Below are 50,308 nucleotides of genomic sequence, written 5' to 3' on the forward strand. Positions count from 1 at the left end.
CCGCCGTTGCGGTAGTAGTCGGCCTCACCGGGGGTGTCGATGCGGACGACCGCATCGAACTCGATGATCTGCTTGCCCTCGGCCGAGAACTCGCTCGGGGTCGCAGTGACCTTGACGGTCTTGGGCGTCACGCCCTCGTTGAGCTGCTCGAGCCCCTCGATCGAGACGATCTCCGTGCCGTCGAGACCCAGCGACTCCCACGACTCCCCCGCGGGGAACTGCAGCGGGACGACGCCCATGCCGATCAGGTTCGACCGGTGGATGCGCTCGAAGCTCTCGGTGATGACCGCCTTGACGCCCAGCAGGTTCGTGCCCTTCGCCGCCCAGTCGCGAGACGAGCCGGAGCCGTACTCCTTGCCGCCGAAGATCACGAGCGGGATGCCCTGGTCCTGGTAGTTCTGCGAGGCGTCGTAGATGTACGCCTGAGGGCCGCCGGCCTGAGTGAAGTCACGGGTGTAGCCGCCCTCGACCTGCTGACCGTCGTTGACCGCCTTCACCAGCGCGTTCTTCAGGCGGATGTTCGCGAACGTTCCGCGGATCATCACCTCGTGGTTTCCACGGCGCGAGCCGTACGAGTTGAAGTCCTTCTGCGCCACGCCGTGCTCGGTGAGGTACTGCGCGGCCGGGGTGCCGGCCTTGATGTTGCCCGCGGGCGAGATGTGGTCGGTCGTGACCGAGTCGCCCAGCGTAGCGAGGACGCGCGCACCCGTGATGTCCTTCACCGGCGCGGGAGTGATCTCCATGCCGTCGAAGTACGGGGCCTTGCGGACGTAGGTCGACTCGTCGTCCCACTCGAAGATGGGGCCCGTCGGGGTCGGAAGGTTCTTCCAGCGCTCGTCGCCGTCGAAAACGGTGGCGTACTGCTTGATGAACTGGTCGCGCGAGATCGACGTGTCGATGATCTCCTGCACCTCTTCGGGCGCAGGCCAGATGTCCTTCAGGAACACGTCGTTGCCGTCGGCGTCCTGGCCCAGCGCGTCGTTCTCGAAGTCGAAGTGCATCGACCCGGCCAGCGCGTAGGCGACCACCAGCGGCGGGCTGGCGAGGTAGTTCATCTTCACATCGGGGCTGATACGGCCCTCGAAGTTGCGGTTGCCCGAGAGCACGGCGGTGACAGCGAGGTCGTGGTCGTTGATCGCGGCCGAGACCTCATCGATCAGCGGGCCGGAGTTTCCGATGCAGATCGTGCAGCCGTAGCCGACCGTGAAGAAGCCGAGACCCTCGAGATCCTTGTCGAGGCCGGACTTCTCGTAGTAGTCGGTGACGACCTTCGAGCCGGGTCCGAGCGTCGTCTTCACCCAGGGCTTCTGCTTGAGGCCCTTCTCGCGCGCCTTTCGGGCGAGCAGCCCGGCGGCGATCATCACCGAGGGGTTCGACGTGTTGGTGCACGAGGTGATGGCGGCGAGCGTGACCGCCCCGTTGTCGAGGATGTACTTCTCGCCCGACGGCGTGGTCACCGGAACCGGCTTCGAGGCGTTCGCCGGGGCACCGCTGTTGATGTGCACCGGACGCGTGTTCGGCTCCTCCTCACCGGGCACGGTGCCGGGGTCGGATGCCGGGAAGGAGTGCTTCGATTCCAGGTCGACGATGTCGTCGCTGGTGGATGCGGTCGCGTAGCTGACGATGTCCTTCTCGAACTGCTGCTTCGCCTCCGAGAGGAGGATGCGGTCCTGCGGGCGCTTGGGACCAGCGATCGACGGCACGACGGTCGAGAGATCGAGCTCCATGTACTCGGAGAAGGAGGGCTCCTTATCCGGGTCGTGCCACAGGCCCTGCGCCTTCGCATACTGCTCGACGAGGGAGACCGCCTGCTCCTCACGCCCCGTGAGGCGCAGGTACTCGAGGGTGACGTCATCGATCGGGAAGATCGCGGCCGTGGAGCCGAACTCCGGCGACATGTTGCCGATGGTGGCACGGTTGGCCAGCGGCACCGAGGCCACGCCCGCGCCGTAGAACTCGACGAACTTGCCGACAACGCCGTGCTGGCGCAGCATGTCGGTGATGGTGAGCACGACATCGGTCGCCGTGACACCGGCGGGGATCTCGCCGGTGAGCTTGAAGCCGACCACGCGCGGGATCAGCATCGACACGGGCTGGCCGAGCATGGCCGCCTCGGCCTCGATGCCGCCGACGCCCCATCCGAGCACACCCAGGCCGTTGACCATGGTGGTGTGCGAGTCGGTGCCGACACAGGTGTCGGGGTAGGCGCGGAGCACGCCGTCGACCGTGCGGTCGTAGATCACCTTGGCGAGGTGCTCGATGTTCACCTGGTGCACGATGCCGGTGCCGGGGGGCACGACCTTGAAGTCGTCGAAAGCAGTCTGCCCCCAGCGCAGGAACTGGTAGCGCTCGCCGTTGCGCTGGTACTCGATCTCGACGTTGCGCTCGATCGCGTCGGGGCGGCCGAACAGATCGGCGATGACGGAGTGGTCGATCACCATCTCGGCGGGCGAGAGCGGGTTGATCTTATTGGGGTCACCGCCCAGCGCAGTGACCGCCTCGCGCATGGTGGCGAGGTCGACGATGCAGGGCACGCCGGTGAAGTCCTGCATCACGACGCGCGCGGGCGTGAACTGGATCTCGGTGTCGGGGTCAGCGGAGGGGTCCCAGGAACCCAGCGCCTCGATCTGCGCCTTGGTCACGTTCGCGCCGTCCTCGGTGCGCAGCAGGTTCTCGAGCAGCACCTTCAGGCTGAAGGGAAGCTTCTCGTGGCCGGCGACCGTGTCGACGCGGAAGATCTCGTAGTCGGTGCTGCCGACCGTCAGGGTGCTCTTGGCACCGAAGCTGTTCACCGTGGACACGAATCCGTCTCCTTCTGCTCGGATGGAAGCGACAGGCGATTCCATCTTGCTCGCCGACGAAGCCCCGAGGCTAGCAAGGCTCGCCTTACCAGTCTGCGACGTCCACCACGTCGGCGGTAGCGTGAAATTTATCTTGATGTCGAGATAAATCTACCAGAAGCGACGGACGCTCGGGATCATTCCGATCGGGGGTAGAGCGCGCGCACCACGAGCCACGTGACGGCCACCATCGGCGCGAACAGCGGCAGGCCCATGATCAGCTTGAGCGTGCCGAGCAGCGTGACCTGATCGGTGAGATACAGGGGCAGCTGCACGGCCAGCCGCGCCAGGAACAGCGCGCCCCAGGCGATGCCGAGCCAGAAGAACGTCCTCCGTTTGCGCCGGTCGGCGCGCCAGGCGGTGCCCTCCCCCATCAGGAAGCCCGCGGCGAGCCCGATCAGAGACCACCCGACCAGTGCCGAGACGATCATGCCGGTGCCGTACAGCGCGTTGGTGATCAGACCCGGCACGAAGTTGTCAGCGCCTCGTCCGGTCCACAGCGCCAGAGCGGCTGCCACGCCTGCGGCGACCAGTCCGCCCAGTGCCGCGGAGGGTGCCGATCTCTGCGCGAGCCGCACGAGCGTGAAGACCGCCGCCAGACCGACGGACACGCCGAGCGAGAGGACCAGCGGCTCGGGACGCAGCGTGAACAGCACCACGAACGCCAGGCTGGGCAGAACCGATTCCAGGATGCCGCGCCACCCGCCCATCGCCGTCCAGACGACCTTGTGCGTGCTCCCGTCGCCGTCCGGGTCCAGCCCGGCCCGTCGCGCAGCGCCTCCGAGAGCGGCGCCGAGGAGATCGGCCGCAGACGACTCGGGCGCGGGTTCCGTCTCCCGGGAAGCACGGTCGCGCTCGTCGGGCTGAGCCGTCACGCCGCGCCCGGGGTGGCAGGCATCTTGAGGGGGATGAGGTCGCGCGGCGGCATCGGCGATCCGCCCCGCACGACGACGATGGAGCGGAACAGGTCCTCGACCTGCTCTGCCGCCGTCGGGTCGGACGCGGCCTCGCCGCCGATCACTCCTCGCAGGAACCAGCGCGGGCCGTCGACGCCGACGAAGCGGGCGAGGCGCATTCCGGATCCCTCGGCGGCCGTGGCGGGGACCTCGGCGAGAAGCTCCTTACCCAGAGGGCCGTCGCGTTCCTCGACGCGGCCGCCCTGAGCGCGGATCTGGTCGCGCAGCTGCACGCGGGTCTCGTCCCACAGGCCGCGCGAGCGTGGTGCGGCGAACGGCTGCACCTGAAGGGAGGAGGAGGCGTAGTCCAGCCCGACCGCGACGATGCGCTTGGTCTGCTCCTCAACCTCGAGACGCAGGTTCAGTCCGTCGCGCGGAAGCACCTTGATGCCTCCGAGGTCGATGTAGGGGCGGACGGGGTTCGCCTCGGCATCGTCGAACGGTCCCGCCGTCGCGCGGTCGGCAGGCGCCGACTTCAGCGTCGGTTCGATCTCTTCAGTCATTCGCTCTTTCCCTGGGTGTATCCGGTCGACCCGAACCCGCCGTCCCCCCGGACGCTGTCGGGCAGCTCAGTCATCTGCTCGAACTCCGCCTGGACGACGGGCATCACGATCAGCTGGGCGATCCGGTCGCCGACCGCCACATCGTACGCTTCGCGGCTGTCGGTGTTCAGCAGGCACACCTTGATCTCGCCGCGGTATCCCGCGTCGACCGTGCCAGGCGAGTTGACGACGGTGATGCCGTGCTTCGCCGCGAGGCCACTGCGTGGCACGACGAAAGCCGCGTACCCCTCCGGTAGCGCGATGCGCACGCCGGTGCCGACGAGCGCCCGCTCGCCGGGTTCGAGCCGCACGGCTTCGGCCGCCACCAGATCGGCACCGGCATCTCCCGGGTGCGCATAGGCTGGCACGGTGGCTGCGATGATCGGGACGGCAACGGAATGAGTCACCCCATGAGGCTAGTGCAGAACGAACACCGCGGCACGCGGGAGATCTACCGGGAGCGGCTCGCACCCGGCCTGTGGATGCTGGTGACCATCGCCCTCGCCGGGCCCATGGCCGCACTCGTGTTCACGCCCGTCGGCGCCACGATCGCCCTCATCATCGGAGCGCTGGTCTCGCTGCTGCTCGTGACGCTGAGCATCATCGCCTCCCCCACAGTCCGCGTGACGGAGACGACTCTGTACGCGGGCCGCGCCCACATCGACGCGCACTGGCTCGGCGAGCCGCAGGCATTCACCGGCGAGGAGGCGATGGCGAGGCGCACCCGCGACATCGCCCGGGACGGGTGGCACCTGATCCGGGGCGGGATCGACGGGATCGTGATCGTCCCGATCGACGATCCCGACGACCCGGTGAGCAGCTGGACCATCTCGACGCGGACCCCCGATCGGCTTCTCGCGGCGATCATGACCGCCAGGCGCAGCGAGCGTCCAGAGCGCCCCTGAACGCAGAACGCGCCCCGGCTCGAGGCCGGGGCGCGGACGTCTTCGGGTGCGTCAGGCGGCGCACTCCTTGCAGATGGGGCCGTCAGCGCCCTCGTGGTCGAGCTGCGAGCGGTGCTTCACCAGGAAGCAGCTCATGCAGGTGAACTCGTCCTGCTGGGCGGGGAGCACGACGACGTCGAGCTCCACATCGGACAGGTCCGCACCGGGGAGCTCGAACCCCGTGGGGTTGTCCGAGTCCTCGACGTCGCCGGAGCCGGACTGGGTGCTCGGCACACGCTCCTTGAGTGCTTCGATCGACTCGGAGTCGTCTTCGCTCTTACGAGGTGCGTCGTAGTCGGTTGCCATGCGGTGAATCTCCACTTCCGTGGTACGAGTGGTGTCTGGGGGAAGCGCCGTTTTCGGGTGAGCGGCGGCCATAGTTTGCACGACCCGTGGGCATTTCGCAAATACCGGGGGACGCGCTCTGGGAAACTCGCGGCACGCCCACGGTATTCCCGGCCGCTCACGGATGCTCGTGACACCATGAACACACACCCATCCAGAGGGGCATTCGCATGGAAAACGTCACCATCGTCGGAACAGAAGCGGGAGTTCTCGTCCTCGCCACGGAGTCGGGTCAGCGCTTCGCGCTTCCCATCGACGACGTGCTGCACCGCGAGATCCGTCGGGCGACCCGTGATGCCGAACCCTCCGCGACCCGGCTGGCGGCGAGCCCGCGCGACATCCAGGCGCAGATCCGCGCCGGGCTGTCGGCGGCAGAGGTCGCCGCGCTGCTGGGTGTGAGCGAGGCCGACGTGGCGCGTTTCGAAGGACCCGTGCTCGCCGAGCGTGAGCACATCGTCGATCAGGCCCTCGCCGTGCCGGTGCTCATCGGCAGCGAGGTCGAGCCAGACGCGCAGCCCACATTCGGCACCGCCGTGCGCGCCAAGCTGGCAGACCTGCAGGCCACCGACGAGCGCTGGGCGAGCTGGAAGGACGACTCCGGCTGGACCGTCAAGCTCGAGTTCACCGCGAACGACGTGGCCCATGACGCGCGCTGGAGCTTCGACCCTCGACGCAGCACGCTGACGCCCTCGAACGCCGACGCCACGCAGCTCTCGCGGCAGGGGTCGCTTCCGGAGGGCCTCATCCCCCGCCTCCGCGCGGTGGACTCCGAGCGGGTCTCACCGTACAAGGACGACAGCCGATTCGACTCCGGGGCATTCGGGCCACGCCTGCTCCCCCAGCCCGGCTCGCAGGACGAAGAGCCCCAGCTTCCGGAGCGGGCGAGCGCGGCCGTGCAGGACGCCGCTGCGCGGCATGCACCCGAGGAGAGCCGCACCAGCGCCGAGACGGCCGATCTGCTCGAGGCCCTGCGCCGCCGGCGTGGTCAGCGCGAGTCGGCACCGCTGTTCGAGGACGAGCGCGACGCGGAGTCGCCGATCGCCTTGTTCGATGCCGTCGCAGACGAGGAGCCGACACCCGAGCCAGAGCCGGCACCGCGATCGGAGCCGGCTGAGGTCGGCGGTGGTCGCCGCAAGCGCCGCAACTCGATGCCGTCGTGGGACGAGATCGTGTTCGGCGCGCGCACCGACGAGTGACTCGCTTCGACCGGGCGCCCCGCCCGCATCAGCAGATGTTTAACGCCGGAACGCGCCGAGACGGATGAGCGGTACTCGCCACTCCTCCGGGGTGAGCGCGCCGTGCTGCCCGATCATGCCGCGGCCGCGCTGATCCTCGTCGTCACCGTCGTAAAGCGCGAAGTTGGATCGGGCGATGGCGAGCAGGTCCCCCATGCGTTCGCGCGCGGCATCCGTCACCCCGGACCCGAAAAGCCCTGCGTCGATCGCCTCCGTGCGACTGAGCACGTCCGCGAAGCCCTCCAGATCCCTGCGCCAGCGCTGCGCGATCGGAGTCGGATCGGCGTCGGACTCCAGGTACACGTGCAGCATCCGCGGCTCGCCGCCGATGTGACGCACCCCGTCGTGCCATCCACCCGCGCCGTCGAGCACCAGCTGCCGCTGCGGCGGCACATCCACCATGCCATGATCCGCGGTGACGAGCACGCCGACGCCGTCCGGCACCCGGCGCGACAGCGCGGCGTCGATGTCCTCCAGCGCCGCCGCCCACTCCCCCGAGTCGATTCCGTGCTTGTGCCCCGCCTTGTCGACCTCGGGCAGGTAGCAGTAGACGAGCGCGCCGTCGTGGGCATCCGCCAGATCCCACGCCAGCTCCACCCGCTCGGCCGGAGACGTCGCAGCCCGGAACTCGGCGCCGCGAAGCGTCGCGCGACTGAACCCGCTGCCTGCATACGCGGGGATGCCGACGGCGAATGCGCGGCCGCCGGCGGCCGCGAACTGCTCGAACACTGTCGGCGACGGCTGCCACGCCATGGGATCGAGGCCGAGCTTGTCCCACTCCGAGAGCTGATTCACGAGCACGTCGCGGTGCGGATCGAGAACCCGATAGCCGACGAGCCCATGCAGCCCGGGTGTGACGCCGGTGAGCAGCGTGGTCAGCGCGGCTGCGGTCGTCGTCGGAAACGCCGAGCCGATGACGTCCTTCCTTGCCATCGCGGCGGCAAGCGTGCGCGCATGTCCGGCGTGGGCCCGCAGCGGTATGACGCCGAGACCGTCCACGACCGCGAGCACGGCCGACCGGGCCGCCGGAAGAGCATCCGTCCCGCCTCGCAAGGCTGCGAGCAGCTGTGGCGCCACCCCGGCGATGCTCCGCGTCGTATCGGGGCTGGACGGTAGCATGAGTGACATCCGGGTCAGTCTTTCACAGGCATCCCGACGCACGGCGCGCGAGTGCCGATGCGAGTCCGTCCCGAGCGCCCTGCAGGAAGTCCATGCCGCGTACCGATACGTCCGAGCCCGTTCAGGAGAACATCCAGGACATCGACCTCTCCGAGGAGATGCAGGGATCCTTTCTCGAGTACGCGTACTCGGTGATCTACTCCCGAGCCCTGCCCGACGCCCGCGACGGCCTGAAGCCGGTCCAGCGACGCATCCTCTTCCAGATGGCGGAGATGGGCCTGCGTCCGGACCGAGGGCACGTGAAGAGCGCGCGCGTCGTCGGCGAGGTGATGGGAAAGCTGCATCCGCACGGCGATTCGGCCATCTATGACGCCCTGGTGCGGCTCGCCCAGGACTTCTCACTGCGCGTGCCCCTGGTCGACGGACACGGCAACTTCGGCTCCCTGGATGACGGACCGGCGGCCTCCCGCTACACCGAGGCGCGCCTGGCGGCGCCGTCCATCGCCATGACGGAGAGCCTCGACGAGGACGTCGTGGACTTCATCCCCAACTACGACGGTCAGTTCCAGCAGCCGTCCGTGCTGCCTGCCGCCTTCCCGAACCTGCTCGTCAACGGCGCGAGCGGGATCGCTGTGGGCATGGCGACGAGCATGGCCCCGCACAACCTCATCGAGGTGATCGCCGCAGCCTCGCACCTTCTCGAGAACCCGGACGCCACCACAGAGGAGCTGATGGAGTTCGTGCCAGGCCCGGACTTCCCGTCCGGAGGCATCCTGATGGGCCTCGACGGCGTGAAGGACGCCTACGCGACCGGCCGCGGCGCACTCAAGGTGCGCGGCAAGGTGTCCATCGAGCCGCTCGGCCCCCGCCGCACCGGCATCGTGGTCACCGAGCTTCCCTACACGATCGGGCCCGAGCGTCTCATCGAGAAGATCCGCGACGCCGTTCAGGCGAAGAAGCTGCAGGGCATCAGCGACGTCACCGACCTGACAGACCGCAACCACGGTCTGCGCATCCAGATCGGCGTCAAGACCGGCTTCGATCCCAACGCCGTGCTCGAGCAGCTCTACCGACTCACCCCCCTCGAGGACTCGTTCAACATAAACAACGTCGCGCTCGTCGACGGTCAGCCGCGCACCCTCGGGCTCAAGGAACTGCTTTCGGTGTATGTGAAGCATCGCCTCGAGGTGATCACGCGCCGCAGTCGCTACCGGCTCGCCAGGCGCGAAGAGCGCCTGCACCTCGTCGAGGGCCTGCTGATCGCGATCCTCGACATCGACGAGGTCATCCAGGTGATCCGCTCGTCGGACGACGCGGAGGCGGCGCGCAGCAGGCTGCGCGCGGTGTTCGACCTCTCCGACCCGCAGGCTGAGTACATCCTCGAGCTGCGACTGCGCAGGCTGACGAAGTTCTCGCGCATCGAGCTCGAAGCCGAACGGGACAAGCTGCTGGCCGAGATCGCCGAGCTGAAGGAGCTGCTCGAAAGCGACGCCCTGCTTCGGGCTCAGGTGATCCGCGAACTGGACGCCGCGGCCGAGGCCTACGGCACGCCACGTCGCACCATGCTGCTCAACGCCGCGCCCCCCAAGCCCCGGGCGTCGAAGGGTGCGGTCGACCTGCAGATCGCCGATTCCCCCACCCTGGTCGTGCTTTCGACCACTGGACGTGCGGTGCGGGTGGACCTGGCGGACGGCCAGGAGATCCCTGCCGTCACGCGCCGAAGCAAGCACGATGCGATCCTGACGACGCTCGCCACGACGGCCCGCGCCGAGATCGGTGCCGTGACCTCGACCGGGCGTGTACTGCGCTTCTCCCCCGTGGATCTGCCGTCCATGCCTCCGGCCTCCGTGCACCTGGCCGCAGGTGTTGCGCTGCGCGATTACGTCGGTCTGCTCGACAAGAGCGAGCGCATCCTCGGCCTGATCCGGTTCGATGACGACACCCCGCTTGCGCTCGGCACGAAGGGTGGCGTCGTCAAGCGCGTCGTTCCCTCCGGCCTGCCGGTGCGGCCGGAGGTGGAGATCATCGGTATGAAGCCGGGCGACGTCGTCATCGGTGCGGCCGCTGCGCCTGACTCGGCAGAACTGGTGTTCGTCACCTCTGACGCCCAGCTGCTGCACTTCCCCGCCGCCGCGGTGCGTCCGCAGGGCGCACCGGCGGGAGGAATGGCGGGTATGAAGCTGGGCGCGGGCGCCGAGGTGATCTCGTTCACGGCGGTGCACGATCCGGCGGATGCCGTGGTCGTGACGGTGTCCGGCGCCGAGGGCATCATCGCGGGAACGGATGCAGGCCGTGCAAAGGTGTCGTCGTTCGGCGAGTTCCCCGGCAAGGGAAGGGCCACCGGCGGCGTGCGCGCGCATTCCCTGCTGAAGGGAGAGGACCGGCTTCGCCTGGCATGGGCGGGTCCGTCCGAGCTCAGGGCGGTCGGTCCCGACGGCGCTGCCCGGACCCTGCCTGCGCCGGGAGCGAAGCGGGATGCGTCCGGGCAGCCGCTCGACGCGGTGGTCGGCTCCGTGGGCTCAGCGCTCGGCACCTGACCGCCAGTGCGCGACGCGACGGTGGGACCGTCGCCGCTGAAGACTCAGCTGGTGAGGGACAGAGACGTCGCGAGGGCACCGCACCGACAGCCGGTGTCGATGCGGTGCCCTCGATGACTCACGACTGCAGACGCTCGGCGAGATCGCGCTGCGCGTCGTCGCGGATCTCCGACGGGTCGAACGACGGCGGCGTCAGCCCAGCGGCCGCGATCTGCGCACGCGCTTCGTCGTCGACGACGAAGCCCCATTTCAGGAAGTACTCGCTCAGGTCTGCGCCGGCGGCTTTGCTGAACCAGATCACCAGCATCCGCAGCCGGTAGGCTTCGTCGGCCCAGTCACCCTTCCACGGGCGCTCGGTACGCACCATCTTGTGCAGCCTCGGCCAGAAGCCGGGGAAGCCGAGCCGCAGCTGTTCGAACATCACGAGACGCTCGTACGCGTCGAAAGTCTTGCCATAGACCGCTCCGGGCGTGCCGATCTTGGGGATCGCGCTGTCCCACGGCGTGACGCCGGTCTTGGCGTCGGGGGTGAACAGGCGCGGCATCTGACCGTACTTCACCGCGAAGGCGGCGTTGACCGCGAGGGAGTAGACGTTCACGGTGACCTCGGTCAGCGAGGTGGGCTTGTAGACCATCTGCTGATGCTGGTGGCCGAGCTCGTGATAGAGACCCCAGCCCCGCATCCGCACGCCCTCCACAGTGAGCAGGCGGTCTTGGATGGGAGGAGGGAACGACATGTGGCCGTGCGTCGCGTACGCGCCGACACCGGTGATCGCATTCGGGAACCCGACGAAGTGATACGGATGGGCCTGCCGTGCGTGTTCCGGCGCGGAGCCGTCGTAGCCCGATGTGGCGTCCTCGATCGCGATGATGTCCTCGAAGGTGTCCATCAGCGCCGCGTGGTCCTCGGTGCGGAACTTCAATGCCGAGGCGCGCTCGACGGTGACGATCGCATGCGCGCTGACGAACTCCACGTAGGGTGTGAGCCACTCGTCGAGCTGGGTCTGGAACTGCGATTCCCCCGTGCGGCCGTGGATGAAGTACGGCATGCGCTGCGCGTCTCCGGTGATGACCGCCCGGACGTGACCGGCGTCGCCGATGACTTTGAAGTACAGGACGCCGCCCCCGGCGTCGGTGATGGTGTTCTTCCCGGCGGAGAGCGCATACTCGCGGGGCTTCTTGAACTCCGGTCGGGCGTCGCTGTCGGGTGCGCCCACGACCAGCGTCGCGTTGGGCGCCGTGAGCTCCTGCACCTGGATCTGCAGTGGTGTGTTCGCCGGGAGATAGAAGCCCGTGGACTGAAGGTTCGTGTTGCAGAGGGCGATCTGCAGCCGGATCTCCTCGCCCTCGTGCACACCGGGTTGGCCGTGGTGCGAATCGGGCAGCGCTCGGAAGTACAGCTCTCGGCTCTGCGCACCGCTGCTGTCGACGGCGGCGGCGGACATCGCGGACCAGGGCACCAGCATGCCTCCTGCGACGGTCGCCATCACCCCCAGCGCGGTCCGGCGGGTGAACGACGCCGTCATGGCGCGCGCACCGATGCCGCCCACAGCGGCGGGGGCGGTCGTCTGGTTTTCACTCATGAGACTTCCTCTCGGTCGTTTCCGCGGCAATAGCCGCGCGAGTTAACGAAAGCGCTTTCTATCAAAGTTGGCAACCAGTTCCGCACAATTTCCCTGAAATTGGCGATCAATGCAAGCGGTGCGGAACCATAGCGTAGAAAGCGGTTACTAGCCAGGCGTAAGTACGGCGTTGTCGGGAGCCCGCCACGCACAGAGGTGCTGGTACGGATCGATGACAGCACCGCCCGGTGCCGGAGTACCTGGGTGAGAGAGGTGCTACGCGTCGATGGACTCGCGAGAGAGGCGGTCGGCAGACTCGACGATGAACTCGCGGCGCGGAGCCACCTCGTTGCCCATCAGCAGCTCGAACACGCGACCCGCAGCCTCGGCGTCCTCCATGCGCACTCGGCGCAGCAGACGCCCGGAGCGATCCATCGTCGTGGTGGCCAGCTGCTCTGCATCCATCTCGCCGAGGCCCTTGTAGCGCTGGATCGGCTCGTGCCAGCGGCGACTCTGCTTGCGCAGCTTCGTCAACAGTGTGTGCAGCTCCTGCTCGCTGTACGTGTAGATGGTCTCGTTGGGCTTCGAGCCCGGGTTGACGACGATCACCCGGTGCAGCGGCGGCACCGCGGCGAACACCCTGCCGTCCTCGATCAGCGGTCTCATGTACCGGTAGAACAACGTCAGCAGCAGCGTGCGAATGTGCGCGCCGTCGACATCCGCGTCGCTCATCAGGATCACCTTGCCGTAGCGCGCGGCGGAGAGATCGAAGGAGCGACCTGAGCCGGCGCCGATCACCTGGATGATCGAGGCGCACTCCGCGTTCGAGAGCATGTCGCTCACCGACGCCTTCTGCACGTTGAGGATCTTGCCCCGGATGGGCAGCAGCGCCTGATACTCGCTGTTGCGGGCGTTCTTGGCTGTTCCGAGCGCGGAATCGCCCTCGACGATGAAGAGCTCGCTGTGCGAGACGTCATTGGAGCGGCAGTCGACCAGCTTGGCCGGCAGCGAGGAGGACTCGAGGGCGTTCTTGCGACGCTGGGTCTCCTTGTGGGCCCGCGCCGAGACGCGGGCCTTCATCTCGGAGACGACCTTGTCGAGCAGCATCGAGGCCTGGTTCTTGTCGTCGCGCTTCGTCGACGTGAAGCGCTGCGCGAGTTCCTGGCGCACGACCTTGGCCACGATGGCGCGTACCGCAGGAGTGCCCAGTACCTCTTTGGTCTGGCCCTCGAACTGCGGCTCGGGCACGGTGACGTTGAGCACGGCCGTGAGGCCGGCGAGGACGTCGTCCTTCTCGAGCTTGTCGTTGCCGACCTTCAGTCGGCGCGCGTTCTGCTCGACCTGCCCGCGCAGCGTCTTCAGCAGCTCCTGCTCGAAGCCCTGCTGATGCGTGCCGCCCTTGGGTGTGGCGATGATGTTGACGAAGGAGCGCGTGGTCGTGTCGTATCCGGTGCCCCAGCGCAGTGCGATGTCGACGGTGCACTCGCGCTCGACCTCGGTGGCCTTCATGTGCCCGTCCGGCTGCAGAACGGGGACCGTCTCGGTGAAGGTTCCGCTGCCCTGAAGCCGCCATGTGTCGGTGACAGGGGCGTCCGTGGCGAGATACTCGACGAACTCCGCGATGCCGCCCTCGTAGTGGAATGAGGTCTCGTTGTGCGCCTCGTGGCGCTCGTCGCGGATGACCAGCTCGAGACCTGGGACGAGGAAGGCGGTCTGGCGCGCTCGCGTCTCGAGGTCGGGAAGCTGGAAGGCTGCGTCCCTGGTGAAGATCTGCCGGTCGGCCCAGTAGCGCACGCGCGTGCCGGTGACGCCCTTGGCGACCTTGCCCACCACGCGAAGCTCGCTGCGCTCCTCGAAAGGAGTGAAGGGAGCGTCAGGCCGAGGCTCGCCCTTGTCGGCGAACACGCCCGGCTCACCCCGATGGAACGACATCGCGTAGGTCTTGCCACCGCGGTCGACCTCGACGTCGAGACGCTCGGAGAGCGCGTTCACGACGGACGCCCCCACGCCGTGCAGGCCGCCGGACGCCGCATACGACCCGCCTCCGAACTTTCCGCCGGCATGCAGCTTGGTGTAGACCACCTCGACGCCGGTGAGCCCCGTGCGCGGCTCCACATCCACCGGCACGCCGCGGCCGCGGTCGCGCACCTCCACGCTGCCGTCCGCGTGCAGCACGATGTCGATCTTCGAGCCGTTGCCGGCGACAGCCTCGTCGACGGAGTTGTCGATGATCTCCCAGAGGCAGTGCATGAGCCCCGGCGATCCGTTCGAGCCGATGTACATGCCTGGGCGCTTGCGGACCGCTTCGAGCCCTTCGAGCACCTGGAGATGATGGGCGGAATACTCGGCGGTCACAATGTCTGATTCTATTCCGCGTCCCGGCATAGACCTCCGCGACACTCCCCGCGCGCTCCGCAGGACTCCGATCGCGTACGCGCACAGCGAAACACGCCGCACACCGGGCATGCGCACAGGCGTGCCGTGGTTGTATTGAGCAACGAACTCGATCACCGAGGAGGCACCGAGATGAACGCTACGACTGAACGCGAGACCGTCGAGTACCGCCTCACCGCCATGGACCGATGCGACTCCTGTGGGGCGCAGGCTTACATCGCCGCCGAGGTGAACGGCTCGGAGCTGCTGTTCTGCGCTCACCACGGGCGCAAGTACGAGGAGAAGCTGCGCGCGGTCGCCACCAGCTGGCACGACGAGACCGCACGTCTCATCGAAGCCGTCTGAGAGACAAGCACTGCGAGCAGACGCCCGGGGCCGAGGCCCTGGGCGTCACGCGTATCGGCGCGGCACCAGCGGCGACACCCGAGTGAGGATCTCCTCGCCGACGGTGTCGATGCGCTCAGCAAGATCGGTCGCGCTCACCGCGCCTGCGCCGAACACCTCGACCGCCTCGCCGCGTCGCGCTCCCTGCCAGCATTCGAGTTCCGTCCAGGTGCCATCCACCCGGCGGATGCGCGCCCCGTTCCCGATGGTCGCGCCGGTCAGGATCGACGGCAGGCCGTCGAGCGCGCCGATGCCGATGCGCACGACGTCCTCCCGGACGTCGACGACGTCCGCCGACAGACTGGCCACCGGGCGGATCCCCTCGAGATCCGAACCGTCAGCTGAGCGGATGCCGTAGCAGAAGGCACCGATCCGGCACAGCGTTCCCCGCAGCTCCGGCCGCCACCAGGACGCCGCGGACGCTGTGAGGTGCAGCTGTCGCGGCGTACCGCCTGCGTCGCGCAGCTCGTCGACCGCGGCGAGGAATCCGCGCTGCGCCTCGTCGTCCTCGGCGTCGCTCGCCTCGGCGAGATGGCTCCACACCCCGGTGACGCGCAGCACGCCGGCCTCCTCGGCACGACGGGCGGTGGCGACGGCATCGGCCCACTCCTCCGGGCGCAGTCCGTTGCGGTGCAGGCCCGTGTCGATCTTGAGGTGCACGCGGGCCCGGTGCTTCAGGCGCTCGGCCTCGGAGACGATGAGGCGAAGGTACTCAGCCGTGCCGACACCGAGATCGAGGTCGGCTTCGATCGCCTCGGCCGCCTCCGCGCCTGACGAGGTCGCCCAGGCGAAGATCCGCGCATGCGGGGCGATGGCACGCACGCGCAGCGCGGATGCCACGTCGTACGAGCCGATCCATTCCACGCCGGCCGAGAGTGCTGCGGGCACGGCCCATTCGAGGCCGTGCCCGTACGCGTCATCCTTGGTCACGAGCATCAGCTCGGCAGGCGCCGTCCGTTCCGTGACGGCGCGGAGGTTGCCGAGGAACGCCTCGGTCGAGATGTCCAGGCGCGCGCTCATCATTCCTCCTCCACGTGGCTCGCACGCAGGCCGGCGGCGCACACGAGCTCTGCCGCCGTGAGTCCGGTCGACGCGATCCACTCCCCGAGCGCATGGCGCGCCGGCCCCTTGCCACCGAAGAACGTCGTCTCAGCGCCGATCGGCGCAGCGTCGGAGGACATCGCCCCCGGATCCTGCAGGTCGACGACGCAGACATCCATCGCCACGCGCCCCACGATCGGATGCAGTTCGCCCTGCACCTCGACATGAGCGCGATTGCCGAGCGCCCGCACCACTGCCTGGGCGTAACCGCCGGTCACGAGTGCGATCGTCGTGTCGGACTCGGCACGGTGCGTGTATCCGTACGAGACCGCTTCTCCGCGATGCAGCCGCTTGAGTGACATGACCCGCCCCGCGAGCCGCATCACCGGGATGCGATCCGGCACGCTCTCGTCGGGCAACCCGTACAGCAGACCCGGATCGATGTCGGGCTCCTCGCTGACGGTCGCGCGCAGTCCGTGCGCTTCGAGCAGCCGCTGCTGCTCCTCGCCGTCGACGAGGACGCCGCTCACGCCCGCTCCGAGCACCGCGCGGGCGACGGTCAGCAGCCCATGCCCGTAAGCATCGCGACGGAGGTCCGCGATTCCGCCGCCGGCCGCCACCGCCTCCTTCGCGCTCGACGCGAGGGCTGAGCGGGAGATCACGGCGCGGGTCGCCGAGCTGCGATGTATCACCACCCGTCGAGTCTATGCGTCACCCACTGGACGCCCGGTGAGCACCGGCCGCTCAGCGGCAGCCGATTAGAATGGGCGTTTCGCCTGACGATCTGGAGAACGAATGCCTGCCAACGGCCTTGGCGTCATGCCCCGCCTGCGATACCTCATCGGCCGCGCCCGTCGCATCGATGTCGGATCGGTGCTCACCCGGGCCCGTGAGGTGCACGACCAGCACGGCAAGGCGGTTCCCGCGGTCGTCGCGGACATGCTATGGAGCGCGGCGTTCAAGAACGTCGGCTTCCAGGACTACGTCGACTACGACTTCGCGATGCTGACCGCCGCGGAGCGTTCGACCTACATGACACACCCGGTCTCGAACCAGCTGTCGCAGAAGTACGACGCCGAGGCGTACCGCCATCTGTTCCAGGACAAGCTGGCGTTCAACCGCACCTTCGACGCCTTCCTCCGCCGCGAATGGATGCAGGTCGAGGAGGGCAACGCGGCCAAGCTCGAGGATTTCGCCCGTCGCCATGGAACGCTCATCACGAAGACCCCCATGGGGCAGGCCGGCACGGGCGTGAAGCGCTATCACGCCGCTGATGTGGACGACTGGCAGCGGTTCCACCGCGAGCTGCTGCAGCGCGGTGAGCTTCTCGTCGAGCAGGTCATCGTGCAACACGACGACCTGTCGGCGGTCTGCCCCGGCACGGTCAACACCACCCGCGTGACCGCGTTCTTCGACGGAGAGCAGACGCACGTGCTCGCCGTCGCGCAGAAGTTCGGCCGCGGCGCGGTCAGCGACCAGATGACCTACGGCGGCTTCTACACGATGCTGGACGAGAAGGGACATGCCCGTTCCGCCGGTTACGACTCGCACGGCCACGTGCACCAGCACCACCCCGACTCGGGCTTCCCGATCGCCGACTTCCAGCTGCCGATGTTCGACGAGCTCGTGGCGTTCATCGACCAGGTCGCGCGTGTGGTCCCCCAGATCCAGTACGTCGGCTGGGACATCGTGATCACGCCGGATGGTCCCGTGCTCGTGGAGGGCAACTGGGGCGCCGGCGTCTACGAGAACAAGCCGTCGGTCTCGGGCATCCGCACCGGCAACAAGCACCGCTACCGCGCGGCCATCGGATTCTGACGCGGCGGGTTCCACGGCCTTTTCAAGGATCTCCTCCGGCTCTCGCCGGAGTCCGCTCAGCGACGCCGCAGCATTCGCACCGCAGCCCCGAGCTCCGGCACCCGGAACACGGCCAGCAGCGCGGCGTAGACCCCGCCGGTCACGACGGCGATGAGTGCCGCGCCGAGGGCGCCCCAGAACTTGTCGTGCAGCATCCAGCCGTCGGCGCCTCCCGCGAGCAGGAACACACCCCACCCCGCGCCCGCGGCGGGGATGGCCATCAGCACGAACCGGCACAGCGCGAGCCAGGTCGGTGCCAGACCGAATGAACCGAACTTCCTGCGCAGCAGGACCGCGGCGACCACGGTCTGCACCGTGCTGGCGAAGGACTGTGCCAGTGCGACGGCGGCTGCGCGCTGCTCGAGCGGCGTGGTCATCGCGACGACGACGGTGAGGACCAGCACCAGGGCGGCCTGCACGAGGGTGTAGATGAACGGAGTGCGCGCGTCGCCGTAGGCGTAGAAGGTGCGCTGCACGATGTAGAGCACCGCCAGCGGCAGCAAGCTGACCAGATAGGCCAGCAGCAGCGGCGCGATTGCGACGGCGTCGGCGGCGCTGTTGCTGAAGATGCGCGACGCGGGCAGCGACGCCACCGCGATGGCTGCTGTCGCGATGACGATGAGCAGTCCGAGGATGCGGATCGACTGCCTGACCGTCTCACGCAGTTCGCCGTGCTCTTCGGCGGCGGCGTGCTCGCTGATGCGGGTGAAGTACGGTGTGCCGACAGCGATCACGACCATCGAATACGCGACCATGAACACCAGCCAGGCGTACTGCGACGCGGCGACGGCGGCGTTCTCACCAGACGCAGGGGTCACCGTCTGCGACTGCACGATGCCGACGATCTGACCGGCGAGGGTGGTGAGGAAGGTCCAGAAGGCGAGCCTGCCCATGTGCCCGAGCCCCATGCCGCGCCAGCGGAAGTCGAGACGCAACGGGATGCCAACGCGACGCCAGAACAGCACGAGCACCACTGTCTGCGCGATGACGCCGGCCGTCGCGGTGCCGGACAGCATCAGCACCATCTGCGCAGACCAGCCCTCGAGCGTGCTGCGGTCCTGTCCGAACAGCACCATGAACAGCGCGAAGCCGGCGATCGACACCACGTTGTTGACGATCGGGGCCCACGCGTACGGTCCGAAGACCCGCCTGGCGTTGAGGATCTCGCCGAGCAGCGCGAACATCCCGTAGAAGAACAGCTGCGGCACGCACCAGTAGGCGAACTGCGTCGCCAGCGAATGCTGTGCGGTGCCGAAATCGGCGTAAAGGTCGATCAGCAACGGCGAGGCGAGCGTCGCCACGACCGTGATGGCGCCGACGATGAGCGTGCCCAGGGTCAGCAGCTTGGCCAGGAAGGCGTGACCGCCGTCCTTCTGTGCGCTCGCGCGCACCACCTGGGGCACGATCACACCGGTGAGGACACCTGCCGAGATGACCTGGTAGATGCTGTTCGGCAGCTGGTTCGCGACGGCGAAGGCGTCCGATGCCTTGCCGACCGACCCGATGGCTGCGACCAGTACGACCGCACGCAGCAGTCCGCTGAGCCGTGAGGCGAGAGTGCCGACGGCGATCGTCGCGCTGGCGCGGCCGTGACCCATTGGTCGCCTTCCTGTGTCGGGGCGGGCCCGGCGCGTGCACCGCGCCGGGCCGTGCGCTCAGACGGTGCGGATGATGCCCATCGGCGTCGATTCGTGCCCCTGCCCGAGCGGGTTGTCCTTGAGGATGCGCACCAGGCGCTGCTCCCCCGCCCTGTCGAGCGTGGACCCGAGGATGTTGCCGCCGATGTCGTTGATGTCGACGATAGCGACCTCGACCGGCACGTCGAGCAGCGTCCGCACGTGGCGCGCGACCTCTCTGGGGCGCTCGGGCCCCAGCACGACGGCGGTGTTGTACGGCGGGATCGTGTGCGACGTCGGCCCATCGATCGAACGGGCCTTATAGCCCGCCACGCGGTAGAAGTCACCGCGCCGTCCGAACAGCTTCGTCACAGCCGAGACCGCCGCGGCCAGCAGGATGCGGGGCGTTCCGCACTCGCGCAGTGCCATCTCCATCGTCTCGGGCATGCCGAGCCCGATGCCGTAGCTGGTGCGCGTGACGTACTTCGACAGGAAACGCGCCAGCCCGCGGGGCTTGATCTCGTCGAGCTGGTATGAGCGGCCCTGGGTGATCGCGACGATCTTCTCGGTCACGAAGAGCAGGTCGCCATGCTGCAGCTGCCCCGCGGTGTACTCGCGAACGATCTGATCGAGGTCGTCACCGGGCATGACCACGCGCGTGCGGATCGGGATGCGCTGATACGAGGTGCCGTCGACCTCGACGTTGAGGGCCTTGCCCTTGTTCGCCTCGGCCATCACTCGAGGTAGTCCCGCAGCGACTGGGAGCGGCTCGGGTGACGCAGCTTCGCCATCGTCTTCGACTCGATCTGACGGATGCGCTCGCGCGTCACCCCGAACGTGTCGCCGATCTGGTCTAGGGTCTTCGGCTGGCCATCGCCGAGTCCGAAGCGCATCCGGATCACTCCGGCCTCGCGCTCGGACAGCGAGTCGAGCAGCTGCTCCAGCTGACGCTGCAGCATCGTGAAGCCCACGGCGTCCGCCGGCACGACCGCTTCGGTGTCTTCGATCAGGTCGCCGAACTCGCTGTCGCCGTCCTCACCCAGCGGGGTGTGCAGTGAGATCGGCTCGCGGCCGTACTTCTGCACCTCCACGACCTTTTCGGGCGTCATGTCGAGTTCGCGCGACAGCTCTTCCGGCGTGGGCTCGCGGCCCAAGTCCTGCAGCATCTGACGCTGCACGCGGGCGAGCTTGTTGATGACCTCGACCATGTGCACCGGGATGCGGATGGTGCGGGCTTGGTCGGCCATGGCGCGGGTGATCGCCTGGCGGATCCACCAGGTGGCGTACGTGGAGAACTTGAAGCCCTTGGTGTAGTCGAACTTCTCGACCGCGCGGATCAGGCCCAGGTTTCCCTCCTGGATCAGGTCCAGGAACTGCATGCCGCGGCCGGTGTACCGCTTTGCGAGCGAGACGACCAGACGCAGGTTGGCGCCGAGCAGGTGGCTCTTGGCGCGCTGACCGTCTCGGGCGACCCACTGCAGGTCGAGGCCCAGCTGACTGGACTTCTCGGCCGCCGACATGGCCGAAAGCTTCTCCTCCGCGAACAGGCCGGCCTCGATGCGCATGGCGAGTTCGACCTCTTCGGCCGCGTTGAGCAGCGCGACCTTTCCGATCTGCTTCAGGTAGTCCTTCACAGGGTCGGCGGTGGCGCCGGTGATCTGGGTCGAGTAGACCGGGACGTCGTCCTCGTCGCTGGACGAGATGACGATGGCGCCGGTCGGGAGCGGCTCGGTGAAGGCGGGCTTCTTGTCGCCCTCCTCCTCGTCATGCTCGGATGCCGCCTCGGTGGTCTCCTCCTCGACCTCGGGCTCGGCATCCTTCTTGGCGCGCTTGGCCGTCGTCTTCTTCGCAGCGGGCTTGGCCGCCGCCTTGCCTGCAGGAGCCTTCTTCTGGGGCGCCGCGGTCTCGGGCGCCTCGACCTCAGTGGCCTCCGCGTCAGCAGCCGTCTTCTTCGTGGTCGTCCGGGTCTTCTTGGTCGTGGCAGGAGTCACGTTTCGCCTTTCACGGGGCGGTGCACGCACCCCGGGCCATTTCGGACACTAGTAAGACCCTTGTCAAGCTCAACGCTCGAAAAGCGATGGTTGACAATGGGTCGGACGTCCATTATCACACACCCGGATGCGTAGGGCGTCATCATCTCCGCATCCGCGCGCCGGATCAGCCGAGCTTGTCCTCGTCGCCCGGTCGGCGCGTGGCCAGATATCGCTCCAGTTCGGCCGCCAGCTCATCTGCGCTGGGCAGATCGCGCTCGTCGATGCGCTCCTCGCCGTCGACGGCCGTCCCCGCCATGTACGCGTCGTACCGGCGCTCGAGGGTGTGCACCATCTGCGTCAGCTCGTCGTTGCCCTGCACCTGCTCCTCGACGCGCGCGACATAGTCCTCGCGGCGTGAATGCACCTCGTCCATGCGCAGCACCAGTCCGGTGGCGATCATCAGCTTGTCGGCTGCGGCGAGCACGGTGTCGGGGTACTCGGTGTCGGCGAGATAGTGGGGCACCAGCAGCACGAATCCCGCGACGCGCACGTTGTGCTCGACCATGCGGAACTCCAGCAGATGCCCGGCCGTCGAGGGCACCTGCGTCCGTGGACGCCAGACTGAATGCGCGGCGACGAGGTCGCGCCGGTTGCCGCTCACCGTCGTGCCGAGGGGCCGGGTGTGCGGAACCGGCATCGCGATGGAGTGCACCCAGGCCACCCCTGAGACCTGGAAGGCGTCGACGAAGTCCAGCACGACGCGGCTGAACGCGTCCCAGGCGAAGTCCGGCTCGTAACCCGACAGCAGTAGGAACTGCTGGCCGAGCGCATCGTGCGCGAGCGAGAGTTCGAGCCGGGCGGGGCGGTACTCGGTCAGGTGATCCTGATCGAACACGATCACCGGGCGACGCGCTCGGTAGTCGAGCAGCACGTCATTGTCGAAGATCGCCAGCGGTTGGGGGTCGGTGGTGTCGTGCAGATGGTCGATCAGGCCCGATACGGCGCTGCCTGCATCCGTGAACCCGGTGAGGAGAACGATCAGAGGCAGTCCCGTCGGCACGTCGGGCGCACCGGCGACCGGCTCGTACAGCTCTGCGGAGAAGGGCATGTCTCCATGCTACGAGCCGCCGCGACGGCATGGCCCTCGACTCTCATGCTGACAGCGAACACGCGTGGCGCTCCGCGCGACGCCGGTGCGGGCACGCTCCCTAGGATGGAGGTATGACGCTTCCCGTGATCTCGCACACGACCGATCCGTTCCCCGGAGGCGCTGCGGATGCCGCAGTGCTCGTCATCCCCGATCCCGACACGTCACCGGAGGCGCTGGCGGCGTACGAGGGACTCGCCGAGGCACTCTCGGGCGTCGGCTACAAGGGCTCCGCTTCTGCGTACACGCGCGTCCACCTGCCCGGCATCACGTCGCTGCCGCTGGCCGTGGTGAGTGCCGGCAAGTCGCCGGACGCCGCGACCGTGCGCGATGCCGCCGCGACAGCCGCACGCAGCCTCACCGGCTTCACGACCATCTCGATCGGATTCGCCCCCGGTCTGGAGCGGTTCGCGGACGCGGCGGCGGAGGGCGCACTCCTCGGCGGCTACCGCTTCGACGACTACCGCAGTGAGAAGAAGCCCGCCCGCGCGGAGTCCGTGCTGCTGCACGCCTCCGCGCTCGGCGACGACGCGCTCGCACACGCCAGAGCCGTCGCCGAGGGCGTCGCCCTCGTGAAGGACCTGGTCAACACGCCTGCCGAGTGGCAGAGTCCCGCTCAGCTGGCCGACTCGGCGGCCGAAGCCGTCGCCCACCTGCCCGTGGACGTGCAGATCCTCGACGAGAACCAGCTCGAGGAGCAGGGCTACGGCGGGATCCTCGGCGTCGCCCGCGGTTCCGACCGCCCCGCCCGCCTCGTCCGGCTCGACTACTCCCCCGCTGACGCGACGCGCCACGTCGCGCTGGTCGGCAAGGGCATCACCTTCGACACCGGCGGCCTCTCGCTGAAGCCTGCCGCGAGCATGGTCGGCATGAAGTTCGACATGGCCGGCGCTGCGACCATCCTCGCCGCCACCCGTGCGATCGCCGCCCTGCAGTTGCCCGTGCGCGTCACCGCCTGGATGTGCATCACCGACAACATGCCATCCGGCCGTGCTACCCGCCCGGGGGATGTGCTGCGCATGCTCGACGGCCAGACGGTCGAGGTGCTCAACACCGACGCCGAGGGCCGCCTGGTGCTGGCCGACGGACTGGTCGCGGCCAGCCGCGAGAACCCCGACGTCATCGTCGACGTCGCGACGCTCACGGGAGCGATCATCGTCGGGCTCGGGATGCGCCACACGGGCGTCATGGGCCACGACGACGCCGTCGCCGAGTACCTCGCCGCGGCGGACTCGGTGGGTGAGCCGGCGTGGCGCCTGCCTCTGCCCGAGTACATGGAGGAGTCGCTCGAGTCGCAGATCGCCGACATGGTGAATGCGAACATGGGCGATCGCTCCGGCGGATCGCTCTTCGCGGGGCTCTTCCTGCAGCGTTTCGTCGGGCGCACTTCCGATGCCGAGGACGCCCCCCGCATCCCCTGGGTTCATCTCGACATCGCCGGATCCGCCGAGCACAAAGGCTCGCCTTACGGCTTCACAGAGAAGGGACCGACCGGCGCGACGGTCCGCTCTCTCGTCGAGTTCGCTCGCGCGTCCGTCGGCAAGGAGTCATGATGGCCACCCGCGAGTTCGATCTCGTCGTCCTCGGCGGCGGCAGCGGCGGCTATGCGGCTGCGCTCCGCGCCAGCGAGCTGGGCAAGAACGTGGCACTGATCGAGAAGGACAAGGTCGGCGGCACGTGCCTGCACCGCGGCTGCATCCCGACCAAGGCGCTGCTGCACGCCGCCGAGGTCGCGGACCACGTGCGCAGCGCCGCATCCGTCGGCGTGACGGCGACCCTCGAAGCCATCGACGCGGCGGGTGTCCGCGCCTATCGCGAGGGCATCGTCGCGAAGAAGTTCAAGGGTCTGGAAGGTCTGATCAAGGCCCGCGGCATCACCGTGGTCTCGGGCGAGGGGCGCCTGGAGCCCGACCGCTCCGTCACCGTCGGCGATGACCGCTACATCGGGGCGGACGTCGTGCTGGCCACCGGCTCGTACAGCCGATCGCTTCCCGGCCTCGACATCGGCGGGCGAATCCTCACCAGCGAGCAGGCTCTCGCACTGGACGAGATCCCCGGTTCTGTGATCGTCCTCGGCGGCGGTGTCATCGGCGTCGAGTTCGCCAGCGTCTGGCACTCCTTCGGCGCCGACGTGACCATCGTCGAGGCGCTCGCGCATCTCGTGCCGAACGAGGACATCGCCCTCAGCAAGGGGCTGGAGCGGGCCTTCCGCCGCAAGGGGATCGCGTACAACCTGGGCACGCGCTTCCAGAAGGCCGAGCAGGATGACGCGCAGGTGACGGTGACGCTGGAGGACGGCAAGACGTTCACGGCCGACTACCTCCTCGTCGCCGTGGGCCGCGGCCCCGCGACGGCCGGGCTGGGCTTCGAGGAGGCCGGGATCACGCTCGACCGCGGTTTCGTGACCGTCGACGACCAGCTGCGCACCGGCGTGGAGCGCGTCTGGGCGGTCGGCGACATCGTGCCCGGGCTGCAGCTCGCGCACCGCGGCTTCCTGCAGGGCATCGCAGTCGCTGAGCGCATCGCCGGCATGCAGGTGCCCGTGCTGCCCGAGACGCAGATCCCGAGAGTCACGTACTGCAGCCCCGAGGTCGCGTCTGTCGGCATCACCGAGGAGGCTGCTGTCGCCGCTCACGGCGCCGACGGCGTCGTCTCCTACGAGTACAACCTTGCAGGCAACGGCAAGAGCGAGATCATCGGAACCGGGGGCACGGTGAAGGTCGTCCGCCAGAAGGACGGTCCCGTATTGGGCGTGCATCTGCTGGGTGACCGAGTCGGCGAACTGATCACGGAGGGCCAGCTGGCCGTCGCATGGGAGGCGCATCCCGAGGACATCGCACCTCTGATCCACGCGCACCCCACGCAGAGCGAGGCGCTCGGCGAGGCATTCCTCGCTCTGGCCGGAAAACCGCTTCACGCACTCTGAACCAACCAACCTGCTCCCAGGTCACTAAGCTGGGGGCGTCACAAAGATTTTCTGAAGGAGACTCCGTCATGAGCACACCCGTGGTCCTTCCCGCACTCGGGGAGAGCGTCACCGAGGGTACGGTCACCCGCTGGCTCAAGCAGGTCGGCGACACCGTGCAGGCGGATGAGGGCCTGCTCGAGATCTCGACCGACAAGGTCGACACCGAGATCCCCTCTCCCGTCAGCGGCGTCATCGAGGAGATCCTCGTGGCCGAGGACGAGACCGTCGAGGTCGGCGCCCTGCTGGCGCGCATCGGTGACGGCAGCGGTGCGGGCTCGTCCGGCTCCGCCCCTGAGGCCGCCGCTCCCGCTGCAGAGCAGGCTCCCGCCGAAGCCGCACCCGCCGCCGAAGCCGCGCCTGCCGCCGAAGCCGCGCCTGCCGCCGCAGAGTCCGCGCCGGCTCAGGAAGCCGCCGCACCGGCCGCCGAGCAGCCCGCCGCGCCGTCCGGCGATGCCACCGATGTCGTGCTCCCCGAACTGGGAGAGAGCGTCACCGAGGGCACTGTCACCCGCTGGCTGAAGCAGGTGGGCGACGACGTCGAGGTCGACGAGGCGCTGCTGGAGATCTCGACCGACAAGGTCGACACCGAGATCCCGTCGCCCGTCGCCGGGAAGCTTCAGGAGATCCTCGCCGCTGAGGACGAGACGGTCGCCGTCGGCGCCGTGCTCGCCAGGATCGGCTCCGGTGCCGCGCCGGCAGCCGCGGCCGAGCCCGCCCCGGCCGCAGCCGCGCCGGCCCCGGCCGCCCAGCCCGCTCCGGCGCCCGCAGCACCCGCCCAGGCAGTACCTGCCCAGGCGGCATCTGCCCCGGCACAGGCCGCTCCCGCGCCCTCCGCGTCTGCTGCTCCTGCCGCGCCCGAACCCGCTCAGGCCGTTCCCGCCGAGCCGGCTGACGCCGCTTCGGATTCGGATTCGCTCTACGTCACCCCCCTCGTGCGCCGGCTGGCGAACCAGCAGGGCGTCGACCTCGCGTCCGTCAAGGGCACCGGCGTGGGCGGACGCATCCGCAAGGAGGACGTGCTGAAGGCGGCCGAGGCCAAGAGCCAGGCCCCGGCGGCCGCCGCTGCCGCTCCGGCTGCTGCGCCGCTGGAGGTCTCACCGCTGCGCGGCACGACGCAGCCGATGTCGCGTCTTCGCAAGCTGGTCGCCGAGCGTGCTGTCGCTTCGCTGCAGCAGACCGCACAGCTCACCACCTTCGTCGAGGTCGACGTCACCAAGCTTGCGGCATACCGCAACTCGGTGAAGGACGACTTCCAGAAGAAGACCGGTGACAAGCTCTCGTTCCTTCCGTTCTTCACCCTCGCGGCCGCCGAGGCCCTGCAGGCGTTCCCGATCATCAACTCGTCGGTGGACGGCGACAAGATCGTCTACCCGGAGACCGAGAACATCTCGATCGCCGTGGACACCGAGCGCGGTCTGCTCACCCCCGTGGTGCGCGACGCCGCGACGAAGAACCTGGCCCAGCTGGCCCACGAGATCGCGGATCTCGCCGCCCGCACGCGCGACAACAAGCTGAAGCCCGACGAGCTGGCAGGCGGCACGTTCACCGTGACCAACACCGGTTCGCGCGGTGCGTTGTTCGACACGCCGCTGGTGTTCCAGCCGCAGTCGGCGATCCTGGGCACGGGCATCGTCTTCAAACGCCCCGGCGTGGTGACCGTCGACGGCGTCGACGCGATCGCCGTGCGCTCGTACGTGTACCTCGCGATCTCGTACGACCACCGCACGATCGACGGAGCGGATGCGGCTCGCTTCCTCGGCGCGATCAAGAGCCGTCTCGAGGCTGCCGACTTCGCGGCCAACCTCGGAGCCTGATCGGCCTCACCCCTCAACGGATGGCTGGCCGGCGACGTCATAGACGTCCCGGACCAGCCATCCGTCGTTCTGCACGACGAGCACCAGCATCTGCTCGCCATGCGTGCGACCCTCGGAGAGTCGAACGACCGCGACATCGCCGTAGTCGTCGACTAGCGCAGGGGCGCGGCCCCGCACATCGTCGCCGAGCCTGGTCATGACGGTCTCCCCCGCACCCTCCACGATCGCCTCGGCGCAGACGCCCTCCTGCCGGTGCGCGCACTCGCCGATCTCACTCAGCAGTTCCGCGGCGGCGTCCACGACGGACGCCTGTGCACGCTCTTCCGGCCTGCCGCCTGCCGGATGGTCGGCCGAGCCGGTCGCCTCCTCGGTCTCCTGGTCACTCTGCAGCGGAGTGGGTCCGTCCGCAGCGTCGGTCGGCGCTGCGCTCGCTGGGACCGGCTTCTCCACAGCGGACGATACGTCGTGCTCGTCGCTCGGCCAGAGCAGCCCACCGATCAGAACGATCGCCGCGGCCCCCGCACCGACGAAGAGCATCCGGCCACGACGGGCCGTTCGATTCTGTGGCGACCCCGTGACCGTGCGCGACGGCAGGACTGGGACCTTCTCACGCAGACGCGCACCCGTGGAGCGCACCCCGGCCGCGATCACCGAGAGCACGTCCGCCGATTCGAGTCGTCTCCATGTCCTCTTCACGGTGGCGGCGCGGGCCCGCTCCGCATCGGCGCGGCGTCGCCCTTGGCGCTGCGATGTGACCTGCCGCACCACCTCGGGAAGCAGCGCCCGGTGCGCGGGAATGGCGTCCACGCGCGCCGGCGCGAGCTCAGCCGATCGGAGCGGCCTGGGTGCCGCGAGCTCGGTGAGCTCTCGCTCCCAGCGCTCCAGGTTCCGCAGCAGCATCCGGGCGTCATCCGGCATCTGAGCGACCTCTGCCAGCAGCCGCTCCATCGCCCGGTCGGTGCACGCCTCGCGCAACCGCTCGACGATGGCGGTGCTCGCGACAGTGCACGCCGTCCCTTCGCCGGGCACGAACAGCGGACGCATGTCATCCGTCAGCCACCAGCTGCCGTGGATCGTGGCGTCGCCGATCTCTCCGAGGCCGCGCAGCAGGCTCCCGACCAGGGTGACCGTCTCTCCCGGCGCAAGAGCGAGCTCGGCAGCGACCCGCCTCCCCAGGAAGGCCTCGACCCGATCGGTGCACCACGGCAGCAGGGCGTCCTGGCCGTCTGCCCGGCGGAGCACGTCCCTCACGCCGGCGATGTGCTCCGCTTCCGCGAAGGCCCAGAGCACGTCGGGCACGGCTTCCGCGTCGACTCGCACACGGACCCGATCGCCGTCGGTGACCAGCTTCCCCGGCACAGCCGAGTCCTGCGCGTCCACGCGGCGTAGGGCCCGGTGCGCGGCCGGAACGAGGTCATGCATGCCATCCATGACTTCATGACAGCCGATGCACGTGGCCGGCGCGTCCGCTGCGCGACGAATGTGGACAGAACGAGTGGATCCTGTCTCTGTGCAGAGCGAACGCTCGGTGTGGAATCGGTAGGCTGGTGTTCATGGCAAAACGTGCTCACGAACCCGAGAAGCGTCCGGGTTTCTTCTCGCAGATCCGCTCGCTGTTCCGGTTCACCCGCGAGGTCTACGGCTGGCTGCCGTGGGCACAGATCGCCATCCTCGTCGCCGGTGTGCTCATCGGACTCATCCTCGGCCTTCTCATCGGAGGACCGAACGTCCTCTCGCTCGTGCTCTGGGGCATCACCGGCCTCATGCTCGGCCTGCTCGGCGCGATGTTCCTCATGACGAGGCTGTCGACGAATGCGATGTACGCGAAGATCGACGGCATGCCCGGTGCGAGCGGGCACGTGCTGAGCACCAGCCTCGGCCGCCGCTGGCAGGCCTCCGACACTCCGGTCGGGATCAACCCCAAGACGCAGGAGGCCGTCTACCGCGCTGTCGGTCGTGGCGGCATCGTCGTGGTCGGCGAGGGAACCCGCGGCCGGCTGACCCGCCTCGTCAACGAGGAGCGCGTCAAGGCGCAGCGAGTGGCGCACGGCGTTCCCGTGACCGTGCTCTACATCGGCCACGGCGAGGACGAAGTGCCGATCGCCGACCTCGCGAAGACCATCAAGAAGCTGCCGAAGGCGATCGACAAGGCCACCATGGCGGCGGTCATCCGCCGCATCGAATCGGTGTCGCAGTCGCTGTCGTCCCTGCCGATCCCGAAGGGCATCGACCCCACGAAGGTGCGCGCCCAGCGCCCGCGTTGAGCATCCGCCGCCCCGCATGTGCACGATGGCCCCTCACCGATCGGTGAGGGGCCATCGTCGTTCACTCGCCCAGCGGCTCCTTCGGAAGCCTGCGGACCTTGGCGCGGCGGCGACGTTTCTCCGGGATCATGGAGCGCATCTCCTCCAGCTTGCCGAAGCACAGCAGCCGGTCCTCCGCCTCGAGCACGACATGCTTGCGCGGATTGGGGATCACGCTCACCCCGCGGTGAAGGGTCAGCACCGTGATGTCGCGATCCCAGAGCCCGAGGTCACCCAGCTGTTTCCCGACCTGCTCGGCGCCCGAGTGCATGACCAGCTCTGCCACGCCGTAGCCGGTCGAGACGCTGAGCCGCTGTCGGATGTCGATGTCGGGAAAGGCCACCTGATTCGCGATGTAGTCGATGATCGCGCCGGCCACGTCCAGGTTCGTCGCTGCCTCGATGCCCTGCAGCCCCGGTGACGAGTTGACCTCCATGACGAGCGGTCCCTCGTCGCCTTCGAGCATGTCGACGCCGGCGACCCGCAGCCCCATGATCTGGGCGGAGCGGACGGCGGTCTGTTCGTACACGGGATCGAGCGTGACCGGCTCGACCCGCCCACCCCGGTGCACGTTGGAGCGGAACTCATCGCCGTCGGCCACACGGCGCATGGCGGCGACGACCCGGTCGCCGACCACGAGGGCACGGATGTCGCGGCCGCGGCTCTCTGCGATGAATTTCTGAATCAGCACGTTCTGCTTGGTGGAGTGCAGCGTCTCGATGATGGCTTCGGCGACCTTCACCTGCGGTGCGAGGATGACGCCGATCCCCTGCGTCCCCTCCAGCAGCTTGATCACGACAGGCGCACCGCCGACCCGTTCGATCGCCGGACGCACATCGGCACGATTGCGCACGAAGGCCGTCGCCGGCATCGCGATGTTGTGCCGGGAGAGGATCTGGTTCGCGCGGAGCTTGTCGCGCGCGCTGGAGATGCCGTTCGCGGTGTTGGGCGTGTAGACGTCCATCTGCTCGAACTGGCGCACGACCGCGGTGCCGAAGTAGGTGATGGAGTTGCCGATGCGCGGCAGGATGGCGTCGTAGTCGCTGAGCTGCCGTCCGCGATAGAAGAGATCAGGGGCATCCGCGGTGAGATCGATCGCGAAGCGCAGTGTGTTCAGCACCTTCACGTTGTGACCGCGTTGCTGTGCGGCTGCGCGAAGGCGCTGGGTGGAGTATGCCTGCGGTGCCCGAGAGAGGACGGCGATCTTCACAGATGTTTCCTGCCAGGATGTAGAGGTGAGCCGGTCTTCTCATTCAAACACGATGACGGGGTGGCGCGAGTGGGTGGGCCTGCCCGATCTCGGCGTGGAGTGGATCAAGGCGAAGATCGACACGGGGGCACGCACCTCGTCGTTGCACGCCTTCGACGTGCGCGAGTTCGACCGCGACGGTCAGGACTGGGTGCGGTTCAAGGTCAAGCCGTGGCAGGACAGCCAGGAGGACGCCGTCGTCGTCGAACGGCCCGTGCACGACAGGCGCGCGGTGCGCAGCTCGTCCGGCCACGCGCAGGAGCGGCTCGTCGTCAAGCTGCGGGTGCGCCTCGTCGATCGCGAGGTGGTCTCGGAGGTCACGCTGAGCAATCGTGATGAGATGGGCTTCCGGATGCTGATCGGCCGCGAGGCGCTGCGACGCGGCTTCACCGTCGATCCGGCCCGGTCGTTCCTCGGCGGGCGGGCGCCGCGCGAGGCACGGCGCCGCAACCGCGGCAAGCTCTGACGAGTCAGACCCTGATGAGCACCGTGCCGGCCGCCTTGTCGTGCAGGCCGCGCTGATCGGCGTCCCAGATCACAGCGGGGATCACGACGATCAGCAGCAGGGTACGCACGACCGGCCGCCACAGCCCGATCCAGCCGCCGCCCAGCCGCACCACGCGCATGCCGAGGATCAGGTGCCCCGGGCTTCCGCCCGTGGTCGGGATGAAGAGGATCTGAAGCGCGGCGAACACCATCATCGGAGCGAACTGCCGCCAGCCCGCCTCACCGGGGAGCGCGAACTGGTCGTAGCCGAGGAAGCCGATCGCGATGACCGTCGCCGCGAAGTAGTCGATGGCGAGAGCGCCGATCCGTCGGCCGATGCGGGCGATGCTGCGAGGCCCCTTCTCGGGCAATCCGAGGCGTTCACCGGGGTGGTTCTGGGCGGCATCCGTCACCCTCCAACACTACCCGCGCCGCGTAACATGCCCGAAACACGACGGACATCGCCGGGAAACGCCGCGGCCATAACCTGCGTAAGGTTGCATTCGGACCGAAACCCGATCAGGAGTCGTACATGTTCACAGATCCCTCCGAGGTACTGAGCTACATCAAGGACGAGGACGTCAAGTTCCTCGACATCCGGTTCACGGATCTCCCCGGTGTCCAGCAGCACTTCAACATCCCGGCAGCATCCGTCGATGAGGACTTCTTCCGTGACGGGCAGCTGTTCGACGGCTCCTCGATCCGCGGGTTCGCCAGCATCCACGAATCCGACCTGCAGCTGATCCCCGACGTCACGACGGCCTATCTCGACCCGTTCCGCGCCGAGAAGACGCTGATCATGGTGTTCGACATCTACAACCCCCGCACCGGCGAGATCTACTCCAAGGACCCGCGCCAGGTCGCCAAGAAGGCCGAGAAGTACCTGGCCTCGACAGGCATCGCAGACACCGCCTTCTTCGCCCCGGAGGCCGAGTTCTACGTCTTCGACGACGTGCGCTACGAGGTCACCGCCGGCAAGAGCTTCTACGCCGTCGACTCCGACGAGGCGGCATGGAACTCCGGCCGCAAGGAGGAAGGCGGCAACCTCGGAAACAAGACGCCGTTCAAGGGCGGCTACTTCCCCGTGGCGCCGGTCGACAAGCAGGCCGACCTGCGCGACGACATCTGCCTGAAGCTGGCCGACGCCGGTCTTCTGGTGGAGCGCTCGCACCACGAGGTCGGCACCGCCGGCCAGGCCGAGATCAACTACCGCTTCGACACGATGGTGCGCGCGGCTGACGATGTGCTGAAGTTCAAGTACATCGTCAAGAACACCGCCGAGGAATGGGGCAAGACGGCCACGTTCATGCCGAAGCCGCTCTTCGGCGACAACGGCTCGGGCATGCACACGCACCAGTCCCTGTGGCTCGACGGGAAGCCGCTGTTCTTCGACGAGACCGGCTACGCGCAGCTCAGCGACACGGCACGCTGGTACATCGGCGGTCTCCTCAAGCACGCGGATGCCGTGCTCGCGTTCACCAACCCCACGCTGAACAGCTACCACCGCCTCGTGAAGCACTTCGAGGCGCCGGTCAACCTCGCCTACTCCGCGGGCAACCGGTCGGCGGCGATCCGCATCCCGCTCACCGGGTCGAACCCGAAGGCCAAGCGCATCGAGTTCCGCGTGCCGGATGCTTCGGGCAACCCGTACCTGGCGTTCGCGGTGCAGCTGATGGCCGGTCTCGACGGGATCAAGAACCGGATCGAGCCGATGGAGCCGATCGACAAGGACCTGTACGAGCTTCCCCCGGAGGAGGCGAAGAACATCCCCCAGGTGCCCAACTCGCTGCTCGACTCGCTCGAGGCACTCCGCAACGACCACGACTTCCTGCTCGAGGGCGGCGTGTTCACCAAGGAACTCATCTCGACCTGGATCGACTACAAGTACGAGAAGGAGATCCTGCCGATGGCGCAGCGTCCGCACCCGTACGAGTACGAGCTCTACTACGGCGTCTGAGCGCTGACCCGTCGAGAAACCACTTCCTGCACCAGGCCCCTGTTCCCCACAGGTGCCTCATGCGAGAAGTGGTTTCTCGCACGAGAGGGCACTCAGCGCCGGGTCAGGTCCTCCGCGAGCATCACCAGGATGCCGCTCGGGCCGCGCAAGTAGGTCAGGCGATACACGTCCTGGTAATCGGCGACGCCGCGCAGCGGGTGGCAGCCGTGACGGGCCGCGATCTCCAGCGCCGCGTCGATGTCATCGACCGAGAACGCGACGCGATGCATGCCGATCTCATTCGGTCGGGTGGGCTCGGTCTCGATCGCGTCGGGGTGGATGTACTCGAAGAGCTCGAGCCGGCCGTGGCCGTCGGGGGTCTGCAGCATCGCGATCTTCGCGTGATTGCCGTCGAGTCCGACGGCGGTGTCGGTCCACTCCCCGCTGACGGTGTCGCGTCCGATCAGTGTGAGACCGAGGTCGGTGAAGAACGCCACCGCCTCCTCGATGTCGCGCACGGCGATGCCGACGTTCTCGAGCGCGATGGCCATCAGCGGACCCTCACCGCACCGGCCTGCACGCGCACGGTGAACGATGAGACCTCGCCTGCCTCCTCGCCGTCGATCTCGAAGGCCTGCGGTTCGCGCAGGACGACACGGATGCGTTCGGCCGAGGCATGAGTCGCGGAATCAGTGCTGATCGCATCCTCCGCGCGGCTGAGCAGCCGGCGCAGACCGTTGTCCCACAGCACCGACCGGGCGGTGTCGAGCCACCCTGCGAACCCCTCGGCGCTCACCAGCAGCACGTCGAGTCGTCCGTCGTCCGGCGTGGCGTCCGGAAGCAACATGATCCCTCCCTGGATCGTGCCGCAGTTGCCGATCAGCATGGTGTGCACGCGCACCGACTCGGCGTCCTCGTCGTCGAGAGCGATCTCTGCATCCACGAGCTCGGTGGCCGCGGCCGCCCGCCCGAGCGCCTGCACGTAGGCCAGCCAGCCGGCTTTCGCCTTGAGCTCGTCGTCGGTCTCGGCGAGCATCTGCGCATCGATGCCGAAGCCGATCATCACGGTGAAGGCCTGCTCATCGGCATCCTCGCCGTCGCCCAGAGCCACCCACCCGAGGTCGAGCGGTCTGGCCTCGCCATCGCGGATGCGCTCCAGCGCGGCTGAGATGTCGCCCAGCGGAACGCCCAGGTTACGGGCGAGGAGGTTGCCCGTGCCGCGGGGCACGATGCCGAGCGCGGTGTCCGTCCCGGCGACTGCCTCGGCTACCGTGCGCACCGTGCCGTCACCACCCACCGCCACCACCACGTCGCAGCCCGCTTGCACCGCCTCGGCCGCCATGACGAGTCCCGGGTCGTGCTCGGTCGTCTCCCACCAGGTCACATCCGCGTCGGCGCCGAAGACCTGCTCCACAGCCGACTTCAGTTCGTCCTCCGTGACCTTGACCGGATTCCACACGATTCCGATGCGCTCAGCCATGATCTCCCCCTACCCGTAGAACTGTTTCTCGAAGACGCGTCTCGCACGTCGCGTGACCCGCAGGTACTCCTCGTCCAGCGCTGTGGCCGCGCGGTCAGGGTATCCCAGCAGCCTGCCGACGCCGTCCAGATCGCGCACGTCACTGGGAAGCAGATCCCTGGTCTGCCCGGTCAGCAGCGTCATCGCCGAGCGCAACCGGCTGGCGAGCACCCAGGCCTCACGAAGTCGCTCGGCCGCCGGGCCAGGGATGAGATCGGCGAGCACCGCGGCATCCAGCGCCTGCATGGTCGACGTCGTGCGCAGATCGGGCACGCGATGGGCGTGCTGCAGCTGCAGCACCTGCACCATCCATTCCACGTCGCTGAGCGTGCCGGGGCCGAGCTTGAGATGCCGCCGAGGATCCACCCCCTGAGAGAGCCGCTCTCCCTCGACCCTCGCCTTGATGCGCTTGATCTCCCGCACGTCCTGCTGCGAGATCTGCTCGGGATAGCGGATGCCGTCCGCCAGCTCCGTGAACTTCGCGATCAGCTTGGCGCTGCCGGCGATCCCCCGGGCGCGAAGCAGCGCCTGGGCCTCCCACGACAGCGACCAGCGGCGGTAGTACTGGGTGTACGCATCGATGGTGCGAACGATCGCCCCGTTGCGCCCCTCAGGGCGCAGATCTGCGTCGAGGTCGAGCGGCACCCGGTGATCGGTGAGGTGCTCGCGCAACCCTGCGACGATCTTCGACGCGTACTGCTGCGCACGCTGCGGATCGACCCCGTTCCGGTCGTAGACGTACAGCACGTCGGCGTCGGAGCCGAACCCCAGCTCCGCGCCGCCGAACCGGCCCATCGCGATGATGGAGAAATCCAGCGCGTCGTCCTCCGCAGGGACGACCTCTCGCCGCACGGCCCGCAATGCGGCCTGGATCGCCGCCTCGGTGATCTCCGTCAGTGCTCTGGCCATCTCGTCGACGCCGATGTGATCGAGCACCGCGCCCATGGCGGTGCGCAGCAGTTCGCGCCGCCGAAGCGCGCGCACCGCGCGCAATGCGTCCTTGATGGTGGCGTGGCGGGTCTGGATCGCTCTGGCCTCCTCGTCAAGTGCCGCGCCCCCGCGTGGGCGGAGTGCGTCCGCACTGTCCAGCCACGCGACCGACTCCGGGATCCACTCCATCAGCTCGCCGACGTACCGGGAACTCGACAGCACCCGCGTCAGCCGCTCAGCGGCGCCGGACGAGTCTCGCAGCATCCGCAGGAACCAGTGCGTGTCGCCAAGACGCTCGCTGATGCGCCGGAACGCGATCAACCCGTAGTCGGGATCGGTCCCCTCCGCGAACCAGCGCAGCATCACGGGCATGAGGTGCCGCTGAATGGTCGCCTTGCGGCTGAGCCCTGAGGTCAGCGCGGCGATGTGCCGCAGCGCTCCCGCCGCATCGCGGAAGCCGATGGCCGCGAGACGGTCTCCGGCCTGCTGTGCGGAGAGGCCGCCTGCCAGCTCCCGCTCCTCGGCGGGCAGCGACGCCACCGCCGCCAGCAGGGGCCGGTAGAACAGGCGCACGTGCAGATCACGCACCTCACGTCGCACCCCGTCCCACACTGCACGCAGGCCCGCCGCGCTGTCCGCGAGCCCCGTGGCACGGGCCAGCGTGCGAAGACCTTCGTCGTCGCGGGGCATCAAGTGAGTGCGCTGCAGGTCGCGCAGCTGCAGCCTATGCTCGAGCAGCCTCAGCACCCGGTACTGATCGGCGAACGTCGCGGCCTCGACGCGGCCGATGTACCCGCCGTCCGCGAGGGCGTCGAGCGACTCCAGGGTCCCCCTGGTGCGCAGCGACGGATCGGTGAGTCCATGCACGAGCTGCAGCAGCTGCACGGTGAACTCGATGTCGCGCAGCCCGCCGGGCCCGAGCTTCAGCTGGTAGGACATCTCATCGGCGGGTATGTGCTCGGTGACGCGTTCGCGCATGCGCTGCACGCTGCCGACGAAGTCCTCCCGGGCGGCGCTCGACCACACCTTGGGCTGCACGGCGCCGATGTACTCGGCACCGAGCCCGCGGTCGCCCGCAATCTCCCTCGCCTTGAGAAGCGCCTGGAACTCCCAGCTCTTCGCCCAGCGGTCGTAGTAGGCCACGTGCGAGGCCACTGAGCGCACGAGCGCGCCCTGCTTGCCCTCCGGCCGCAACGCGGCGTCGACCTCCCACAGCGCGGGCTCCGCCTCGATGCCCGACAGCGCCCGCATGGTCTCGCGCGCCAGTCGGGTCGCGATGTCCACCGCCCTCGCCTCGGCGACGACATCCTCGTCGGCGGTGCCTGCGACGAAGATCACGTCGACGTCGCTGACGTAGTTCAGCTCCCGTGCCCCGGTCTTTCCCATGCCGATGATCGCAAGGCGCGTCGCCGCGACCTCGGCGCGGGTCGCCGTGCTGGCCGCGACCTCCGCGCGCGCGACGGCGAGAGCGCCCTCGAGCGCCGCCGCCGCCGCATCCGCCAGGGCTGCCGACACAGCGGCGATCGCATCCGTGGCCGAATCGGCGGCGAGATCGGCCGCCGTGATCTCCGCGAGGCAGCGACGGTAGGCCACCCGAAGCGCGACGCGCGCGGCGTCACCGGCGTCGCCGAACCCGTCCCGCACGTTCACGGCCGCGAGCATCCGCTCGCGCAGCTCCTCTTCCGCCGGCAGATCGGAACGGCAGACGGCGTGCGCATCGAGCTGATCCGGATGCCGCTCGAAGAACGCGGCGAGTCCGCACGAGACGCCGAACAGGCGCCAGCAGGCCGCGCGCGACACGGGGTCCCGCAGGACGTCGGTCGCCCTGGCGCTGTCGCGTCGCGCAATGCGGAGGATGCCGGAGACGGCGGCGTCCGGATCGGCCGCAGTGAGCCCATCGACCAGGACTGCTCGGTCCAGACCCGTCAGCTCGGACAGCTCGGTGAGGGCGGCTGAAGCCGCAGACAGCTCTACGAAGCCGAGCCGAGCGAGCGCCGACAGCGACACGGACGCATCAGGACGCGCCATGACGGCCTATCAGAGCAGACCCAGGTTGCTCTTGAGCTCGAACGGAGTGACCTGGCCACGGTAGGCCTCCCACTCCTTGCGCTTGTTGAGCAGCACGTAGTTGAACACCTGCTCGCCGAGCGTCTCGGCGACCAGCTCCGACTCCTCCATGTACTCCAGCGCGTGATCAAGGCTCGCAGGCAGCGGCGCGTACCCCAGCGCTCGACGCTCGGCGTCACTGAGGGACCAGACGTTGTCCTCCGCCTCGGGCGGCAGCTCGTACTCCTCCTCGATGCCTTTCAGACCCGCCGCAAGCATCAGCGCGTACGCGAGGTAGGGGTTCGCCGCCGAGTCGAGCGCTCGGTACTCCACCCTCGTGGACTGCCCCTTGTTGGGTTTATACATGGGTACGCGCACCAGCGCCGAGCGATTGTTGTGACCCCAGGTGACGAAGCTGGGCGCCTCTCCCCCGCTCCACAGCCGCTTGTAGGAGTTCACGAACTGGTTGGTGACCGCTGCGATCTCATTGGCGTGACGCAGCAGCCCTGCGATGAAGCGGCGACCGGTCAGCGAGAGCTGGTACTCGGCGCCCGCTTCGTAGAAGGCGTTGACGTCTCCCTCGAACAGCGACATGTGGGTGTGCATGCCGCTGCCGGGCTCATCGCTGAGCGGCTTGGGCATGAATGTGGCGTACACGCCCTCCTCGATCGCGACCTCCTTCACGACGGTGCGGAACGTCATGATGTTGTCCGCCGTGCTGAGCGCGTCGGCGTAACGCAGGTCGATCTCGTTCTGACCCGGCCCGCCCTCGTGATGGCTGTACTCCACCGAGATCCCGAGGTCCTCCAGCATGCGCACCGAGCTGCGGCGGAAGTCGTGCGCCGTGCCCCCTGGCACGTTGTCGAAGTAGCCCGCATTGTCAACGGGCACTGGTCCCTCGGGCCCGAACTGCGACGACTTCAGGAGGTAGAACTCGATCTCGGGGTGCGTGTAGAACGTGAACCCGGCATCCGCGGCCTTCGCCAGCGCGCGGCGCAGCACGTGACGCGGGTCGGACACGGCGGGGCGTCCGTCGGGCGTCGTGAGGTCGCAGAACATACGAGCCGTGGGGTCGACGTCGCCGCGCCACGGCAGAATCTGGAACGTCGACGGATCGGGCTGCGCGAGAAGGTCGGACTCGAACGTGCGGGTGAGGCCTTCGATCGCCGAACCGTCGAAGCCGATGCCCTCGGCGAACGCGCCCTCCACCTCGGCGGGGGCGATCGCCACGGACTTCAGGGTGCCGATGACGTCGGTGAACCACAGTCGCACGAACTTCACGCCGCGCTCCTCGATGGTCCGCAGCACGAAGTCACGCTGCTTGTCCACGCTCACTCCTCGTTCTCGGCGGGACGGGCTGAGCCCCAGGCGTCCTCGGCGGCGTCCTCTTCGGCCCACGCCCGCGAGCGCTCACGCAGCGTGGCGGGCGCCTGCGACGCCTCTTCGGCCGTGTCGAACGGGCCGACGCGATCGACCGCGGCCGAGAGCATGCCGAACTCGACCTCTCCGGTGCTGAGGTTGTACCAGTACTTCTCGTCGCCGTCGGACATGTCAGCTCCTTCGTCGGGGTCCCGTCACGATCCTAATCGTGCGCGCGGACGTCGCTAGGCTAATCCGCATGGCACAGGCAATCGGCGTCGACATCGGCGGAACCGGTATCAAGGCAGGAATCGTCAACCTCGCGCACGGAACCCTCGATTCCGACCGCGTGCGAGTCAACACCCCCGTCGGGGCGCGCCCCGCGGACGTGCTCGACACGGTGCGGGAGGTCCTCGAGACGCTCGGCGTCGCAGACTCGACGCTGCCGCTGGGCGTCGCCTTCCCCGCGATCGTCAAGCGCGGCAAGACGCTCTCCGCCGCGAACATCGCGAAGGACTGGGTGGACTTCGAGGCAGAGAAGTTCTTCGAGGACGGCCTCGGCCGCCACATCACCTTCGTCAACGACGCGGATGCGGCAGGAGTCGCCGAGTCGCGGCATGGCGCTGCACGCGACGCCATCGGACTGACCATCATGACCACTCTCGGCACCGGCATCGGATCGGCGTTCCTCCACGACGGTGTGCTCGTCCCCAACACCGAACTGGGCCACCTCCACCGCGACGGCGAGTCGATCGAGCGTTGGACGGCGTACTCCGCCATGGAGCGGGAGAACCTCTCCTGGGAGGCGTGGTCGGCACGCCTGCAGGAGTTCTACAGCCACGTCGAGTTCCTGTTCAGCCCCGACCTGTTCGTCGTCGGCGGCGGTGTCTCGAAGCACCCGGAGAAGTTCCTGCCGCTGCTCGATCTGAAGACGCCGATCGTCGCCGCCGTGCACCGCAACGCCTCTGGCATCATCGGCGCCGCCTCACTGGCCGCGGACTGATCCCCACTCCCGTCGAACAGAAGGACCCGGCACCGTGGCCGGGTCCTTCTGCGTTCGAGGCGAGCGGGCCGGCCTGTACGCCGGGTTCTGTTCCGGAGCTCGCGCTCCTTCGACGGCCATCTCTCTCGGCGACGCGTTGCCGCGCCGCTCCAGCGACCTACCCGAGGACTCGGCGGGCCGCGTCATCATCCTCTGTCTGGTCTTGCTCCGGGCGAGGTTTACCTGGCGGATCGTGTCACCACGACCCCCGGTGGTCTCTTACACCACCCTTTCACCCTTACCGGGCCGAGGCCCGGCGGTCTTCTCTCTGTGGCACTGTCTCGCGGATCACTCCGGGTGGGTGTTACCCACCGCCCTGCCCTGCGGAGCCCGGACGTTCCTCGGTGCGGTCACCCGCCACGCGGCCGTCCGGCCGACCCGCTCGCCCTTCGATTCTACGGTCACTTGCCCGCATCCTGCCCGATACGCAGGTCGAGGGGCACATCCACTGCGAATCCGGGAAACAGCCGACGGGTGGCGGCGTCCGCGGCTGTTCGGATCGCATCCGCTGCGGCGTCGGCCTGGCCGGCAGGGCAGTGGACGATCACCTCGTCATGCAGGAAGAACGCCAGATGGGCATGTCCACCGAACACCGGCCCGGATGCGGAGGCGGTCGACGTTGCGGCCGGGAGCGCCATCAGCCGATGCCTGATCTCGGCCAACCACAGCAGCGCCCACTCCGCCGCAGTCCCCTGCACCACGAAGTTGCGTGTGAAGCGGCCGCGATCGCGCGCCCGGCTGCGCGCGCGTGACTCCTCTGCGCCGGCGGCATCGGGTCCGCTGGCCTCGGACTGGGACCTGCGCCAGTTCTCGTCCGGGCGCGGCGAACTGCGACCGAGGAGGGTACTGACCACCCCGCCCTGTTCGCCTGTGCGCGCCGCAGCATCGACCAGCCCCATGGCTCGGGGGAAGACGGCGCGCAACCGCGGCACCAAACGTCCGCTCTCCCCCGTCGTCGCACCGTACATCGCCCCAAGGACGGTGTACTTCGCCTCCTCGCGCGTGGCGACCGCACCCGAGCGCACGATGCCCTCGTAGAGGTCGGCACCGCGCGCGGCGTCTGCCATGGCCGTGTCCTTCGACATCGCGGCGAGCACCCGGGGCTCGAGTTGTGCGACATCGGCCGCCACCAGGGTCCAGCCGGGATCGGCGCGCACGGCCCGGCGCAGCTGGCGCGGGATCTGAAGGGCGCCGCCTCCTGATGAAGCCCAGCGCCCGGTGACCACACCGCCGGTGAGATACACCGGCCGGAACCGGTCGTCCTGCACCCATTCGTCGAGCCACGTCCAGCCGTTCGCCGCGAACAGTCTCGCGAGTTTCTTGTACTGCAACAGCGGCTCGATCACCGGATGCTCGACGCGGGCGAGCTCCCACCTTGAGGTCGACTCCACGAAGATCCCGGCCCTGTGCAGTGCCCTCAACAGCCTCGGCGGGCTGTCGGGATTGACGCTCTCGTCCCCCAGCAGCTCGGCGATCTGCGCAGTGAGCACCGCCATCTTCGCCGGCCGCGCACCGCGCATGGGCCTTGCGCCCAGCTGTTCGTTCAGGATCCCGAGATGCACGTCGCTGCTCCACGGCAGACCGGCCGCAGTCATCTCCTCGGCGACGAGCGCCCCGGTCGATTCCGCGGCGCACAGCAGCGCCAGGCGCGAGTCACGCGCGCGCCCGAGCGCATCGGTCTGGCGCATCCATTCGGCGTGCACCTCAGCGAAGCGGTCGCCGTGCGCGCCCGGCTCGACGTCGAACAGTCCCGGCTGTGCACGCTCCTCTTCGACCGGATCCTGTCGTATCCAGAGCGCCGACGGCGGCAGAGCGGGGTGCAGTGCATCCGTGTCGCGGAGGATCGCATGGCACAGGATCAGGTCGTGCGCCCGACGCAGGCGCACGCCTGCGGCCAGGAGCGGCGGGTAGAAGCTGCGCAACGAGCGCACGATCCAGCGCGGCGTCCTCGCGTGTTCGATCGAACGGATCCGATCGGGGAGCCCTCGGTCAGAGACCCGTTCGACGAGGACTCCCCCGCCGGCGGGGTCGATGTCGCCGAGCATCCAGCCATCGCCCCCATCGGCGCGCGCGACGATCACGGAGCCTGGCGCGGCCGGCGAGCCTCCGTGGATCACGGACGCGAATGCCGGATGCGGTTCACAATCCCGACTCGTCGGTGCGCACCAGGATCGCGCCGCACTCCGGGCAGGAGACCACGTCGTCGGGCGCCGCGCGACGGATCTGGGTGAGGTCGGTGCCGGAGAGCACCATGCGGCATCCCTCGCACACTCCGCGTCGCAGCAGACCCACTCCGATGCCGCGGGAAGCACGACGCTCGTACTCGGCGAGCAGATCGGCGGCGATGCCGGAGGCCAGCGCTGCGCGGTCGCGGGTCAGCTGCTCACCCTCGGCCGCGGCGGCTGCCATCGCGGCTTTCGCGTCGGCCGTCAGCTTCGCGCCCTCGGCGTTGGTCTGGTCGATCAACGCCTGCTGCGCGTTCACCGCCGACTCTGCTTCCTCCACGCGTCCCATCACCTCGAGTTCCGAGTCCTCGAGGGCGCTGAGCCGGCGGCCGAGGCTCGCGATCTCGTTCTCCAGTGCCTGAGCCTGCTTCGAGTCGGTGGCTGCAGCCAGCCGCTCGGCGTCGCGGTCGCGGCGCTGCTCGGCCAGCTTCACGTCGGATTCCAGCCGACTCAGCTCGGTCCGCGCATCTTCGAGTGTGCCGGCGAGCGCGGTCAGCTCGCGCAGCTGAACCTGCCTGACTCCCGCCAATTCGTTGATCCTCGCCCCCTGCTCCGGCTGAGTGCGAGCGCGCTCAGCCTGCTGGATGCGACGGTCGAGGTCGGCGATGTCGAGCAGTGCGCGCTGGTTCTCGGGAGTGGATCTCACGTTTCCGACTTTATCGGGTCGATGGCCGCACGTCGCCGTCGACGTAGAGCCAGACGCGCTCCTCTCGCACGAACCGGCTCCGCTCCCGCAGCGCACCCCGCCCCTGGCCGTCGCGGTAGAACGCCTCGAACTCGACGACGCCTTCCGCGTCGAAGGGACCTCCGGCCTCGTGCCCGAGGATGTCCAGTCGCAGCCATCGCGTGCCGGCGTCGAGGCCGAGGTCGCCGGGCCGGGTCGAGGGGTGCCAGGTGCGGATCAGATGGGCGGCGTCGCCGATCGCGAAGGCGCTGAAGCGAGAGCGCATCAGTCGCACGGCGGTCGGGGCGATCCCCGACGCGATGACCGGCCCGCAGCAGGAGGCGTACACGTCTCCGCTCGTGCAAGGGCAGCGGTCGGTGTCGGCGGGCGTGGCGGACGACGTCATGCATCCATGGTGGCAGGCCGTCACCCGAACCCGCCCGTAGGCTGAACGCACGACTCAGGACGCTCGCACGAAGGAGAACCGATGACCGCCATCCACGAGTTCACCGCACACAACGGCTTCCGGCTTCCCGCCGTCGGCCTGGGCACCTACGGCCTGCGCGGAGAGGAGGGCGCGGATGCGGTCGCCTCCGGCATCACCGCCGGGTACCGCCTGATCGACACCGCGTTCAACTACGAGAACGAGGGGATCGTGGGCGCGGGCGTCGCTGCATCGGCTGCGGCCCGCGACGAGCTGATCGTGACGACCAAGCTGCCCGGTAGGCATCACGCGGCGCACAAGGCCCGCACCAGCATCGAGGAGAGCCGGAGCCGCCTCGGACTCGATGCGACCGATCTGCACCTGATCCACTGGCCGAACCCGAGTGTAGACCTCTACGCCGAGGCATGGCGGGCGCTGGTCGACGCGCAGCAGCGCGGCACAGTGCGTCAGATCGGCGTATCGAACTTCCTCGAGACGCACCTCGACCGCATCGAATCCGAGACCGGAGTACGCCCGGTGGCGAACCAGATCGAGGTGCACCCGTACTTCCCGCAGGAGGAGGCGCTGGCGTTGCACGCCCAGCGCGGCATCCTCACCGTCGCCTGGAGCCCGCTGGGGCGCGCGAAGGAGCTGCTGCAGGAGCCCGTGATCGTCGAGGTCGCCGCAGCGCACGACATCACGCCGGCTCAGGCCGTGATCGCCTGGCACGTCGCTCGCGGCACTGTCGCGATCCCCAAGGCGGCGACGGCCGACCACCAGAGGTCGAACCTCGCCGCAGCATCCGTCGTGCTCGATCCCGCCGAGGTGGCGGCGATCACGGCCCTGGGACGTGCGGACGGTCGCCTGTTCGACGGGGACCCCGCGACTCACGAGGAGATGTGAGCTGCGTCACCCCCGTCAGTGCGCCGACGGCGACACCAGGCCGAAGCCGCCGCTCGTATACTGACCGGGATGCCCGAGCACAGCGAATCCACTCCCTCCGACGCGCCCACCACCAGGGCTGAGGCACGCCGCAGCGCCGAAGCGTCGCGCGCCTCCGCATCCACCCCCAGCGCGCCGGCTTCGCGGCGTGGTGCCGACATCAGCCGAGCGCTGGAGCGTCATGACCGGCGCATCGGGTGGATGGATCTGCTGCGCGGACTGTCGATCCTGCTTGTGATCCTGCACCACAGCACGCAGATCGTTGCCTACCGCATCGACGAGGTGCCGGCCTTCTTCGAGTTCCTCAGCGCCTTCTTCGCGCCCTTCCGCATGCCGATGCTGATGTTCCTGTCCGGGCTGCTGGTCGCGGGATCGCTGAAGGCTCCGACAGGACCCTACATCTGGGGCAAGGTACGGCGGATCCTGTGGCCGATCGTCGTCTGGACCCTGGTGTACGCGGTCTCGGAGCGAATCGTGGGGCAGGGCGACTACATGCCGTGGGAGCTCGGCTTCTGGAACACCTACCTGTGGTTCATGCAGTTCATCTTCGCGTACTACGTCATCGCCCTTCTCATCCGCTGGGTGCCGGTCTGGGCGATGGTGGCGGTGCCGTTCGTCGCGATGTTCTTCATCCCGGGGGATCTCGAACTGCTGCAGCGGTTCTTCTACCTCATGCCGTTCTTCTTCCTCGGTGCCTTCATCGAGAAGCACTGGGATCAGTACGCCCGCCTGCTCCATGTCGGACTCGCTTGGGCGCTGCTCGTGATCCCGGTGGCGATCGCGGTGTACTCGGGACTCGACGACCGCTGGGCGCGGGACGCCGGCGCAGACGGCGGCGGCGGTCTCTGGTACGACCCGGTGTGGGCCGCCCCGGCGATGCTCGGGATCCTCATCCTGGTGCGGCTCACAGCTTCGGCACCGGACGTCCGCTGGCTCGCACCCGTTCGTTTCGTGGGCCGGTACTCGCTGATCTACTACGTGTCGCACTATCCTGTGTTCGCCGCGCTGGGCTGGCTCGCGATGAAGGCCGGCATCTCGGACCCCGGCATCGGGCTCTTGGTGATCTTCACCGTCACGGTCGCGGTCTCGACGGGCTTCGCGCTGCTCGGCCGGCGGATGCCGGTGAGCCTGCTCTTCGAACTGCCCAAGCGCATCAGGACTGCCAGGAAGACGGCCCCTGCCCACAGTCGCTAGAGTGGTGGTACGCGCCTATAGCTCAGTCGGCTAGAGCGCCACGCTTACACCGTGGATGTCGGGAGTTCGAGTCTCTCTGGGCGCACCGTCCCGCCCTCTCGTCCGCATCCCGCCCGAGCGAACGCTGCGGCCCTCGCCGCCTGGTCTGAGATCATGACCGGATGAGCGGTTCGAACTTCCTCGGCCTCGATCCGAGTACGGCTCCCTCCCGGGGCCGGACGACGTGGCTGACGGATCGGCTGCGGGATGCCCTCGCGACCGGAGCGCTCACACCGGGCGCAAGGATGCCGGCCACGCGAGCACTCGCCGATGAGCTGGCGTTCTCTCGCGGCACCGTGGTCGAGGCGTATCGCCGGCTCAGCGAGGAGGGGCTTCTGGCCGCCAACCGGGGCGGCGGGACCGGCGTCGCCGCGATCCCGATGCCGCGCGATCGACACGGGTCGTCTCCTCCTTCGGAGCCGGCGACCCGGGAGCTGCTGAACATCTCCGAGGGAGCACCCGACCTCAGCGCCTTCCCTCGGGCGGCATGGTTGCGCGCAGAGCGGCGGGCGCTGGCGACTGCGACCGCGCAGCAGCTCGGATACGCCGACCCGCAGGGCGCGCCCGAGCTGCGCACGGCACTGGCCGCGTGGCTCGCGCGCAGCCGCGGCGTCGCCGCCACCCCGGGACGCGTCATCGTCACCGCTGGCGTGACCGGCGCGCTGAGTCTGCTGTCCCAGGTGCTTCGCTCGCACGACATCACGACCTGTGCGATCGAGGATCCCGGCGCCCACGGCAACCGCCGCATCCTGGGGCACTGGCTCGATGGACTGCATCCTGTGGCCGTCGACGACGAAGGGCTGGATGTCGCTGCCCTGAGCCGCACCGGTGCACGCGCGGTCCTCGTCACCCCTGCGCACCAGTTCCCCACCGGCGTCGTGCTGTCACCGGCCCGCCGTCGCGCGCTGATCGCGTGGGCGGAAGGGGTGGACGGCTTCGTCATCGAGGACGACTACGACTCGGAGTACCGGTACGACCGCGCCCCTGTCCGCGCCATGCAGAGCACCGCGCCGGACCGGATCATCCACATCTCCAGCCTTTCGAAGGTACTTGCGCCCGCACTGAGGATGGGCTGGATGATCGTCCCCGAGCGGCTTCACGAGGAGTGCGTCCGTACGCGCTGGGCCACTGACCTGGGATCGCCGTCACTCCCCCAGCTGGCATTGGCCGACATGATCGAAAGCGGTGCGCTGGAGCGGCAGCTGCGCTCTCTGCGCCTGCGACACAGGGAACGTCGCGACGCCGCAGTGGCCGCGATCCGCCGATATCTGCCAGGTTGCAGGGTCGAGGGCATCGCAGCCGGGCTCCATCTCGTCGTCGGGCTCCCCCCGCACCTCGACGACGCCGCTATCGCCGCACAGGCTGAGGCCGAGGGCATCGCCGTCCAGCCGCTGTCCGCCCACCGGTCCCTGCCTGGATCCCCGGGGCTGGTGATCGGCTACGGCCCTCACCCCTCCGCAAGGCTCGACGCGGCGATCCGCGTCCTCGGGCGGCTGGTCGCGACCCAGCCATGACTGCGCTGCGTCACCCGCTGGCAAGCATCAATGCCGCGTGAGCGCGAGCATGAGCGCCAGCACCACGAACGACAGCGCGAACACGCGACCGACCCAGCGCATCACGGTCGGACGGCCGACGACGTGACGACGCAGCCACGCCGCGCCGACAGCGTAGATCGAGAAGATCAGCATCGTGATCGCCATGATGGCCGCACCGAGCGCCGTCATCTGGAGCACCGCGCCATCGGCAGAGGGGTCGACGAACATCGGCAGGAACACGAAGAAGAACACGGTGAGCTTCGGATTCAGCAGGTTCACGAGCACGGCGGTGCCGATCACCTTCCACTCCGTGCTCGCTCTTCCCGACCGAGCCGTGGAATCGCCAGGGGCCAGGACACCGGTGTGCCGCCAGGCGCCCCAGGCCATGTAGACGAGGTACGCGACGCCCGCCCACTTGACGGCTTCGAAGGCGACCGCGCTCGCCGCGAGCACGGCTGCGGCGCCGGTCAGTGCGAGCGCGAGATGGGGAACGATCCCCAGCGTGCAGCCGAACGCGGCGACGACTCCCGCGCGTGCCCCGCCAGCGAGCCCTGCCGCGATGGCGAACAGGGCGCCCGTTCCCGGCGTAGCCGTCAGCACGATGGTCGTCACCCAGAATTCTGCGCTCATGCGCCCAGACTCGCGGAAGGTATGGCCCGGCAGAAGGACCAACTGCGCGCCATTCTCATGGTCCAAAGTGCGACGTCCGGCATCTTCGTCGATGTACCCACCGCTGTCCCGCCCCGCCGATCGGCGCACCATCCGATTGCGCTCACGCCCCTCCGAGAGGGATAGGCTGAACACAGCGCGCGTTGTGCCGAGTCGACAAGGCTCCCCTCGCCGCTTCCCGTTTCCTTGGCACGACCTGCCAGCATGACGAAAGGCTCCACCCGTGACCGTGCACGACCAGGATCCGTACTCCCAGGGCCCCCTCGACAGCGATCCGGAAGAGACCGGCGAATGGCAGCAGTCGCTCGACGAGCTGGTGGACGCCAAGGGCCACGGACGCGGCCGGGAGATCATGCTCAGCATGCTCAAGCGCTCCAAGGAGCTGCACCTGGGCGTGCCCATGGTCCCGACCACGGACTACATCAACACGATCGCCCCCGAGAACGAGCCCGACTTCCCCGGTGAGGAGGAGATCGAGCGCCGTTACCGGCACTGGATCCGCTGGAACGCGGCGATCACGGTGCACCGCGCTCAGCGTCCCGGCATCGGCGTCGGCGGCCACATCTCGACCTATGCGTCCTCCGCGTCGCTGTACGAGGTCGGCTTCAACCACTTCTTCCGCGGAGCCGACCACCCCGGCGGCGGAGACCAGATCTTTATCCAGGGGCACGCCTCCCCTGGCATCTACGCGCGCTCATTCCTCGAAGGTCGCCTCGGCGAGCAGGACCTCGACGGCTTCCGTCAGGAGAAGTCCGCGGCGCCGCATGCGCTGTCCTCGTACCCGCACCCTCGCCTGATGCCGGAGTACTGGCAGTTCCCGACCGTGTCGATGGGCCTCGGCCCGATCAATGCCATCTATCAGGCGATGTCGAACAAGTACCTCGAGAACCGCGGTATCAAGGACACGTCCGACTCGCATGTGTGGGCCTTCCTCGGCGACGGCGAGATGGACGAGATCGAGAGCCGCGGTCAGCTGCAGGTCGCAGCCAACGAAGGGCTCGACAACCTCACCTTCGTCATCAACTGCAACCTGCAGCGCCTCGACGGGCCTGTACGAGGCAACGGCAAGATCGTGCAGGAGCTGGAGTCGTTCTTCCGCGGCGCCGGCTGGAACGTCATCAAGGTCGTCTGGGGCCGCGAGTGGGACGACCTGCTCGCCCGCGACACCGAGGGCGCTCTGCTGAACATCATGAACTCGACGCCGGACGGCGACTACCAGACCTACAAGGCCGAGTCCGGCGCATACATCCGCGAGCACTTCTTCGGCAAGGATGAGCGCGCCGCCGCCCTGGTCAAGGACCTGACCGACGACCAGATCTGGCACCTGCGCCGCGGCGGTCACGACTACCGCAAGGTGTTCGCCGCATACAAGGCGGCCATGGAGCACAAGGGTCAGCCCACCGTCATCCTCGCGAAGACCGTCAAGGGCTACGGTCTCGGTCCGCACTTCGAGGGTCGGAACGCGACCCACCAGATGAAGAAGATGACGCTGGAGAACCTCAAGACCTTCCGCGACACGATGCAGATCCCGATCACGGACGCGCAGCTCGAGGAGAACCCCTACCTGCCGCCGTACTACCACCCGGGCGCGCAGGACGAGACGATCCAGTACATGCTCGAGCGGCGAAAGGGCCTGGGCGGGTTCCTCCCGGAGCGCCGGTCGAAGCACGTCGCGGTGAGTCTTCCGGACGACTCCGCTTACGCGCTGCCGAAGAAGGGCTCCGGCACGCAGGAGATCGCCACGACCATGGCTTTCGTCCGACTGTTGAAGGATCTTCTGCGATCCAAGGACTTCGGACACCGCATCGTGCCGATCATCCCCGACGAGGCACGCACCTTCGGCATGGACGCATACTTCCCGACGGCGAAGATCTACAACCCGAACGGCCAGCACTACACCTCGGTCGACCGGGAGCTGCTGCTCGCGTACAAAGAGAGCCCGCAGGGCCAGATCGTGCACGTCGGCATCAATGAGGCCGGCGCCGCTGCGGCGTTCACCGCGCTCGGCACCAGCTACGCCACGCACGGTGAGCCGCTGATTCCGATCTACATCTTCTACTCGATGTTCGGCTACCAGCGCACGGGCGACGCCTTCTGGGCCGCTGCTGACCAGATGACCCGCGGTTTCGTGATCGGCGCCACCGCCGGCCGTACCACGCTCACCGGCGAGGGACTGCAGCACGCCGACGGGCACTCGCCGCTGCTCGCATCGACCAACCCGGCGACGGTCACCTACGATCCCGCCTACGGCTACGAGATCGCGCACATCGTCCGCTCCGGCCTCGACCGCATGTACGGCGGCCAGCACGAGGACCCGAACGTGATGTACTACATCACCGTCTACAACGAGCCGCTCGTGCAGCCGGCTGAGCCGGCCGATGTCGATGTCGACGGCATCGTCCGTGGCATCCACCGCGTCGCTCAGGGCGAAGGCGAAGGTCCTCGCACCCAGCTGTTCGCCTCCGGCGTCGGC

The 50,308-nt window shown here is 68.5% G+C and carries 42 protein-coding genes, 1 tRNA gene and 1 other RNA gene; 17 read left to right on the plus strand and 27 right to left on the minus strand.

The window, feature by feature from the left end; genetic code table 11:
• From RIN43_RS15285 to dut, 4 genes are all read right to left on the minus strand, one after another.
• Window positions 1-2,846: aconitate hydratase (locus RIN43_RS15285; protein ID WP_309129785.1), on the minus strand; the 2,846-nt coding region annotated here is incomplete at its 3' end.
• 131 nt (window positions 2,847-2,977) lie between these two features.
• A complete protein-coding gene (locus RIN43_RS15290; RefSeq protein WP_309129786.1) occupies window positions 2,978-3,715 on the minus strand; it encodes a DUF3159 domain-containing protein in 738 nt (245 codons plus the stop codon).
• Window positions 3,712-4,299 (minus strand): DUF3710 domain-containing protein, encoded by a 588-nt coding sequence (locus RIN43_RS15295; protein ID WP_309129787.1) that lies wholly within the window; start codon window positions 4,297-4,299, stop codon window positions 3,712-3,714. The genes RIN43_RS15290 and RIN43_RS15295 overlap by 4 nt, the downstream gene beginning before the upstream one ends.
• Window positions 4,296-4,745 carry a dUTP diphosphatase gene (gene dut, locus RIN43_RS15300; RefSeq protein WP_309129788.1) on the minus strand — a complete coding sequence of 150 codons (450 nt, stop codon included), beginning with the start codon at window positions 4,743-4,745 and terminating at the stop codon, window positions 4,296-4,298. Before dut ends, RIN43_RS15295 begins: the two co-directional genes overlap by 4 nt.
• Before the next feature lie 3 nt (window positions 4,746-4,748).
• On the opposite strand from dut, the gene RIN43_RS15305 reads away from it, so the two are divergent.
• Window positions 4,749-5,243 (plus strand): DUF3093 domain-containing protein, encoded by a 495-nt coding sequence (locus tag RIN43_RS15305; RefSeq protein ID WP_309129789.1) that lies wholly within the window; start codon window positions 4,749-4,751, stop codon window positions 5,241-5,243.
• Window positions 5,244-5,294: 51 nt separating this feature from the next.
• On the opposite strand, the gene RIN43_RS15310 is transcribed toward RIN43_RS15305, so the two are convergent.
• Window positions 5,295-5,588 (minus strand): DUF4193 domain-containing protein, encoded by a 294-nt coding sequence (locus tag RIN43_RS15310; protein WP_309129790.1) that lies wholly within the window; start codon window positions 5,586-5,588, stop codon window positions 5,295-5,297.
• Between the two features lie 209 nt (window positions 5,589-5,797).
• Here RIN43_RS15310 and sepH point away from each other — a divergent pair, with 209 nt between their 5' ends.
• Window positions 5,798-6,823 carry a septation protein SepH gene (gene sepH, locus RIN43_RS15315; protein WP_309129791.1) on the plus strand — a complete coding sequence of 342 codons (1,026 nt, stop codon included), beginning with the start codon at window positions 5,798-5,800 and terminating at the stop codon, window positions 6,821-6,823.
• A 39-nt stretch (window positions 6,824-6,862) separates the two neighbouring features.
• Here the strand turns inward: sepH and RIN43_RS15320 are convergent, their stop codons facing one another.
• The gene (locus RIN43_RS15320; protein WP_309129792.1) at window positions 6,863-7,990 is read right to left on the minus strand and encodes an alkaline phosphatase family protein; all 1,128 of its coding nucleotides are present in this window, start codon (window positions 7,988-7,990) and stop codon (window positions 6,863-6,865) included.
• 83 nt (window positions 7,991-8,073) lie between these two features.
• On the opposite strand from RIN43_RS15320, the gene RIN43_RS15325 reads away from it, so the two are divergent.
• Window positions 8,074-10,518: a DNA topoisomerase IV subunit A gene (locus tag RIN43_RS15325; protein WP_309129793.1), complete on the plus strand. Its 2,445-nt coding sequence runs from the start codon at window positions 8,074-8,076 to the stop codon at window positions 10,516-10,518.
• Window positions 10,519-10,636: 118 nt separating this feature from the next.
• Here RIN43_RS15325 and RIN43_RS15330 read toward each other — a convergent pair whose 3' ends face one another.
• The gene (locus tag RIN43_RS15330; protein ID WP_309129794.1) at window positions 10,637-12,100 is read right to left on the minus strand and encodes a M60 family metallopeptidase; all 1,464 of its coding nucleotides are present in this window, start codon (window positions 12,098-12,100) and stop codon (window positions 10,637-10,639) included.
• Between the two features lie 255 nt (window positions 12,101-12,355).
• Window positions 12,356-14,434, minus strand: coding sequence for a DNA topoisomerase IV subunit B (locus RIN43_RS15335; RefSeq protein ID WP_309129795.1), 2,079 nt, complete (start codon window positions 14,432-14,434; stop codon window positions 12,356-12,358).
• Window positions 14,435-14,605: 171 nt separating this feature from the next.
• On the opposite strand from RIN43_RS15335, the gene RIN43_RS15340 reads away from it, so the two are divergent.
• Entirely contained in the window at window positions 14,606-14,818 is a 213-nt protein-coding gene (locus RIN43_RS15340; protein WP_309129796.1) for a hypothetical protein, read from the plus strand.
• Window positions 14,819-14,863: 45 nt separating this feature from the next.
• Here RIN43_RS15340 and RIN43_RS15345 read toward each other — a convergent pair whose 3' ends face one another.
• Window positions 14,864-15,877, minus strand: a complete 1,014-nt coding sequence (locus tag RIN43_RS15345; protein ID WP_309129797.1) for an alanine racemase — start codon at window positions 15,875-15,877, stop codon at window positions 14,864-14,866.
• The gene (locus RIN43_RS15350; RefSeq protein WP_309129798.1) at window positions 15,877-16,593 is read right to left on the minus strand and encodes an alanine racemase C-terminal domain-containing protein; all 717 of its coding nucleotides are present in this window, start codon (window positions 16,591-16,593) and stop codon (window positions 15,877-15,879) included. The genes RIN43_RS15345 and RIN43_RS15350 overlap by 1 nt, the downstream gene beginning before the upstream one ends.
• Window positions 16,594-16,717: 124 nt before the next feature.
• Here RIN43_RS15350 and RIN43_RS15355 point away from each other — a divergent pair, with 124 nt between their 5' ends.
• A complete protein-coding gene (locus RIN43_RS15355) occupies window positions 16,718-17,716 on the plus strand; it encodes a sugar-transfer associated ATP-grasp domain-containing protein (RefSeq protein ID WP_375163760.1) in 999 nt (332 codons plus the stop codon).
• Window positions 17,717-17,772: 56 nt separating this feature from the next.
• On the opposite strand, the gene murJ is transcribed toward RIN43_RS15355, so the two are convergent.
• The 4 genes from murJ to RIN43_RS15375 form a co-directional block, all read right to left on the minus strand.
• A complete protein-coding gene (murJ, locus tag RIN43_RS15360) occupies window positions 17,773-19,353 on the minus strand; it encodes a murein biosynthesis integral membrane protein MurJ (RefSeq protein WP_309129800.1) in 1,581 nt (526 codons plus the stop codon).
• 57 nt (window positions 19,354-19,410) lie between these two features.
• Window positions 19,411-20,106, minus strand: a complete 696-nt coding sequence (locus RIN43_RS15365; protein WP_309129801.1) for a coenzyme F420-0:L-glutamate ligase — start codon at window positions 20,104-20,106, stop codon at window positions 19,411-19,413.
• Window positions 20,106-21,362 carry an RNA polymerase sigma factor gene (locus RIN43_RS15370; protein ID WP_309129802.1) on the minus strand — a complete coding sequence of 419 codons (1,257 nt, stop codon included), beginning with the start codon at window positions 21,360-21,362 and terminating at the stop codon, window positions 20,106-20,108. The genes RIN43_RS15365 and RIN43_RS15370 overlap by 1 nt, the downstream gene beginning before the upstream one ends.
• A 166-nt stretch (window positions 21,363-21,528) precedes the next feature.
• Complete coding sequence (locus tag RIN43_RS15375) at window positions 21,529-22,452, minus strand: PAC2 family protein (protein ID WP_309129803.1); 924 nt, start codon at window positions 22,450-22,452, stop codon at window positions 21,529-21,531.
• 113 nt (window positions 22,453-22,565) lie between these two features.
• Between RIN43_RS15375 and RIN43_RS15380 the strand changes: the two genes are divergently transcribed.
• From RIN43_RS15380 to sucB, 3 genes are all read left to right on the plus strand, one after another.
• Window positions 22,566-24,044: a leucyl aminopeptidase gene (locus RIN43_RS15380; protein ID WP_309129804.1), complete on the plus strand. Its 1,479-nt coding sequence runs from the start codon at window positions 22,566-22,568 to the stop codon at window positions 24,042-24,044.
• Entirely contained in the window at window positions 24,044-25,417 is a 1,374-nt protein-coding gene (lpdA, locus tag RIN43_RS15385) for a dihydrolipoyl dehydrogenase (RefSeq protein WP_309129805.1), read from the plus strand. Before RIN43_RS15380 ends, lpdA begins: the two co-directional genes overlap by 1 nt.
• A gap of 68 nt (window positions 25,418-25,485) precedes the next feature.
• On the plus strand, window positions 25,486-27,273 hold the full coding sequence (sucB, locus tag RIN43_RS15390) for a 2-oxoglutarate dehydrogenase, E2 component, dihydrolipoamide succinyltransferase (protein WP_309129806.1): 1,788 nt from the start codon (window positions 25,486-25,488) through the stop codon (window positions 27,271-27,273).
• Between the two features lie 6 nt (window positions 27,274-27,279).
• Here sucB and RIN43_RS15395 read toward each other — a convergent pair whose 3' ends face one another.
• Window positions 27,280-28,704 (minus strand): hypothetical protein, encoded by a 1,425-nt coding sequence (locus tag RIN43_RS15395; RefSeq protein ID WP_309129807.1) that lies wholly within the window; start codon window positions 28,702-28,704, stop codon window positions 27,280-27,282.
• Window positions 28,705-28,826: 122 nt separating this feature from the next.
• On the opposite strand from RIN43_RS15395, the gene RIN43_RS15400 reads away from it, so the two are divergent.
• Entirely contained in the window at window positions 28,827-29,537 is a 711-nt protein-coding gene (locus tag RIN43_RS15400; protein ID WP_309129808.1) for a DUF4191 family protein, read from the plus strand.
• A 61-nt stretch (window positions 29,538-29,598) separates the two neighbouring features.
• Here the strand turns inward: RIN43_RS15400 and RIN43_RS15405 are convergent, their stop codons facing one another.
• A complete protein-coding gene (locus RIN43_RS15405; protein WP_309129809.1) occupies window positions 29,599-30,786 on the minus strand; it encodes a RimK family alpha-L-glutamate ligase in 1,188 nt (395 codons plus the stop codon).
• 52 nt (window positions 30,787-30,838) lie between these two features.
• Here RIN43_RS15405 and RIN43_RS15410 point away from each other — a divergent pair, with 52 nt between their 5' ends.
• Window positions 30,839-31,291, plus strand: coding sequence for a RimK/LysX family protein (locus RIN43_RS15410; protein ID WP_309129826.1), 453 nt, complete (start codon window positions 30,839-30,841; stop codon window positions 31,289-31,291).
• A gap of 4 nt (window positions 31,292-31,295) precedes the next feature.
• On the opposite strand, the gene RIN43_RS15415 is transcribed toward RIN43_RS15410, so the two are convergent.
• Window positions 31,296-31,724, minus strand: coding sequence for an RDD family protein (locus tag RIN43_RS15415; RefSeq protein ID WP_309129810.1), 429 nt, complete (start codon window positions 31,722-31,724; stop codon window positions 31,296-31,298).
• Between the two features lie 119 nt (window positions 31,725-31,843).
• Between RIN43_RS15415 and glnA the strand changes: the two genes are divergently transcribed.
• Window positions 31,844-33,268, plus strand: a complete 1,425-nt coding sequence (glnA, locus tag RIN43_RS15420; RefSeq protein ID WP_309129811.1) for a type I glutamate--ammonia ligase — start codon at window positions 31,844-31,846, stop codon at window positions 33,266-33,268.
• A 92-nt stretch (window positions 33,269-33,360) separates the two neighbouring features.
• Here glnA and RIN43_RS15425 read toward each other — a convergent pair whose 3' ends face one another.
• From RIN43_RS15425 to RIN43_RS15445, 5 genes are read right to left on the minus strand one after another with little or no spacing between them, the layout of a single operon-like run.
• A complete protein-coding gene (locus RIN43_RS15425; RefSeq protein WP_309129812.1) occupies window positions 33,361-33,798 on the minus strand; it encodes a VOC family protein in 438 nt (145 codons plus the stop codon).
• The gene (locus RIN43_RS15430; RefSeq protein WP_309129813.1) at window positions 33,798-34,727 is read right to left on the minus strand and encodes a diacylglycerol kinase family lipid kinase; all 930 of its coding nucleotides are present in this window, start codon (window positions 34,725-34,727) and stop codon (window positions 33,798-33,800) included. Before RIN43_RS15430 ends, RIN43_RS15425 begins: the two co-directional genes overlap by 1 nt.
• A gap of 9 nt (window positions 34,728-34,736) precedes the next feature.
• Window positions 34,737-37,724 carry a bifunctional [glutamine synthetase] adenylyltransferase/[glutamine synthetase]-adenylyl-L-tyrosine phosphorylase gene (locus RIN43_RS15435; RefSeq protein WP_309129814.1) on the minus strand — a complete coding sequence of 996 codons (2,988 nt, stop codon included), beginning with the start codon at window positions 37,722-37,724 and terminating at the stop codon, window positions 34,737-34,739.
• Between the two features lie 9 nt (window positions 37,725-37,733).
• Window positions 37,734-39,071 (minus strand): glutamine synthetase family protein, encoded by a 1,338-nt coding sequence (locus RIN43_RS15440; RefSeq protein WP_309129815.1) that lies wholly within the window; start codon window positions 39,069-39,071, stop codon window positions 37,734-37,736.
• Between the two features lie 2 nt (window positions 39,072-39,073).
• Window positions 39,074-39,292 carry an SPOR domain-containing protein gene (locus RIN43_RS15445; RefSeq protein ID WP_309129816.1) on the minus strand — a complete coding sequence of 73 codons (219 nt, stop codon included), beginning with the start codon at window positions 39,290-39,292 and terminating at the stop codon, window positions 39,074-39,076.
• A 68-nt stretch (window positions 39,293-39,360) separates the two neighbouring features.
• Between RIN43_RS15445 and ppgK the strand changes: the two genes are divergently transcribed.
• Complete coding sequence (ppgK, locus tag RIN43_RS15450) at window positions 39,361-40,104, plus strand: polyphosphate--glucose phosphotransferase (protein WP_309129817.1); 744 nt, start codon at window positions 39,361-39,363, stop codon at window positions 40,102-40,104.
• Between the two features lie 60 nt (window positions 40,105-40,164).
• On the opposite strand, the gene rnpB is transcribed toward ppgK, so the two are convergent.
• From rnpB to RIN43_RS15470, 4 genes are all read right to left on the minus strand, one after another.
• Window positions 40,165-40,524, minus strand: an RNA gene (rnpB, locus tag RIN43_RS15455) — RNase P RNA component class A.
• 20 nt (window positions 40,525-40,544) lie between these two features.
• Window positions 40,545-42,224, minus strand: a complete 1,680-nt coding sequence (locus RIN43_RS15460; RefSeq protein ID WP_309129818.1) for a bifunctional 3'-5' exonuclease/DNA polymerase — start codon at window positions 42,222-42,224, stop codon at window positions 40,545-40,547.
• Window positions 42,225-42,282: 58 nt separating this feature from the next.
• The gene (locus RIN43_RS15465; protein WP_309129819.1) at window positions 42,283-43,014 is read right to left on the minus strand and encodes a C4-type zinc ribbon domain-containing protein; all 732 of its coding nucleotides are present in this window, start codon (window positions 43,012-43,014) and stop codon (window positions 42,283-42,285) included.
• Between the two features lie 10 nt (window positions 43,015-43,024).
• Window positions 43,025-43,438 (minus strand): YchJ family protein, encoded by a 414-nt coding sequence (locus RIN43_RS15470; protein WP_309129820.1) that lies wholly within the window; start codon window positions 43,436-43,438, stop codon window positions 43,025-43,027.
• Between the two features lie 81 nt (window positions 43,439-43,519).
• Here RIN43_RS15470 and RIN43_RS15475 point away from each other — a divergent pair, with 81 nt between their 5' ends.
• The 4 genes from RIN43_RS15475 (at window position 43,520) to RIN43_RS15490 (ending at window position 47,145) form a co-directional block, all read left to right on the plus strand.
• Window positions 43,520-44,359, plus strand: a complete 840-nt coding sequence (locus tag RIN43_RS15475) for an aldo/keto reductase (RefSeq protein ID WP_309129821.1) — start codon at window positions 43,520-43,522, stop codon at window positions 44,357-44,359.
• A gap of 69 nt (window positions 44,360-44,428) precedes the next feature.
• Window positions 44,429-45,592, plus strand: a complete 1,164-nt coding sequence (locus RIN43_RS15480; RefSeq protein ID WP_309129822.1) for an acyltransferase — start codon at window positions 44,429-44,431, stop codon at window positions 45,590-45,592.
• Between the two features lie 11 nt (window positions 45,593-45,603).
• A tRNA-Val gene (locus tag RIN43_RS15485) sits at window positions 45,604-45,677 on the plus strand.
• Between the two features lie 76 nt (window positions 45,678-45,753).
• On the plus strand, window positions 45,754-47,145 hold the full coding sequence (locus RIN43_RS15490) for a PLP-dependent aminotransferase family protein (RefSeq protein WP_309129823.1): 1,392 nt from the start codon (window positions 45,754-45,756) through the stop codon (window positions 47,143-47,145).
• A 27-nt stretch (window positions 47,146-47,172) separates the two neighbouring features.
• On the opposite strand, the gene RIN43_RS15495 is transcribed toward RIN43_RS15490, so the two are convergent.
• Window positions 47,173-47,796: a LysE family translocator gene (locus RIN43_RS15495; RefSeq protein ID WP_309129824.1), complete on the minus strand. Its 624-nt coding sequence runs from the start codon at window positions 47,794-47,796 to the stop codon at window positions 47,173-47,175.
• 262 nt (window positions 47,797-48,058) lie between these two features.
• Between RIN43_RS15495 and aceE the strand changes: the two genes are divergently transcribed.
• The coding region (gene aceE / locus RIN43_RS15500) for a pyruvate dehydrogenase (acetyl-transferring), homodimeric type (RefSeq protein ID WP_309129825.1) at window positions 48,059-50,308 on the plus strand (2,250 nt) is incomplete at its 3' end.

It is taken from the genome of Microbacterium sp. (assembly GCF_031178445.1).
Classification (GTDB): Bacteria; Actinomycetota; Actinomycetes; order Actinomycetales; family Microbacteriaceae; genus Microbacterium.

What these genes read in the sequence shown, in the direction of transcription:
- RIN43_RS15295 (WP_309129787.1), bottom strand. Translation starts at nt 4,299, where the DNA reads ATGACTGAAGAGATCGAACCGACGCTGAAGTCGGCGCCTGCCGACCGC.
- RIN43_RS15305 (WP_309129789.1), top strand. Translation starts at nt 4,749, where the DNA reads ATGAGGCTAGTGCAGAACGAACACCGCGGCACGCGGGAGATCTACCGG.
- RIN43_RS15310 (WP_309129790.1), bottom strand. Translation starts at nt 5,588, where the DNA reads ATGGCAACCGACTACGACGCACCTCGTAAGAGCGAAGACGACTCCGAG.
- sepH (WP_309129791.1), top strand. Translation starts at nt 5,798, where the DNA reads ATGGAAAACGTCACCATCGTCGGAACAGAAGCGGGAGTTCTCGTCCTC.
- RIN43_RS15320 (WP_309129792.1), bottom strand. Translation starts at nt 7,990, where the DNA reads ATGTCACTCATGCTACCGTCCAGCCCCGATACGACGCGGAGCATCGCC.
- RIN43_RS15325 (WP_309129793.1), top strand. Translation starts at nt 8,074, where the DNA reads ATGCCGCGTACCGATACGTCCGAGCCCGTTCAGGAGAACATCCAGGAC.
- RIN43_RS15330 (WP_309129794.1), bottom strand. Translation starts at nt 12,100, where the DNA reads ATGAGTGAAAACCAGACGACCGCCCCCGCCGCTGTGGGCGGCATCGGT.
- RIN43_RS15340 (WP_309129796.1), top strand. Translation starts at nt 14,606, where the DNA reads ATGAACGCTACGACTGAACGCGAGACCGTCGAGTACCGCCTCACCGCC.
- RIN43_RS15345 (WP_309129797.1), bottom strand. Translation starts at nt 15,877, where the DNA reads ATGAGCGCGCGCCTGGACATCTCGACCGAGGCGTTCCTCGGCAACCTC.
- RIN43_RS15355 (WP_375163760.1), top strand. Translation starts at nt 16,718, where the DNA reads ATGCCCCGCCTGCGATACCTCATCGGCCGCGCCCGTCGCATCGATGTC.
- murJ (WP_309129800.1), bottom strand. Translation starts at nt 19,353, where the DNA reads ATGGGTCACGGCCGCGCCAGCGCGACGATCGCCGTCGGCACTCTCGCC.
- RIN43_RS15365 (WP_309129801.1), bottom strand. Translation starts at nt 20,106, where the DNA reads ATGGCCGAGGCGAACAAGGGCAAGGCCCTCAACGTCGAGGTCGACGGC.
- RIN43_RS15375 (WP_309129803.1), bottom strand. Translation starts at nt 22,452, where the DNA reads ATGCCCTTCTCCGCAGAGCTGTACGAGCCGGTCGCCGGTGCGCCCGAC.
- RIN43_RS15380 (WP_309129804.1), top strand. Translation starts at nt 22,566, where the DNA reads ATGACGCTTCCCGTGATCTCGCACACGACCGATCCGTTCCCCGGAGGC.
- lpdA (WP_309129805.1), top strand. Translation starts at nt 24,044, where the DNA reads ATGGCCACCCGCGAGTTCGATCTCGTCGTCCTCGGCGGCGGCAGCGGC.
- sucB (WP_309129806.1), top strand. Translation starts at nt 25,486, where the DNA reads ATGAGCACACCCGTGGTCCTTCCCGCACTCGGGGAGAGCGTCACCGAG.
- RIN43_RS15395 (WP_309129807.1), bottom strand. Translation starts at nt 28,704, where the DNA reads ATGGATGGCATGCATGACCTCGTTCCGGCCGCGCACCGGGCCCTACGC.
- RIN43_RS15400 (WP_309129808.1), top strand. Translation starts at nt 28,827, where the DNA reads ATGGCAAAACGTGCTCACGAACCCGAGAAGCGTCCGGGTTTCTTCTCG.
- RIN43_RS15410 (WP_309129826.1), top strand. Translation starts at nt 30,839, where the DNA reads ATGACGGGGTGGCGCGAGTGGGTGGGCCTGCCCGATCTCGGCGTGGAG.
- glnA (WP_309129811.1), top strand. Translation starts at nt 31,844, where the DNA reads ATGTTCACAGATCCCTCCGAGGTACTGAGCTACATCAAGGACGAGGAC.
- RIN43_RS15425 (WP_309129812.1), bottom strand. Translation starts at nt 33,798, where the DNA reads ATGGCCATCGCGCTCGAGAACGTCGGCATCGCCGTGCGCGACATCGAG.
- RIN43_RS15430 (WP_309129813.1), bottom strand. Translation starts at nt 34,727, where the DNA reads ATGGCTGAGCGCATCGGAATCGTGTGGAATCCGGTCAAGGTCACGGAG.
- RIN43_RS15435 (WP_309129814.1), bottom strand. Translation starts at nt 37,724, where the DNA reads ATGGCGCGTCCTGATGCGTCCGTGTCGCTGTCGGCGCTCGCTCGGCTC.
- RIN43_RS15445 (WP_309129816.1), bottom strand. Translation starts at nt 39,292, where the DNA reads ATGTCCGACGGCGACGAGAAGTACTGGTACAACCTCAGCACCGGAGAG.
- ppgK (WP_309129817.1), top strand. Translation starts at nt 39,361, where the DNA reads ATGGCACAGGCAATCGGCGTCGACATCGGCGGAACCGGTATCAAGGCA.
- RIN43_RS15470 (WP_309129820.1), bottom strand. Translation starts at nt 43,438, where the DNA reads ATGACGTCGTCCGCCACGCCCGCCGACACCGACCGCTGCCCTTGCACG.
- RIN43_RS15475 (WP_309129821.1), top strand. Translation starts at nt 43,520, where the DNA reads ATGACCGCCATCCACGAGTTCACCGCACACAACGGCTTCCGGCTTCCC.
- RIN43_RS15480 (WP_309129822.1), top strand. Translation starts at nt 44,429, where the DNA reads ATGCCCGAGCACAGCGAATCCACTCCCTCCGACGCGCCCACCACCAGG.
- RIN43_RS15490 (WP_309129823.1), top strand. Translation starts at nt 45,754, where the DNA reads ATGAGCGGTTCGAACTTCCTCGGCCTCGATCCGAGTACGGCTCCCTCC.
- RIN43_RS15495 (WP_309129824.1), bottom strand. Translation starts at nt 47,796, where the DNA reads ATGAGCGCAGAATTCTGGGTGACGACCATCGTGCTGACGGCTACGCCG.